The 57,671-nt window shown below is 64.9% G+C and carries 38 protein-coding genes (2 of these 38 cut by a window edge); 30 read left to right on the top strand and 8 right to left on the bottom strand.

What is annotated here, in order from left to right; all coding sequences use genetic code 11:
* From C7A17_RS17665 to C7A17_RS17570, 20 genes are all read left to right on the top strand, one after another.
* Positions 1–368, top strand: partial view of an aspartate/glutamate racemase family protein gene (locus tag C7A17_RS17665; protein WP_106739244.1) — the final stretch only. Its footprint begins 382 nt before the window's first position; only the last 368 of its 750 coding nucleotides appear in the window; the start codon falls outside the window, past its left edge; it ends in the stop codon at positions 366–368.
* A gap of 21 nt (positions 369–389) precedes the next feature.
* Positions 390–779, top strand: a complete 390-nt coding sequence (locus tag C7A17_RS17660) for a nuclear transport factor 2 family protein (protein ID WP_106739243.1) — start codon at positions 390–392, stop codon at positions 777–779.
* 147 nt (positions 780–926) lie between these two features.
* Positions 927–3,044 (top strand): oxidoreductase, encoded by a 2,118-nt coding sequence (locus tag C7A17_RS17655; protein ID WP_158704676.1) that lies wholly within the window; start codon positions 927–929, stop codon positions 3,042–3,044.
* A 119-nt stretch (positions 3,045–3,163) separates the two neighbouring features.
* On the top strand, positions 3,164–5,242 hold the full coding sequence (locus C7A17_RS17650) for an oxidoreductase (protein ID WP_106739241.1): 2,079 nt from the start codon (positions 3,164–3,166) through the stop codon (positions 5,240–5,242).
* A gap of 1,146 nt (positions 5,243–6,388) precedes the next feature.
* Positions 6,389–7,588 carry a CaiB/BaiF CoA transferase family protein gene (locus C7A17_RS17645; protein ID WP_106739240.1) on the top strand — a complete coding sequence of 400 codons (1,200 nt, stop codon included), beginning with the start codon at positions 6,389–6,391 and terminating at the stop codon, positions 7,586–7,588.
* A gap of 3 nt (positions 7,589–7,591) precedes the next feature.
* Positions 7,592–8,515, top strand: coding sequence for a hydroxymethylglutaryl-CoA lyase (locus C7A17_RS17640; RefSeq protein ID WP_106739239.1), 924 nt, complete (start codon positions 7,592–7,594; stop codon positions 8,513–8,515).
* On the top strand, positions 8,508–9,491 hold the full coding sequence (locus C7A17_RS17635; RefSeq protein ID WP_106739238.1) for a WD40/YVTN/BNR-like repeat-containing protein: 984 nt from the start codon (positions 8,508–8,510) through the stop codon (positions 9,489–9,491). The genes C7A17_RS17640 and C7A17_RS17635 overlap by 8 nt, the downstream gene beginning before the upstream one ends.
* A complete protein-coding gene (locus C7A17_RS17630) occupies positions 9,488–11,887 on the top strand; it encodes an efflux RND transporter permease subunit (protein WP_106739237.1) in 2,400 nt (799 codons plus the stop codon). Before C7A17_RS17635 ends, C7A17_RS17630 begins: the two co-directional genes overlap by 4 nt.
* A gap of 2 nt (positions 11,888–11,889) precedes the next feature.
* Entirely contained in the window at positions 11,890–13,578 is a 1,689-nt protein-coding gene (locus C7A17_RS17625) for a DUF1302 family protein (RefSeq protein ID WP_106739236.1), read from the top strand.
* Positions 13,579–13,595: 17 nt separating this feature from the next.
* Positions 13,596–14,852 carry a DUF1329 domain-containing protein gene (locus tag C7A17_RS17620; protein WP_106739235.1) on the top strand — a complete coding sequence of 419 codons (1,257 nt, stop codon included), beginning with the start codon at positions 13,596–13,598 and terminating at the stop codon, positions 14,850–14,852.
* A 74-nt stretch (positions 14,853–14,926) separates the two neighbouring features.
* Positions 14,927–16,993 carry a hydantoinase/oxoprolinase family protein gene (locus C7A17_RS17615; protein ID WP_106739234.1) on the top strand — a complete coding sequence of 689 codons (2,067 nt, stop codon included), beginning with the start codon at positions 14,927–14,929 and terminating at the stop codon, positions 16,991–16,993.
* Between the two features lie 5 nt (positions 16,994–16,998).
* The gene (locus C7A17_RS17610; protein WP_106739233.1) at positions 16,999–18,852 is read left to right on the top strand and encodes a hydantoinase B/oxoprolinase family protein; all 1,854 of its coding nucleotides are present in this window, start codon (positions 16,999–17,001) and stop codon (positions 18,850–18,852) included.
* 9 nt (positions 18,853–18,861) lie between these two features.
* Positions 18,862–19,452 (top strand): isochorismatase family protein, encoded by a 591-nt coding sequence (locus tag C7A17_RS17605; RefSeq protein WP_106739232.1) that lies wholly within the window; start codon positions 18,862–18,864, stop codon positions 19,450–19,452.
* The gene (locus C7A17_RS17600; RefSeq protein ID WP_106739231.1) at positions 19,436–19,813 is read left to right on the top strand and encodes a hypothetical protein; all 378 of its coding nucleotides are present in this window, start codon (positions 19,436–19,438) and stop codon (positions 19,811–19,813) included. Before C7A17_RS17605 ends, C7A17_RS17600 begins: the two co-directional genes overlap by 17 nt.
* A gap of 210 nt (positions 19,814–20,023) precedes the next feature.
* Positions 20,024–21,439, top strand: a complete 1,416-nt coding sequence (gene leuC, locus C7A17_RS17595; RefSeq protein ID WP_234035814.1) for a 3-isopropylmalate dehydratase large subunit — start codon at positions 20,024–20,026, stop codon at positions 21,437–21,439.
* A gap of 2 nt (positions 21,440–21,441) precedes the next feature.
* Entirely contained in the window at positions 21,442–22,080 is a 639-nt protein-coding gene (gene leuD, locus C7A17_RS17590; protein WP_106739229.1) for a 3-isopropylmalate dehydratase small subunit, read from the top strand.
* 65 nt (positions 22,081–22,145) lie between these two features.
* Complete coding sequence (locus tag C7A17_RS17585; protein WP_106739228.1) at positions 22,146–24,008, top strand: sigma 54-interacting transcriptional regulator; 1,863 nt, start codon at positions 22,146–22,148, stop codon at positions 24,006–24,008.
* Positions 24,005–25,024, top strand: coding sequence for a zinc-dependent alcohol dehydrogenase family protein (locus tag C7A17_RS17580; protein WP_106739227.1), 1,020 nt, complete (start codon positions 24,005–24,007; stop codon positions 25,022–25,024). The genes C7A17_RS17585 and C7A17_RS17580 overlap by 4 nt, the downstream gene beginning before the upstream one ends.
* 44 nt (positions 25,025–25,068) lie before the next feature.
* Complete coding sequence (locus C7A17_RS17575) at positions 25,069–25,491, top strand: RidA family protein (RefSeq protein ID WP_199796338.1); 423 nt, start codon at positions 25,069–25,071, stop codon at positions 25,489–25,491.
* A gap of 53 nt (positions 25,492–25,544) precedes the next feature.
* A complete protein-coding gene (locus tag C7A17_RS17570) occupies positions 25,545–27,317 on the top strand; it encodes an acyl-CoA dehydrogenase C-terminal domain-containing protein (protein WP_106739226.1) in 1,773 nt (590 codons plus the stop codon).
* Positions 27,318–27,368: 51 nt separating this feature from the next.
* Here the strand turns inward: C7A17_RS17570 and C7A17_RS17565 are convergent, their stop codons facing one another.
* The 4 genes from C7A17_RS17565 to C7A17_RS17550 are packed head-to-tail and all read right to left on the bottom strand — an operon-like array spanning position 27,369 to position 34,680.
* Positions 27,369–28,889, bottom strand: coding sequence for an MFS transporter (locus tag C7A17_RS17565; RefSeq protein WP_106739225.1), 1,521 nt, complete (start codon positions 28,887–28,889; stop codon positions 27,369–27,371).
* A gap of 31 nt (positions 28,890–28,920) precedes the next feature.
* Positions 28,921–30,372, bottom strand: coding sequence for an efflux transporter outer membrane subunit (locus C7A17_RS17560; RefSeq protein ID WP_106739224.1), 1,452 nt, complete (start codon positions 30,370–30,372; stop codon positions 28,921–28,923).
* The gene (locus tag C7A17_RS17555) at positions 30,369–33,509 is read right to left on the bottom strand and encodes a multidrug efflux RND transporter permease subunit (RefSeq protein ID WP_106739223.1); all 3,141 of its coding nucleotides are present in this window, start codon (positions 33,507–33,509) and stop codon (positions 30,369–30,371) included. Before C7A17_RS17555 ends, C7A17_RS17560 begins: the two co-directional genes overlap by 4 nt.
* Before the next feature lie 16 nt (positions 33,510–33,525).
* The gene (locus C7A17_RS17550) at positions 33,526–34,680 is read right to left on the bottom strand and encodes an efflux RND transporter periplasmic adaptor subunit (protein ID WP_106739222.1); all 1,155 of its coding nucleotides are present in this window, start codon (positions 34,678–34,680) and stop codon (positions 33,526–33,528) included.
* Between the two features lie 161 nt (positions 34,681–34,841).
* On the opposite strand from C7A17_RS17550, the gene C7A17_RS17545 reads away from it, so the two are divergent.
* Together C7A17_RS17545 and C7A17_RS17540 are read left to right on the top strand one after the other, a co-directional pair.
* Positions 34,842–35,576 (top strand): response regulator, encoded by a 735-nt coding sequence (locus tag C7A17_RS17545; RefSeq protein WP_106739221.1) that lies wholly within the window; start codon positions 34,842–34,844, stop codon positions 35,574–35,576.
* On the top strand, positions 35,573–36,643 hold the full coding sequence (locus C7A17_RS17540; RefSeq protein ID WP_106739220.1) for an ATP-binding protein: 1,071 nt from the start codon (positions 35,573–35,575) through the stop codon (positions 36,641–36,643). Before C7A17_RS17545 ends, C7A17_RS17540 begins: the two co-directional genes overlap by 4 nt.
* Positions 36,644–36,659: 16 nt before the next feature.
* On the opposite strand, the gene C7A17_RS17535 is transcribed toward C7A17_RS17540, so the two are convergent.
* Positions 36,660–39,407, bottom strand: a complete 2,748-nt coding sequence (locus tag C7A17_RS17535; RefSeq protein WP_106739219.1) for an autotransporter family protein — start codon at positions 39,405–39,407, stop codon at positions 36,660–36,662.
* A 243-nt stretch (positions 39,408–39,650) separates the two neighbouring features.
* On the opposite strand from C7A17_RS17535, the gene C7A17_RS17530 reads away from it, so the two are divergent.
* Both C7A17_RS17530 and C7A17_RS17525 read left to right on the top strand, forming a co-directional pair.
* Entirely contained in the window at positions 39,651–41,849 is a 2,199-nt protein-coding gene (locus tag C7A17_RS17530) for an OsmC domain/YcaO domain-containing protein (protein WP_106739218.1), read from the top strand.
* Between the two features lie 2 nt (positions 41,850–41,851).
* Positions 41,852–42,454 carry a nucleotidyltransferase family protein gene (locus C7A17_RS17525; protein ID WP_106739217.1) on the top strand — a complete coding sequence of 201 codons (603 nt, stop codon included), beginning with the start codon at positions 41,852–41,854 and terminating at the stop codon, positions 42,452–42,454.
* 4 nt (positions 42,455–42,458) lie between these two features.
* On the opposite strand, the gene C7A17_RS17520 is transcribed toward C7A17_RS17525, so the two are convergent.
* A complete protein-coding gene (locus C7A17_RS17520; RefSeq protein WP_106739216.1) occupies positions 42,459–43,376 on the bottom strand; it encodes a LysR family transcriptional regulator in 918 nt (305 codons plus the stop codon).
* 137 nt (positions 43,377–43,513) lie between these two features.
* On the opposite strand from C7A17_RS17520, the gene C7A17_RS17515 reads away from it, so the two are divergent.
* Positions 43,514–44,728, top strand: coding sequence for a cation:dicarboxylate symporter family transporter (locus C7A17_RS17515; protein WP_106739215.1), 1,215 nt, complete (start codon positions 43,514–43,516; stop codon positions 44,726–44,728).
* 2 nt (positions 44,729–44,730) lie between these two features.
* Here the strand turns inward: C7A17_RS17515 and C7A17_RS17510 are convergent, their stop codons facing one another.
* Both C7A17_RS17510 and C7A17_RS17505 read right to left on the bottom strand, forming a co-directional pair.
* Positions 44,731–45,318 (bottom strand): hypothetical protein, encoded by a 588-nt coding sequence (locus C7A17_RS17510; protein ID WP_106739214.1) that lies wholly within the window; start codon positions 45,316–45,318, stop codon positions 44,731–44,733.
* A 56-nt stretch (positions 45,319–45,374) separates the two neighbouring features.
* Complete coding sequence (locus C7A17_RS17505; RefSeq protein WP_106739213.1) at positions 45,375–46,973, bottom strand: argininosuccinate lyase; 1,599 nt, start codon at positions 46,971–46,973, stop codon at positions 45,375–45,377.
* 453 nt (positions 46,974–47,426) lie between these two features.
* Between C7A17_RS17505 and C7A17_RS17500 the strand changes: the two genes are divergently transcribed.
* The 5 genes from C7A17_RS17500 to C7A17_RS17480 all read left to right on the top strand — a co-directional run.
* Complete coding sequence (locus tag C7A17_RS17500) at positions 47,427–48,482, top strand: alpha/beta fold hydrolase (RefSeq protein ID WP_106739212.1); 1,056 nt, start codon at positions 47,427–47,429, stop codon at positions 48,480–48,482.
* A 42-nt stretch (positions 48,483–48,524) separates the two neighbouring features.
* Entirely contained in the window at positions 48,525–51,560 is a 3,036-nt protein-coding gene (locus C7A17_RS17495) for a ShlB/FhaC/HecB family hemolysin secretion/activation protein (RefSeq protein WP_106739211.1), read from the top strand.
* 10 nt (positions 51,561–51,570) lie between these two features.
* Positions 51,571–55,398, top strand: coding sequence for a beta strand repeat-containing protein (locus tag C7A17_RS17490; RefSeq protein WP_234035813.1), 3,828 nt, complete (start codon positions 51,571–51,573; stop codon positions 55,396–55,398).
* A 58-nt stretch (positions 55,399–55,456) separates the two neighbouring features.
* Positions 55,457–57,292 carry a peptide transporter gene (locus C7A17_RS17485; RefSeq protein ID WP_106739209.1) on the top strand — a complete coding sequence of 612 codons (1,836 nt, stop codon included), beginning with the start codon at positions 55,457–55,459 and terminating at the stop codon, positions 57,290–57,292.
* A gap of 231 nt (positions 57,293–57,523) precedes the next feature.
* A protein-coding gene (locus C7A17_RS17480; RefSeq protein WP_106739208.1) for a response regulator transcription factor crosses the window boundary here: on the top strand, positions 57,524–57,671 show its 5' end (the start). Its footprint extends 518 nt past the window's final position; the window shows 148 of its 666 coding nt (coding positions 1–148); it begins with the start codon at positions 57,524–57,526; its stop codon lies off the right edge, out of view.

Genomic DNA, 57,671 nt, shown 5'->3' with positions numbered 1-57,671 from the left:
ACGAGAAGACCCTCACCGAATACCACCTGTGGCCGCGCGTGGCCTCGCTGCGCTCGATCAAGACCCGCCCCGACCTCAAGGAGCTGCTCGAAGGCAAGGAAGAGGTGGTGTTCGCCAAGCTCGAAGCCGAAGCGCGCCGGGCGATGGAAGAAGATGGCGCCGATGTGATCGTGCTCGGTTCCACCACCATGCACCAGTCCCATGCCTACCTGGCCGAGCGCCTGCCGATTCCGGTGATCAACCCCGGTCTGGTGTCCTACAAGCTGTGCGAGCTGCTGCTGGGCCTTGGCCTCACGCAGAGCCGCAAGGCCTACCCCGCCCCGCAGATTCTCAACGACGCCGCCTATCACGGCTTCGCTGGTCAATGACATCAACAAGGAGAACAAGCAATGAGTCATCTTTCCCGTGAGCAACTGATCGACCTGGCTACGCAGAAATACTTCGCCAACGTGGACAGCAAGAACATCGCCGGCGTGCTGGACTGCTTCCATGAGGATGTGGCCTTCACCATCCAGACCGACAACCTCACGCACGACGGCCACAGTGGCGTGCGCAAGATGTTCGACAACCTGTTCGGCAACTTCGAAGAAATCTGGCACGGCGATTTCGAGCTGGCAGTCGACGTCGACACCCAGACCATCTGCTCGCGCTTCAACGTGTACCTCAAGGACGCGCAAGGCAACGAGACCCGCCTGCGCAACTGCAACTTCTGGTACGTCGAAGACGGCAAGTTCCGCCGCGTGTTCGTCTTCATGAGCGGCGAGAACGTGCTGCGCTGATCCGCGCCAGCCAGCGCCCGGAGGCATGACCGTGTTGCCCTCCGGGCGCCCTGCCCGCCTGCCGGTCTGAAGGCCGCGCAGGCAGCGGCAACGGCCCGTTCCACGACGACGGGCCACTCACCAGAACAAGAACAAAGGATGAGGAAAATGACCCAGCCCAAGACGCCGGGGGAGCTTCGCTATCCCTCGATTTTCTCGCCGCTGAAGATCGGCAACATCACCGTACGCAACCGCTTGATGCAAACCGCCCACGCCAAGGGCTTCGCCTCGGCCGAGGGGCTGACCAACGACCGTGACATCCACTACCAGGCCGAGCGTGCCAAGGGCGGCATCGGCCTGATCGTCACCGGCGCACGCCACACCCACCCGGCCTCCACCGGCCCCAACCGCTCGCTGGCCCGTGGCAACCGCCAGGAAATGATCGAGCGCGATGCCGAGATGGTGAACGCCGTGCATGCCTTCGGCGCACGCATCATCGCCCAGCTGATCCACTTCGGGCCGCAGGGCCGCAGCGGCGCGCTGGACGACTACCGCGTGCAGTGGGGACCGTCGACCATGAAGTCGCCGGCCTACAACGAGTGGGCCAAGGAGATGACCAAGGCAGAAATGGACGAGGTGTCCGAGCACTTCGCCCTCAGCGCCCTGAACGCCAAGGCGGCAGGCTTCGACGGCGTCGAGCTGCACTATTCACACGGTTATCTGCACCAGCAGTTCCTCTCCTTCGTCTACAACAAGCGCACCGACGAGTACGGCGGCAGCCTCGATAACATCGTGCGCTTTCCCATCGAGACCATGCAGCGCGTACGTGACGCGGTCGGCCCCGACTTCGTGGTGGGCATCCGCGTCTCGCTGGACGAATGCACCGTCGACGGCATGCACGCCGACACGGCGATCCAGATGACCCGCAAGCTGGTCGAGACCGGCCTGATCGACTACGTCAGCGCCACCGCCGGCACCTATGCCGCCCATGCCGACCAGATTCCGCCGGGCGACTACCCGGAGAACTGGCTGGTGGACGACGGTGCCCGCCTGCGCGCTGCGCTGCGCGAAATCAGCGAGATTCCACTGTTTATCGTCGGCCATATCGTCGACCCGGAGAAAGCCGAAGCCCTGGTGGCCAACGGCGCCACCGACATGGTAGCGATGACCCGCACGCAGATCGCAGACCCCGAGTTCTGCAACAAGCTGCGCGAAGGCCGTGAGGACGAAATCAACCACTGCATCCGCTGCAACCAGGCGTGCATCGCCCGGCTGATGGCCGGCAACGCGATTTCCTGCGTGGTCAACCCGGCCGCCGGGCGCGAGCAGCGTTTCGGCCTGCACACCCTCAAGCCTGCCGAGACACCCGGTCACTGGCTGGTGGTCGGTGGTGGCCCGGCGGGCATGAAGGCGGCGCTGACCCTGCGCCAGCGTGGCCATCGCGTCACCCTGGTGGAAAAGGACGACCGCCTCGGCGGCCTGCTCAACCTGGCCGCCCGCATGCCGCGCCGGCACAAGTTCGCCTTCATCCCGCGCGACCTGGAGCGGCAACTGCGCAAGGCCGGCGTGGAGATCCGCCTGAACTGCGCGATGAGCGCCGACGAAGTGGTGGCGTTCGGCGCCGACGGCGTGCTTCTGGCCACCGGCTCGACGCCACTGAAGACCGCCTTCACCTCCACCCGCCCCGCCGTGGATCGCGTACCGGGCACCGAGCAGGACAACGTGCTCAGTGTGGTGGAAGTGCTCGAAGACCCGGCACGGGTTGGCAAACGCGTGGTGCTGTTCGACGAAGACGGCGGCCGCTACGCCCTTGGCACCGCCGAGTACCTGCTCGACCGTGGCCACCAGGTGCACCTGGTCAGCCGCTTCATCGCCCTGGCGCCCAACCTGGCCCTGACCCTGGATCTGCCGGTGAACTACCAGCACGTGTTCCGCAAAGGCCTGCAGTACACCCTCAACAGTTGGGTGCGCCGCATCGATGGCCAGCGCGCGCAGTTGCTCAACCTGTTCACCGATCAGGACAGCGCCTGCCTGGAGGCGGACACCTTCGTCATCGCCGCCGGACATAGCCCGCACGATGCCCTGTATCGACCCCTGCAAGGCAGGGTGAAGAACCTGCACTGCATTGGCGATGCCCGCTTGCCCAGACCACTGCAGGACACCCTCTACGAAGGCATGCTGGCCGGCCGCGAGTTGCTCGACGACCCGAACCGGTTCATCGAGCAAGGCGAGCTGGAAGGCTTTGGTGCCGACTGGCGCACGGCCATGGGTGCCCCAGTGGGCTGATCGCTTGATCGGCTAGCGGTGCGCACAGCGCACCCTACGCAAAGCCGCGCACAGCTCCTCGGCTGTGCGCGACATGACGCCATTTCCGGCCGGCACTGCCGGCCGCGAAGGAGAACAGCATGACCGTCGAACGTTATCCGCACCTGTTCCAACCCCTGCGCCTGCGCGGCATTACCCTGCGCAACCGCATCATGCAGTCGGCCCATGCCATGGCCTTCAACTCCCCCGAGGGGCTGACCAACAACCGCGATATCTACTACCACGCCGCGCGCGCCAAGGGCGGCATCGGCCTGATGGTCACCGGCAACCGCCTGATCCATCCGACCTCCAACACCTTCTGCCGCGGCTATCCCTATGGCTACCGCGAAGAAATGATCGAGCGCGACACGGCGCTGACAGAGGCGGTGCACGGCTTCGGCGCGCACATCTTCGCCCAGCTCAACCACTTCGGCGTGATGGGTGAAACCCACGCCATGGATGACTACCGCGTGCTCTGGTCGTCGTCCAACATCAAGTCACCGGTGTTCGGCGAGATGGCCAAGGCCATGGAGCGCTCGGACATGGATGAGGTCGTCGAGGGCTGGGTGCGCTCGGCCGAGTACGCGCGCCTGGCCGGCTTCGACGGTGTCGAGATCCACCTGGCGCACAGCTACCTGCTACACCAGTTCATCTCGCCGCTGTTCAACAAGCGTAACGATGAATACGGCGGCAGCTACGAGAACCGCATGCGCCTACCGCTCGAAGTGATCGCGGCGGTGCGGGAAAAGGTCGGCCCGGATCTGGTGATCGGCATCCGCCTGTCGATGGACGAAATGGTGCCGGGCGGCATGCAGATCGACGACTGGATAAAGGTCGCGCAGACGGTCGAAGCCACCGGCCATATCGACTACATCATGGCCACCGCCGGGGTATACCAGTCGGCCACCTACATCATGCCGCCCTACGACGTGCCCAATGGCTGGCTGGTCGATCCGGTGGCGCGCCTCAAGCGCGCGGTGAAGCTACCGGTGTTCTGCGTCTCCGGTATCGGCAGTGCCGGCGAAGCCGAGGCGATCCTGGCCCGCGGCGACGCCGACATGGTGGCCATGACCCGCGCACAGATCGCCGACCCCGAGTTCGCGCGCAAGACTGCCGAGGGCCGCGAGGACGAGATCTACCACTGCCTGCGCTGCAACCAGGGCTGCGTTTCGCGCCTGTTCCACGGCACTTCGATGACCTGCCAGGTCAACCCAGCCACCGGCCGCGAGGAAGTCTTCGGGCCACAGACGCTGGAGCTGGCGCCAGCGGCCAGACACTGGGTGGTGGTCGGCGGTGGTCCAGCCGGGATGAAGGCGGCCGAGGGCCTGGCCAAGCGCGGACACCGCGTCACCCTGCTGGAAAAGGCCGGCGAACTCGGTGGCCAGGTCAACCATATCGTGCGCCTGCCGCGTCGCGATTCCTTCGCCTGGATCACCGAAGACCTCAAGGTGCAGATGGCCAAGGCCGGTGTGCAGGTGAAGCTGAACTGCGAAGCCAGCGTCGACTCGATCCGCGCACTGCAACCGGATGGCGTGATCGTCGCCACCGGCTCGCTGCCGGATCGCAGCGGTTACTCCGACATCAACCCGCTGGTCGAGCAGGTGCCGGGGCTGGATGCCGAGCATGTGTTCACCGCGCTCGACGTGCTGGCACAGCCGCAGCGGGTCGGCAAGCGCGTGCTGGTGCTGGACGAGGAAGGCAACCGCTACTCCGCCGGCATCACCGAGCTGCTGGTGGAAAACGGCCACGAGGTGCACGTGGTCACACGCTGGAACGCGCTGTTCCATCGTCTGGGCACCACCCTGGATCAGCCGGTGGTGTACGCCAACCTGTTCAGCCGTGGCCTGACTTACACCCTCAATGCCTGGGTCAGCCGGGTACGCGGTACGGCGGTCGATCTGTTCAACCTCTACAGCGGTGAGGAGCAGACCCTGGAAGGCTTCGACAGCATCGTCCTGGCGGTGCGGCACCTGCCGGTGGACGGCCTGTACCACGCCCTCAAGGCCGATCTGCCGAACGTGCACCGGGTCGGCGACGCGGTGGTGCCGCGCAAGACCGACCACGCCATCTTCGAGGGTTTTCTCGCCGGCCGGGAAATCTTCGACAATTGGAAACGCTACATCGAACCGGGGGCGCTGGAAGGATTCGACGGCCCCATCGAAGCACATCGATTCACCTGAGACTGCTCCTGAGCGTGAAGTTTGCCGGCACCTTGAGTGCCGGTTTTTTTTGGAGGTCTGCGTATTTGAATGACACCGGACTGGCAAATAAGTACGTGGCACTCTCCATTGTGTGAGTAACCTGCACTACAGGCTTCACCTCTTAGGATGTTCTGAAAAAGTCATTTGCCGTCACTCCCGCGAAGGAGGGAGCCCAGGGAGTCCGCAGGTTCTGGATTCCCGCCTGTGCAGGACAGCGCTTGCGCTGAACGCACTTCAGTGTGGCCCGTACAGGGCGAGTGCAACGAGTAACGACGGCGTTTTTCAGCGCTTTCCTAACGCCTTGCCATCACCCGGTGCGCACGGCGCACCCTACGCCAGCCCACCTCGTCACTCCCGCGAAGGCGCGAGCCCAGGAGTTCTCAGGTTCTGGATGATTCCTCTTCGGGCGAGCGCAGCGAGTAATGACAACTTTTTCAGGGTTTCCCTTACGGGCTCTAAACCTGTCTCGCTGTGCTCTTGTGGCCAACCCTTAATCTCCGTGTTTTTGCTCTTGCATCGCGATCTCGCAGACGACGCCCAAGTCCCCTTCAGGAGGCCGAGTGGAATCACCGTGGAAGGGGTTGAGCGGCATGGATGCCGCGAGAGCCACGGAGGGCCAGGGATGGCCCATCGTGGCGTGCCCCTGGAACGGTGATGGAACGAGGGAACCCCGGCGCAGCCGGGGCCGGATGATGGGGTGCGCTTTCTTTTGCTTACTTTTCTTTGCGCACTTCAAAGAAAAGTGAGTCGCCCGAGGGGGCGAAACAAGGACTTCCGGCAAACACTGCAGCGGCGTCCAAAACACCCGACAAGACAACACACAAACTTGCCAGTCCGGTATCAGCCCCCTCAACCATCCGAACGACCACCCTCCCAGCGAATCGTCTGTCCACTCCCCCGCCGACCTCCCTTATCGACGCCCTTCCCCGTTCGCTCACCACCATCCATGCAGAATGAAATCGCTATTTCACCTTGCAATGCGATTGCTCCAAGCGCTTCGCTGATTCACTCAAAAAATTAAAAAAATCCCTTTAAAAACAAACAACTAAAAGTCATCCAAAGACTTGGCAAGGGCCTTGCTATCCCTCTTGTGCGGGCAATTCCAACAAGTACAAGAGAACGATCATGAGCAAACCGCTAGAGGGGATTCGCATCCTCGATCTGACCCACATGCTGTCCGGCCCTTATGCCGGAATGATCCTTGCCGATCTCGGGGCGGAAACAATCAAGGTCGAGCCGCTGGCTGGCGAAGGCACACGTGCCCTGTTGGCCAAGGATCCTCGGCATTCGTTCAAGGGCATGGGCGCCTACTTCCTCACGCTCAACCGCAACAAGCAGAGCGTGTGCATCGATCTGAAGAGTGAGCAGGGCCTGGCCGTGTTCCACGACCTGGTGCGTGAAGCCGACGTGGTGCTGGACAACTTCAGCGCCGGCGTGCCGCAGAAGCTCAAGATCGACTACGAGCACCTCAAACTGATCAACCCCCTGATCATCACCTGCTCGGTGTCCGGCTTCGGCCAGGACGGCCCCAACTACCAGCGCCCGGCGTTCGACCAGGTGGTGCAGGGTATCGGTGGCGGCATGTCGATCACCGGCGACAACGCCGACCATCCGACCCGCGCCGGCATCCCCATCGGCGATCTGGGCGGCGGCATGTTCGCCGTGATGGGCGTACTGGCCGCACTGCAGGCACGCCACAGCAAGGGCCATGGGCAGCACGTCGACATCAGCATGCTCGACTGTCAGATCAGCATGCTCAACTACATGGCCACCATGTATTTCCTCAGCGGCGAGAACCCCGAACCGCTGGGCAACGGCCACTTCGTTCACGTGCCGTACAACACCTACCGCACCGCCGACGGTTTCATCATCGTCGCGGTGATCTTCGACAGCTTCTGGGACAACCTGGTCGGCCTGCTCGACGTCGATGCCCTCAAGGATCCCAAATACAAGACCCAACCGGCGCGCCTGGCCGACAAGCAGCTGATCGACGGCATCCTCAACGAGCTGTTCGCCACCCGCGACACCGCCCACTGGGTCGAGCAGCTGTCCTCGGTGCGCGTGCCCTGCGCGCCGGTCAACCGCTTCAGCGATGCGCTGGCCGACCCGCAGGTGCGCCATCGCAAGATGGTGGTGGAAATCCCCCACCCGCAAGGCGGCACGGTGGAAGCACCGGGCAACCCGATCAAGCTGTCGGCCGACGACGAAGACAGCTACAGCGCACCGCCCCTGCTGGGCGAACACACCGACGCCGTGCTCGAACGCGTGCTGGGTTACGACGCCGAGCGCATCGCTGCGCTGAAGAACCAACGGATCGTGGGGTGAGGCATGAGCGATTTCGTCACCGTTAATGAAGTCGGCCCGCGCGACGGGCTGCAAAGCCAGGGCAAGACCCTGAGCCTCGACGAGCGCCTGTTGATGATCGACGCGCTGCTCGATAGCGGCATTCGCAGCATCGAGGTCGGCAGTTTCGTATCGCCCAAGGCGGTGCCGCAGATGGCCGGCACCGGCGAGCTGTTCGGCCGCCTGCCGATGACCGATGCGGTCGCCTACTCAGCGCTGGTACCCAACCTGCGCGGCTACGAACTGGCCCGCGAAGCCGGCGTGCGCTCGGTCGCCGTGGTGCTGTCGGCCACGGAAACCATGAACCAGCGCAACATCAACATGAGCCTGGAGCAGACCACCGCGGTCTGTGCCGAGCTGATGCAGCGCGCTCGTGAGGACGGCATCCAGGCCCGTGCCTACGTCGCCGTGGCCTTCGAATGCCCGTTCGAAGGACTGACTCCGCCCTCGGTGGTGGAGCACCTGACCCAGCGCATGTTCGAAGCGGGTGCGGACAAGGTGATCATCGCCGACACCATTGGCGCGGCCAATCCGCGTGCCGTGCGCGAGGTGCTGGAGCGACTGACCCCGTACGACGCCGCCCGCCAGTTGTCCTGCCATTTCCACGACACCCGGGGCATGGCCCTGGCCAACGTACTGGCCGCGCTGGAGTGCGGCGTGCGCGAGTTCGACAGTTCCATTGGCGGCCTCGGCGGCTGCCCTTTCTCACCGGGCGCCACCGGCAACCTGGCCACCGAAGACCTGGTGCTGATGCTCGACGCCATGGGCCTGCGCAGCGGCATCGACCCGCTGGCGCTGGTGACCAGCGTGCAACGCGTGCAAGCCCTGACCGGCACGCCGCTGGGCGGCCATTCGTTCCGCTGGCTCGACCGCCAGGCCGGCAAGCAGCAGGGAGGCCACCATGTTTAAGTGCCTGCTTGGCTGGCTCGCGCGGCTGGCCCCCTGGATGGTGATCGGCAGCCTGGCCTATGCCGCGGTGTTCATCAAACCCTCGGTCAACCCGGTGCCGCTGGATCAGCCGCTGCTGGAACGCCGCGATGCCTTCTTCGATGGCGCCGCACTCGGCGAGCACCTGTGGATCGTCGGGCAGAACGGCGCCCTGCTGTCGAGCCTGGACGCCGGGGCGACCTGGACACGGGAAGAGCTGCCGGCGCGCAGCAACCTGCAGTCGATCGCCGTCTCCGATCAGGGCCGCCAGGTAGTGGTCGGTAACCAGGGACACCTGTGGACGCGCCAGGGGCAAGAGCCTTGGCAAAGCCAGGAACTGGTGGTCTCCGACCTGGCCGGCAAGCTGCTCAGCGTCAGTTTCATCGACGGCCATTTCTGGGCAGTCGGCGAAATGGGCGCGCTGTTTCGCGGCGACGCCGATGCCACGCACTGGGAGCCGATGGGCAACGGTGACGACGTCACCTTCAACAGCATCCGCGCCGGTGTCGACGGCGACCTGTGGATCACCGCCGAATTCGGTCGCCTGCTGCGCAGCCGCGATGGCGGCCTGACCTGGACGACCCAGGAACTGGGCAGCGAGAGCCTGCGCGCGCTGGTCTTCGACGGTCGCACCGGCGTTGCCGTGGGCAACCAGGGCCAGGCCTTCATCAGTCGCGACGGTGGCGACAGCTGGCAGGCGGTGAACGCCTTCACCCCTGAGCACCTGTTCGACGTCACCGTGCATGACGGCGAGTGGCTGACCACCGGCGACCGCGGCGCGCTGTTCCGCTCGCGCACCCCGGCCGGCGAATGGCAGGCCTGGACGCCTGACGGTCTGGACAAGAGCTATCACAGCCGACTGCTCGACACCGCCGACGGCGTGGTGCTGATCGGCCATCAACTCGGTTTGCTGCGCCAGGACGACCTGCAGCTCTGGCCTCGGGAGCACCAACAATGAATGCCGCCATGAATTTCGCCGCGCGCCTGTCGCTGTGGTCGATCCGCCATCGCCTGCTGGTGTGCATGGTGGTCGGGTTGATCACCCTGGGTTTTGCCGCCAGCCTGGTCAACCTGGACATCCGCACCCGCTTCAGCGACATGGTTCCCCACGACCACCCCTACGTGAAGGTGCACCAGAAGTACCAGGACAGCTTCGCCGCCAGCAACCGCGTGACCATCCTGGTCAAGGCCAAGGAGGGCGACATCTTCCGCGAGGACGTGCTCGGTGAAGTGCGCCGGATCACCTACGACCTGCAGCAGGTCGAGGGCGTCAATCCGATGCAGATCACCTCGCTTGCCTCGAAGAAGCTCAAGCGCGTCAATGCTTCCAGCGAAGGCATCGAGACCCGTCCACTGATGTGGCCGGATCTGCCCAAGGACGCGCAGCAGATGCGCGAATTGCGCCAGGCAGTACTGAACAACCCGCTGGTCTATGGCCTGTACGTCGACCGTGACCTGAGTTCGGCGCTGATCCAGGTCGACTTCTACGACCATCTGGTGGACTACGCGAAGATCTTCCCGCAGATCGAGGCCATCCTCGACGCCTCGCCAGTCAAGGATCAGGTCAGCCTGCACCTGGTGGGCGAGCCGATCCTCTATGGCTGGGTGGCGCACTACCTCGGCGAGACCGTGGGCATCGCCCTGCTGTCGCTGGCGGCCATGCTGATCCTGCTGTTCGTGTTCAGCCGCACCTGGCGCGGCACCCTGCTGCCGCTGATCGCCGGTACGGTCTCGGCCATCTGGGCACTGGGCGTGGGCAGCCTGCTGGGCTACAACTTCGACCCGCTGGTGATCGTGGTGGCCTTCATCATCACGGCGCGCGCCTTCTCCCACTCGGTGCAGCTGATCACCCGCTTCGACGACCTGGCCGTGGGCGAGTCCATCGAACCGCGCAAGGCCGCCGAGCAGACCATGCGCGAGCTGTTCCGCCCGAGCATGCTGGGGCTGTACGCCGATGCTGGGGCGATCCTCTGCGTCATCCTCACGCCCATTCCGCTGATGCACAAAGTGGCGATCATCGGCGCCATCTGGGTGATGACCATCGCCGTTTCGGCGGTGCTGCTGACCCCGGCGCTGCTGTCCTACATCAAGCGCCCGGAAGGCTACGTGCACCCGGTCAACCTCGACGGGTTCATGCAGTTCGTCCTCAATGGTGCGAAGTGGATGGTGCGCAGCCGCGCACGCTACTGGGTCGCCCCGGTGACCCTGGTGCTGCTCGGCGGCTTCATGTTCGAAGCCACGCGGATCAACGTCGGCGACGCCAGTGACGGTTCGCCGATCCTCTGGCAGGACTCCGCCTTCAACCGCGACAGCGCCCTGATCAACCGCCTCTACCCCGGTTCCGAGCAGATGTTCGTAGTGCTCGAAGGCAAGGAACTGGACGCCATGAAAACGCCCGAGGTGCTCGACTGGATGCTGCGCTTCTCGCGCTACATGGAGCGCCAGCCGGAGATCGGCGGTTCGGTGTCGCTGGCCGATATCGTCATCGACATTCGCCGCAACCTCTACGAAGGCAACCCGCGCTATGGCGAGCTGGGCCTGAGCCGCATGGAGAATGGCGAGCTGATCAGCTTCTACATGCAGGGCGCCGACCCGGACGACCTGACCCAGTTCGCCGACGTGCAGTTCCGTAACGCAGCCGTGACCCTGTTCTTCCGCGATCACAAGGGCGACACCCTGCGCAAGGCGACCCACTACGCCAACGAGTTCATCCGCGACAACCCGCTGGAAGGGGCCGAGGTGAAGCTGGTCGGTGGCGTGCTGGGGATCATCGCGGCGGTCAACGAGATCCTCCTCGGCGACCAGATCGAGGCCACCGCGCTGGCCTTCCTGGTGGTGGTGCTGTGCTGCCTGGTGGTCTACCGCTCTTCGGTCAGCGGCATCTTCTTCATCATCCCGGTGCTGATCTCCAACGTGGTGACCTTCGCCTTCATGGCCTGGCAAGGCATCGGCATGAGCATCAGCACGCTGCCGGTGGTGGCCCTGGGCATCGGCCTGGGCGTGGATTACGCCTTCTACATCGTCGATTCGATGAAGGAATACCTGGAAAAACACCCGGATGCCGACCCGCTCGACGCGGTGCTGCAGTCCCTCGGCTCGGCGGGCCGTGGGGTGCTGCTGACGGCCTTCACCCTGGCTGCCGGGGTGCTGTTCTGGTCGTTCTCCTCCCTTCGATTCCAGGCGGAGATGGGCATGCTGATCGGCCTGTGGCTGATGGTTTCGGCACTGACCTCGCTCTTCGTCATGCCTTCGCTTGCGCTGGTGTTCAAACCGAAATTCATCTTTGAGCACGGCCAGACGAAAGATGCCCCGATCTGCGGGCGTATCCACCAACCTGAACACATCAGGAACTGAAAATGAGCGCACACAACAACAATATGAAAGCGTGGTCTGGCAAAACTCCGATCGCTTGCGCGGTTCTGCTGGCTGGTATGGGAGTGCAGGCTGGGGCACAGGCTGATGAAGGGTTCTTCTCCGACTGGGAGGTCAGTGGATATGCGCGCCAGCACATGTCCTGGAACCTGGAGAACCCCTATGTAATGGATACCGATGACCCCAACGGGCTGGTCGGCGCGAAGCGCAAGGGCAACTATCGCTACGACCTGTCGATGGCGCGCACCACGCTCAAGCTCAACCTGTTCAAGGACTTCGGCAACTCGCAGTTCAACATCTCCGGGCGCGTGGCCCGCGAGGTGGAAACCGACTACCTGAAAGACCTGCAGAAGAGCATGGACGGCAACGCCGCCTCCGACTTCTTCAGCAACCGCAGCAAGTCGTCGGTCAACCTGATGGACGACGTCTACAACAGCGAAGAAATCCGCGAGCTGTGGTGGCAGACCGGGGTCACCCCGACCACCACCCTCAAGCTCGGTAAGCAGCAGGTGGTCTGGGGCGAGACCGACTTCTTCCAGTCGCTGGACGTGATCCACGGTTACGACATGCGCATCCGCTCGTTCCTCGAACCGGAGAACGAGGACGTGCGCAAGCCGCTGTGGATGGTCAACCTGATGGAGCGCTTCGACAGCGTCGACGGCACCCTGCAGCTGCTCTACATCCCAGGCCGGATGAACCGTGCCAGCGACCGCGGCAACAGCTATGACCTGGAAGGCGGACGCTGGGCGAACAACCCGAACAAGGGCATCACCTTCGAGTCCGCCACCTTCGGCGCCGACGTGCCGTACAACTACGACCACAAGGCCGCCGACATGGACGATCCGTCCTACGGCGTGCGCTGGAAGGGCATGGCCGGCGAGTGGGAATACTCCCTGGGCTGGTTCCACGGCCCGTCGCAGAACCCGGTGATCAACTCCAACCCGAACAACCCGCTGGGCGTCGGCAATGCCGCCAGTGGTCGTACCTACGTCGGCCCGTACAAGGGCGACTACAACTCCGACCCGAACTCCACCGTCGGCGAGCTGATCTTCCCCTTCATCGACGTGTTCGGGGTGACCGCCAACCGCTACCTGGAATCGGTCGATGCGGTGTTCTCCGCCGAGGTTTCCTACATCCCCAACGCGCCGTACAACATCGGCGTACAGGCCGGCGAAGCAGGCGGCTGCTCGTTCTTCCCGGGCTTCTGCGGGATCATCGAGAAGGACGTGGTCAAGACCATGGTGCGCATGGACAAACAGCTCGGCCTGCAGAGCTACCTGGGCACCAGTCGCCCGTCGTTCTTCTCGGTGCAGCTGTTCAACACCTGGATCACCAACTACGACCGTGACGACGAAGTGGTCAACACCGCCGGCTTCAGTGGCCGAGCCAAGGAATACTCGACCATCGCCACCGCCATCCTGGCGACCAACTACGACAACGACCGCATCAACCCGACCCTGGCCGTGGGCACCGACCTGACCTATGGCGGCAGCTTCATCGTTCCCAGTGTCGAGTTCGCCTACGGCGACAACTGGCGGGTACGCGTCGAGGCCGACCTGTTCTTCAACGACGAGCGGCAGAAGCGCGCCCTGCAAGGCTTCAACAACACCAACCTGTTCGGCTACTTCGACGGCAACGACCAACTGGCCGTCCGCGTGACCTACCAGTTCTGATCCAGGAGATAACAACAATGACATTCCTCAAGCATCACCTCGCCGCTTCCCTGGCGCTGACCTTCTCGGTCGCGCTGGCCGCACAGGCCGCCGAGCTGACACCGGGTACGCGAATCGACGCGGGCAACCTCGCCCAGCACCTGGGCGACACCTTCGAGGGCCACGGCATCGGTGACCTGCTCACCGAACGCATGCAGATCCTGATCAAGGATGAAGGCCTGGCCATCACCCTCAAGGCCTCCGAGCCGATCACCCTGGGCAAGGACTACGTGGCCGCGACCAAAGCCAACGAAGGCAAGGCCGTGTACAACCGCGACACCCGCCAGGTCGAAGGCTGGGTGGCCGGCGTGCCGTTCCCCAACGTCAGCCAGGACGACCCGGACGCTGCCGCCAAGCTGATCTGGAACCACCACTACGCCCAGCCGATCAAGAACCTGCAGGACTACCCCAAGTTCGGCTACCTGTTCCTCAACGACAAGGTCGGCCTGGAGCGTCGCCAGGAGTGGGCGTTCAAGCGCTACTACATGAAGGGCCGCCTGGGCACCGAGCAGACCGTCGAGGGTGACGGCACCATCCTCACCAAGACCCTGCTGTACGCGACCTACCCCACCGACATCCGCGGCCTGGGCCTGTTCACCGTGCGTTACGACTCGCCCAAGCTGGAAGACTCCTGGGCCTACGTGAAATCGGTGCGGCGCACCCGTCGCCTGTCCGGCGGCACCTGGATGGACCCCATCGGCGGTACCGACCAGCTCAGCGATGACATCGAGATCTTCAACGCCCACCCGAGCTGGTACCCGGATTACAAACTGCTGGGCAAGCGCTGGATTCTCGCCGTGGCCAACTCCCAGGGTGAAACCTGGAACCAGAAGGCCAGCGGCAACGCCGAGTTCCCGGTCATCGACCTGGACAACAAGCCGTTCTGGAACCCCAAGGCCGAATGGGAACCGCGTGAAGTCTGGGTGCTGGAAGCCACCACCCCGCCGGAGCACCCGTACAGCAAGAAAGTGATGTACATGGACACCCAGTTCCCTCGCTTCTATCAGGCCGAAGCCTATGATCGCAAAGGCCAGTTCTGGAAGTGGATGAACTATCACCTCAAGACCATCAAGACCGAGGATGGCGATGTGGGGATCGTGTCCGCCGCCGGCTTCACCATCGACTACCAGCGCCGCCATGGCACGGTGTTCGTACTGGGTGGCCCGCGCCTGAACACACCGGGTGTCACCGCTGACGATGTCAATCTGCGCGAACTCGAAAAAGCCGCGCGTTAAGCCGAACCAGCCGGGGCGCCAACGCGCCCCGGTCCAAGATGCACAACAAAGCCAAGAAAGTGCTTGGAGGCAACATGAGTTTTCGTTTGGGTGTTGATGTAGGCGGAACCTTCACTGACCTGCTCCTGATCAACGATGTGACGGGTGACAGCTATACCGCCAAGGTGCCTTCCACGCCGCACAATCCCTCCATCGCGGTGCTCAACGGCATCGAGAAGATCTGCCAGACCTCGGGCGTCGAGCCGTCCGCCATTCGCTCGGTGATGCACGGCACCACGGTCGCGACCAACGCCATCCTGACCCGCCGTGGCGCCAAGGTCGGCCTGGTGACCACCAAGGGCTACAAGCAGGTGCTGCATATCGCCCGCTCCTTCGTACCTGGCGGCCTCGGCGGCTGGGTGACCTTCAACAAGGGCGAACTGCTCGCCCCGCTGGAACTGACCGTCGAGGCCGACGAGCGCATCGACACCCACGGTGCCGTGGTGCGCGAGCTGGATCGCGAAGCGATCCGTTCCGAGCTGCTGCGCCTCAAGCAGGCCGGCATCGAGGCGCTGACCATCAGCCTGGTCAACGCCTACGCCAGCGGCGCACATGAACAGGCCATCCACGACATCGCCCGCGAGGTGATGCCCGGCGTGCCGGTGTCGCTGTCCTCGGAAGTGGTGCCGGAAATGCAGGAGTACGAGCGCACCGAGACCACCGTGGTCAACAGCTACGTGCGCCCGGAAGTGGCCAATTACCTGGAACACCTGCAGGGCGAGCTGTGCAGCCGCCTGCGCCCGGACGTGCAGCTGTCCATCCTGCGCTCCGACGGTGGCCTGGCCACCAGCCAGTCGGCGGCCAGCACACCGGTCAACCTGCTGCTCTCAGGCCCGGCCGGCGGCGTGGCCGGGGCGATCTGGTTCTGCTCCCGTGGCGGCTTCAGCAAGGTGCTGACCTTCGATGTCGGTGGCACCTCCACCGATGTCGCGCTGATCGATAACAACCAGGCGCGCATTCGCCGCGAAACCCGCGTCGGTGACGTGGCCGTGCGTGCGCCGTCGGTCGACGTGCGCACCATCGGTGCCGGTGGCGGCTCCATGGCCTCGGTGCCGGAACTGACCCGCGCCCTGCGCGTCGGCCCGGAAAGCGCTGGCGCCGTGCCTGGCCCTGCGGCCTACAACAAGGGCGGCACCGTGGCCACCGTGACCGACGCCAACGTGGTGCTGGGCTACCTGCCGGCCGAGCAGAAGCTCGGCGGTGACTTCCAGGTGCGCAAGGACCTGGCCACCGCCGCCGTGCAGGCCACCGCCGACGCCATGGGCGTGTCGCTGTTCGAGGCCGCCGAAGGCATCGTGCGCATCGCCAACGAACACATGTTCGGCGCGCTGCGCCTGATCAGCGTCGAGCAGGGCTACGACCCGCGCGACTTCGCCCTGTGCGGCTTCGGCGGCGCCGGCCCGCTGCACGCCAACGCCCTGGGCATCCTTATGAATGCCTGGCCGGTGATCATCCCGCCGGGCCCGGGTGTGCTCTGCGCCTATGGTGACGCCACCACCCGCGTCAAGGACGAGGCCTCGCGCTCGCTGGTGCGCCGCGTCAGCGACATGAGCGTCGAGGAAGTGGTGCAGATTCTCCAGCAACTCGGCGACAGCGTGCGCAGCTCGCTGGCCGCGCAGGACATCCCCGCCGAGGTGCAACAACTGACCTGGCAGGCCGACGTGCGCTACCAGGGCCAGGCGTTGCTGCTGACCCTGGACATCGACCCGGACGAGCTGACCCGTACCGGCATGCAGGCCATCACCGCCGCCTTCGATGCCGAACACGAGCAGCTGTTCACCTTCGCCCTCAACGAAGCCCATGAGCTGGTCAACCTGCGTGCCATCGCCCGCGCGCCGCGCCCGGAGATCACCGAGCGCGCCTTCGAGAGCACCACCAGCAGCCTGGCCGAGGCGCAGGTCGGCCACACCCCGGTGCACTACGCCGGCCAGGACTACGATGCGGCGCTCTATGCGCGCGGCAAGCTGAGCCCGGGCCTGATCGTGCCGGGGCCGGCCATCGTCATGGAAATGGACTCCACCACCCTCGTTCTTCCGGGTTACGAAGCGGCCGTGGACCGCGTCGGCAATCTGTTGATCCGCCCGCTGGGCCATCAGGAGTAAGCGTCATGGTTGCGCGCATCAAACAAGAAAACAGCAATCCGTTCCAGCGCGTCGACGTCGACGGCATCACCATCGACATCGTCGAGAACGCCCTGGGCAACGCCCGTAACGAAATGGACGCGGTGCTGTTCCGCACCGCCATGAGTCCGGGCATCCGCGAACAGGGCGACGCCTTCCCGATGATCGCCACCTGCGACGGCAAGATGATCGTCGGCCAGTTCGGTTCGTTCATCAGCGGCTTCCTGCGCAGCTACGAGGGCGAGATCGAAGAGGGCGACGTGTTCCTCACCAACGACCCGTACCTGTGCAGCGGCGCAGTCAGCCACCTGCCGGACTGGCTGGTACTGATGCCGATCTTCAAGAACGGCCGGGTGATCAACTACGCCGCCATGTTCGGCCACATGTCCGACGTCGGCGGCAAGGTGCCGGGCAGCCTGCCGACCAACGCCAGTTCGATCTGGGAAGAAGGCATTCGCATCCCGCCGGTGAAGCTGTACCGCCGTGGCGAGATGAACGCCGACATGCTCGACGTCATCCTGCACAACGTGCGCATGCCGCGCTGGAACCGCTCCGACCTCAACGCCATCGTCGCCGCCTGCCGTACCGCCGGCAAACGCTGCGTCGAACTGGCCGAGCGCTTTGGTGACGACGTGTTCTACAGCGCCCAGCAGGAAATGCTCGAGCGCACCCATCGGGCGATGAAAGAAGTGATCGGCCGTGTGGTGCCCGAGCACCGCCAGGTGTTCGAGGACTACATCTGCGACGACGGTGCCGGCCTGGGCCCCTACACCCTGCGCTGCGCACTGTGGCGCGAGGGCGACAAGGCGATCTTCGACTTCGAGGGCACCGATCCGCAGGCACCCTCCTCGGTCAACTTCTACCTCAACGAAGAGATGTTCAAGATCTTCTTCGGCGCGCTGACCATCAGCCTGTTCGACCCGGCGATCCTGCTCAACGACGGCTTCTACGACCTGGTGGAAGTGCGTATCCCGCAGGGCTCGATCCTCAAGCCGAACTTCCCCGCCGCCCTGTCCTGCCGCACCCACCTGCTGGGGCGCATCTTCGACATGATGGGCGGGCTGCTCGGCCAGGGCACGCCGCAGGCGATGAACGCCGCCGGTTTCTCCGACTCGCCGCACTTCATGTACTCGGGCTACGACCAGCAGGGCGAATGGTTCCAGCTGTTCCAGATCGGCTTCGGCGGCATTCCGGGACGGCCGGTGGGCGACGGCCCGGACGGCCACTCGCTGTGGCCGGGCTTCACCAACGTGCCCAACGAGTTCGTCGAGGCCTACTTCCCGCTGCGCATCGAAACCTACGAAACCCTCGCCGACTCCGGCGGTGCCGGCCTGCACCGGGGTGGCAACGGTCTGCGTGTGGCCTACCGGCTGCTGGTCGATGGCGAGGTGTCGATCCACGACGACCGCTGGTTGACCTACCCCTGGGGCGTCAACGGTGGTGCACCGGGTGAGCGCAGCCGCAAGGAACTGATCCGTGCCGATGGCACCCGGCAGATGCTGCCGGCCAAATGCGACAACATCCAGGTCAAGGCTGGCGACCTGGTGCTGTTCGACACCTGGGGCGGTGGTGGCTGGGGCGACCCGCTGCAGCGTGATCCGGCCAAGGTGCTCACTGATGTGCGCAAAGGCCTGGTCAGTGCCGACGGCGCCCGCCGCTATGGCGTGGTGGTCGCCAACGATGCCGTGGACGAGAGCGCGACTCGCGCCCTGCGCGAGGTCATGGCGGCCGAGCGCGGCGAGATCGAACTGTTCGATCGCGGCGGCACGCTGGACGAACTCAAGGCACGCTGCCTGGCCGAAACCGGCCTGCCGGCACCGACCACACCGTCCTGGAACTGAGGAATCGCCATGGCTCTGGATTCCCGCTCCCTCTCCCCGGCCCAGCGCTATGCGCTGGTGCTGGTGGATCTCTCGGTCGGTTTCACCGACCCGACGAAAAGCCCGCTGGCCAGCGAATGCCCGGCGGTCGTCGAGGCCAATCGCAAGCTGCTGGAAGCTTTCCGTCGGCGCGGCTGGCCGGTGATCTTCACCACCGTGGCCTATGACCAGCCAAACCAGGCGCGGGTCTTCCGCGAAAAGATACCGGCGCTGAACGTGCTGGCGGCAGGCTCGGAGCTGGTGCAGATAGACCCGCGCCTGACGCCGCAGGACGGCGAGCCGGTGCTGGTGAAGTTCTGGGCCAGTGCCTTCTTCGGCACCGACCTGGCGCAACGCCTGCACGAGGCCGGCGTCGACGGTGTGATGGTCACCGGCTTGACCACCAGCGGCTGCGTGCGGGCAACCGCGCTGGACGCCTTGCAGCACGAGTTCCGTGTGCTGCTGCCGGAACAGGCGGTGGGTGATCGCGATGCGCAGGCGCACCAGGCCAACCTGCGTGACCTGCAGATCAAGTACGCGGACGTGCGCGACCTGGAGGATTGCCTTGCGCTGCTGGGCTAGCGCACTGGCGCTGGCGGCCGTCGCCGGTTGCTCGGCGACGGCGCCCAGTCATGCTCCATCGACGGCCAGCAGCTCGGAGGGCGGCCGCTGTGCCGCCTTTGCCGATGCCTGGGTCAGCCACTTCCAGGCCAACGTGGCGAAGCTCGATGGCCAGCGCGTCGCCTCACTCGATCAGTCCCTGGCGCAGGCGCGCCAGGCCCTGCTGGACGCCGGCCAGGACGAGAACGCCTGTCAGAAGCCGTACTGCATCATCCAGCCGAAGGCCGGAGGGCGCCTGGACAGCTACTGCGGCTACCGGGTCGCCGACCCCACTGGCAACGAGTTGTACCGCTGGGTGCCCTGGACGCCCGCCCGACGCTGACCGAATAACAACCATATAAGAACCTGTTCAAAGCCTCGCGAGCTAGAGCCAGGCAAGGCGAAATCAAGCGAAGAACGCACTGGGCTCGTATTCGAGTTTACGAGCTGTAAATGAGCATTCTGAGCTTGATTTCAACGCAGCATGACCGACGCGCAGCAGGCTTTGAACAGGCTCGAAGAACCGCCCTTTTCTACTGCCGAGGTACACACCGTGGGAGCACAAACGCTCTACGACAAGCTCTGGGATCGTCATCGCGTGGAGGATCTGCCCGATGGCTCGACCCTGCTGTACATCGATCGCCACCTGCTGCACGAGGTGACGTCACCACAGGCCTTTGCCAACCTGCGCCTGGCAGGGCGCAAGCCCTGGCGCGTGGACACCAGCCTGGCGACGCCCGACCACAACGTGCCAACCCTGGGCCGCGAGCAAGGCCTGGGCGGCATCAGTGACCGCATCGCCCGGCAGCAGATCGCCGTGCTGGAAAGCAACAGCCGCGAATTCGGCATCCCGCTGTTCGCCCTCGACGACATGCGCCAGGGCATCGTCCATGTGGTCGGCCCCGAACAAGGCCTGACGCTACCGGGCATGACGCTGGTCTGTGGCGACTCGCATACCGCCACGCACGGCGCCCTGGCAGCGCTCGCGCATGGCATCGGCAGCAGCGAGGTCGAGCATGTGCTGGCCACCCAGACCCTGCGCAGTCGCAAGCTGAAGAACTATCGCATTCGCGTAGAAGGCGCCCTGGCCACGGGCGTCACGGCCAAGGATCTGGCGCTGTACATCATCGGCCGCATCGGCAGCGCCGGTGGCAGCGGGCACGCCATCGAGTTCTGCGGCCCGGTCATCGAAACGCTGTCGATGGAAGCACGCCTGACCCTGTGCAACATGAGCATCGAAGCCGGCGCACGTGTCGGGCTGATCGCCTACGATCAGATCACCGAGCGTTACGTGCGCGGCCGTCCGCTGGCGCCGACGCCCGAACACTGGGATGCGGCCACCGCCTACTGGCGCGAAACGCTGCATTCAGACGCCGACGCGCACTTCGACCAGGAACTGACGATCCAGGCCGAAGACATTCGCCCGCAAGTCACCTGGGGCACCTCGCCGGAAATGGTTCTGCCGATCAACGGCCATGTCCCGACGCTGGATATGGCCCGCGACGCCCTGCAGCGCCTGGACTGGGAGCGCGCCCTGGCCTACATGGATCTGCAGCCGGGCCAGGCGCTGGCAGGCGTGCCGCTGGATCGCATCTTCATCGGCTCCTGCACCAACGCACGCATCGAAGACCTGCGCGCCGCCGCCGACGTATTGCGCGGCCGCCGTGTGCACGAGCGTATCCGCCAGGCGCTGGTGGTGCCGGGCTCCGGCCTGGTCAGCCTGCAGGCCGAGCGCGAAGGCCTGGACCGTATCTTCAAGGCCGCCGGTTTCGAGTGGCGCGCACCGGGCTGCTCCATGTGCCTGGGCATGAACGCAGATCGCCTGAGCCCTGGCGAGCGCTGCGCGGCCACCTCCAACCGCAACTTCGAAGGCCGTCAGGGCAAGGGCGGTCGCACCCACCTGCTGTCGCCGACCATGGCGGCAGCCGCCGCCGTGGCCGGTGAATTGATCGACTTCAGGAATCTATGAGCATGCAGCCGCTGATCACTCACCAGGGCATCATCATCCCGCTCAACCGGGCCAACATCGACACCGACATGCTGCTGCCCAAGCAGTACCTCAAGAGCCTGGAAGCCTCAGGCTTCGGCGCTTTCCTGTTCGACGACGAGCGCTACCTCGATCCCGGCGAGATCGACACGCCGCTGGACAAGCGCCGCGAGAACCCGGCCTGCATCCTCAACCAGCCGCCCTACCGCCAGGGCAGCGTGGTGCTGACGCAAGCCAACTTCGGCTGTGGCTCCAGCCGCGAGCACGCGGTGTGGGCGCTGCGCGATTTTGGGGTGCGGGTGGTCATTGCCCCCAGCTTCGGCGATATCTTCCGCAACAACTGCTTCAACAACGGCGTACTGCCGCTGCTGTTGGAGCAAGCAGCCATCGACGAGCTGTTCGCCCTGACCGAGGCACAGCCCGGCCTGCAGGCCGAGGTGGATGTGGAACGTCGCTTGCTTTCGGTTAGCGGCGGGGTATGGTGTTTCGAACTCGACGAAGGGCGTCGCCAGCGCCTGCTCAAGGGCCTAGACGAAGTAGGTGAAAGCCTGTGCTACGGGGCACGGATCAGCGCCTATGAAGAACGTCGCCGGCTCAGCGAGCCCTGGCTTTTCCGCAGTTGAGCAATACCGGCCATGAGCCGGCTACCAGTGCCCAGGCTTCATAACAATAAGAGGGTCAATACACCGTGGAATTCGCCAACGCGGAACTCGACCGGGTACGAGTCTGCCTGATCGGCAACTCGAAACTGAGCCAGGTGGTGCACAGCCTGATTCCGGAGTTCGAGGCTCTGGCCAGCATCACCATCATCGACAACATCTTCAACGATGCGGTGAAGGCAGCACGTGATCTGATCGAACGGCAGCAGGTGGACATCTTCATCAGTGCGGGGGCCAACGCCTTCTACCTGCAAGATACCCTGCCCATTCCGGTGCTGGCACTGAAGGTGGAGCAGGCCGACCTGATCCAGGCCGTGCTCACCGCGCGGCGCATTTCCTCGAAAATCCTGCTGCTGACCTACGAGCGGCAGGAAACCAACGTCGAGCTGCTCAGCCTGTTCGACGGTGTCGAACTCACCCACCACACCTACAGCACCGCCGAACACGCCAAGGAGATCTTCCACAGCGTGCGCAACGAGGGCTTCGGCGTGGTCATCGGCTCCAGCTATGCCTGCGACCTGGCCGAGTACGCCGGGCTGCAGTCGGTGCTGCTGTACTCGCGCGAGTCGTGCCGCAACCTGCTGCGCAAGGCGATCCGCCAGGCCGGCCAGCACAAGCGCGAACAACAGCACGCGGCCATCGGTCAGTTCCTGCTGGAACAGAATCACCAACCCCAGGTGCTCACCAACCGCACGGGTGCAGTGGTGGCCTGGAACAACGCAGCCAGCACCTTGATCCCCAACATCGGCCGACGCCGGCGCCTCGATGGCGTGCTCGACAGCAAGATGCTCGATGCCCAGAGCCTGCGTGCCGAGGGCCTGCTGCTGGGTGACCGCCTATGCAGCCTGACCAAGCAGCCGTTCGAGCTGGGCGGCGAAGCTGTCGGTTTTCTCTACAGTTTCCAGCTCAGCCCACTGGCCATGCCCCAGGATGACGGGCGGCGCCTGGTGTTCCAGTCCAGCCGGATGGCGGAAGTGCAGAACCAGTTGAACGTTTACGGTGCCACACCGGGCACCGTGCTGATCCGCGGTGAAACCGGTACCGGCAAGGAGCTGGCAGCGCGCCAGGTGCACGTTTCCAGCGCCAATGCCAAGGGCCCGTTCGTGGCGATCAACTGTGCGGCGATCCCTGCAGAGCTGTTCGAGTCGGAGTTGTTCGGCTATGCCGAGGGCGCCTTCACCAGCGCCAAGAGCGGCGGCAAGTCCGGCCTGCTGGAAAGCGCCAACAACGGCACCTTCTTCATGGACGAGATCAACTCGCTGCCGCTGCCGCAGCAGGCCAAATTGCTGCGCGTGCTACAGGAACGCGAAGTGAGCCCGGTCGGCTCACGGCGGCCGATCTCGCTGAACATCAAGTTCGTCGCCGCCTGCAACGTCGACCTGATGGACGAAGTACGCGCCGGGCGCTTCCGCGAAGACCTCTACTACCGCATCAGCACCTTCGCCGTGCACATCCCGCCGCTGCGCGAGCGGGTCGAAGACATTCCGGTACTGACCGCCTACCTGATGCGCCGCGAAGGCCTGCGCTACGCCCTGGAGGTGGAACCGGACGCGCTGATCAAGGGCGTGGCCCAGGTGTTTCGCCGCTATCACTGGCCCGGCAACGTACGCCAGCTGGAGAACGTGGTGGAACGGCTGATCGTCTCGCAGCGCATGTACGGCAGTTGCGAAGCCCTGCTCGAGGCGCTGCCGCGAGTGGTGCCCGAGCTCTACGCCCCCCTTGGCGAGGGTGAGAACGGCGGGCACCTGCATCACGTCGAGCAGGAAGAAATCGTCAAGGCGCTGCAACTGTTCGCCGGCAACAAAAGCATGGCCGCCGAGTACCTGGGCATCAGCCAGACCACCTTGTGGCGCCGCCTCAAACGTCTACAGAGTGGAGAGAACCACGTATGAAAGCCTGGCAGGCAACGCCGCCCTTCGGACTCGCGGCCCTGCGCCTGATCGAACGCCCCCGCCCGACGCCCGGCCCGCAGCAGGTGCTGATCAAGGTGCAGGCAGCGGCGCTCAACTACCGTGACCTGGAAATGGCCAGCGGCACCTATCAGGGCCAACCTCAGCACGCCTTCACCCTGCTCTCGGATGGCGCTGGCGAGGTGGTCGAAGTCGGCGCGGCAGTCACCCGGTTCACCCCGGGCGAACGGGTGATCGGCTGCTTCTGGCAGGGCTGGGAAGGCGGACGCCTGGGCGATACCGGCAGCGTGTTGCCGCTGGGCGGCCCGCTCGATGGCATGCTCAGCGAATACGTGCTGCTCGATGAGCGCGGCGTGGTGCCCTGCCCCGGGCACCTGTCCTGGGAAGAAGCCGCCACCCTGCCCTGCGCCGCATTGACGGCCTGGCAGGCGCTGGTGGTCGAAGGCCAGATCAAGGCCGGCGACTGGGTGCTGCTGCAAGGCAGCGGCGGCGTGTCGCTGTTCGCCCTGCAATTCGCCCTGTTGCACGGCGCCCGAGTGATCGTCAGCTCCAGCCAGGATGACAAGCTGCAGCGCCTGCAAGCGCTCGGCGCCACGGGGCTGGTCAATTACCGCAGCACGCCCGACTGGCACGAACAGGTCATGGCCATCACCCAGGGACACGGCGTCGATCATGTGCTGGAAGTGGGCGGCCCGCGCAGCTTCGCCCAGTCGCTGCTGTCGCTGCACACCAGCGGCCAGATCAACGTGATCGGCTACCTCGGCGGTCAGCAGGGCGAGATCAACCCGTTGCTGATCCTGCAACGCAATGCCCGCGTGCGCGGCATCGCCGTCGGCCCGCGGCAGTCGTTCGAGTCGATGAACCGCGCCATCGAGGCCAACGGCCTGCGCCCACTGCTCGACAGCGTGCACGACTGGCTCGATCTGCCCAAAGCCCTGGCGCATCTGCAGTCGGGCCAGCATTTCGGCAAGGTGGTGCTGCGCATCAGCCCCCCATGAACGAACAACCTACTGCCTTGAACCCGGTTGATCAGGAGTGCCTCATGCCAGCGGCTCTGACGATGCAACGCGTGCGAACCGAAACGGATCCATTCGAACCCTTCGCCCTGTCCCAGGCGATTGCGCTGGGTGACTGGCTGTTCGTGTCTGGCCAGGCCGCGCTGGATGCGCAAGGTGGTGTGGTCGGAGCCGGCGATTTCGTGCAGCAGGCCGAATGCGCCTTCGGCAATCTGCAGCAGGTGCTGCAGGCCGGCGGCGCAAGCCTGGATGACGTGGTCAAGGTCACGCTGTTTCTCACCGACATGGGGCATTTCCCCGAGGTCGTGGAACTGCGCCGTCGCTACTTCCGTCCGCCCTATCCCGCGGACAGCATCGTTGAAGTCAAGGCGCTGGCACTGCCTGAGCTGATGTTCGAAATCGAGGCCATCGCCGTGCGCGGTACCGGCGCTGCCAAGGCAACCGGTTAGAGCCTTTTCCTTTCCCTAGCGCTTCGTGCGAAAACCCTTACGAGTAGTCCGTCATGCCTGAATTCAACGCCCCGCTGCGCGACATGCGCTTCGTCCTCCATGAAGTCTTCCAGGCCCCCAGCCTGTGGGCACGCCTGCCGGCCCTGGCGGACACCGTCGATGCCGACACCGCCGATGCCATCCTCGAAGAAGCCGCCAAGGTCACCGGCGGCCTGATCGCCCCGCTCAACCGCAGCGGCGACGAGGAAGGCGCGCAGTGGGAAGGCGGCAACGTGCGCACCCCAGCTGGTTTTCGCGAGGCCTACGCCACCTACACCGAAGGCGGCTGGGTCGGCCTGTCCGGCAACCCGCAGTATGGCGGCATGGGCATGCCCAAGATGCTCGCCGTGGCCTTCGAGGAAATGCTCTACGCCGCCGGCTCCAGTTTCGCGCTGTACTCGGCGCTGAGTTCCGGCGCCTGCCTGGCCATCGACGCCCATGCCAGCGAAGAACTGAAAACCACCTATCTTCCGCCGATGTACGAGGGCCGCTGGGCCGGTTCCATGTGCCTGACCGAGGCCCACGCTGGCACCGACCTGGGCATCATCAGAACCCGCGCCGAGCCGCAGGCGGACGGCAGTTACAAGGTTACCGGCAGCAAGATCTTCATCACCGGCGGTGAGCAGGATCTGACCGAGAACATCATCCATCTGGTGCTGGCCAAGCTGCCGGACGCACCGGCCGGGCCGAAAGGCATCTCGCTGTTCCTAGTGCCCAAGGTGATGGTCAACGCCGATGGCAGCCTGGGCGCACGCAACGCGGTGAACTGCGGCTCCATCGAGCACAAGATGGGCATCAAGGCCTCGGCCACCTGCGTGATGAACTTCGACGGTGCCACCGGCTATCTGATAGGTGAGGTCAACAAGGGCCTGGCGGCGATGTTCACCATGATGAACTACGAGCGCCTGTCCATCGGCATTCAGGGCATCGGCTGCGCCGAGGCGTCCTACCAGTCGGCCGTCAGCTACGCCCGCGAACGTATCCAGAGCCGCGCCGCTAGCGGCCCGGTGGCCAAGGACAAGGTCGCCGACCCGATCATCGTGCACGCCGACGTGCGCCGCATGCTGCTGACCATGAAGGCACTGAACGAAGGCGGTCGCGCCTTCGCCTGCTACGTCGGCCAGCAGCTCGACCTGGCCAAGTACGCCGAGGACGCGGATGAGCGGCAGAACGCCGAAGCCCTGGTCGCCCTGCTCACTCCGGTGGCCAAGGCCTTCTTCACCGACACCGGGCTGGAAAGCTGCGTGCACGGCCAGCAGGTGTTCGGCGGCCACGGCTATATCCGCGAATGGGGCCAGGAGCAGTTGGTACGCGACGTGCGCATCGCACAGATCTACGAAGGCACCAACGGCATCCAGGCACTCGACCTGCTGGGGCGCAAGGTGGTGGCCAATGGCGGCGCCGCGCTGCGCCTGTTCGCCAGCGAAGTGCGCGACTTCGCCCATGCCCATGAATCGCCGTTCGGCGAACGCCTGGTGGAAGCGCTGGAGCGCCTGGAAGCGCTCAGCGGCTGGCTGCTGGAGCAGGCCAAGGGCGATCCCAACTCGGTGGGCGCCGCCTCGGTGGAGTACCTGCACCTGTTCGGCTATGTCGCCTACGCCTACATGTGGGCACGCATGGCGGCCGTGGCGCAGACCTCGCAGAGCGAAGACGACGCCTTCTACGGCGGCAAGCTGGCCACTGCAGAGTTCTTCTTCGCCCGCCTGCTGCCGCGCACCCTGAGCCTGGAGGCGAGTATTCGCGCCGGCAGCCAGCCTCTGTACGGCCTGGCCGCAGAGCAGTTCTAAACGTAGGACGGGTGCAACCCGCCACCGCCAAGCCGGCGGGTTGCACTCGCCCTACGCGGACTCATGAACGGCCTCGGCCTTGCGGTACCCGCTGAGCATGAAGAACACCACTACCGCGAGCACGCCGACCATCGCCGCCGAGGTCAGCAGCAAGGTCGAGTGAGTGGCCGAGAACGCTGCCTTGGCCGCGTCGATCAGGGCGCTGGCCTGCGGTTCGGCCAGCCCCTTGGCGACCAAGTAGCTGTCGCCAATGGAACGCGCGGCACGTTCGGCCAATGGTGCTGCCAATTCGGCGTCGAGCACGATGCTGTGACGGAACACGCTGCTCATGAACACGCCGAAGAAGGTGATGCCCAGGCCCGTGCCGAGTTCGTAAGCGGTGGCTTCCAGCGAGCCGGCTGCCCCGCCCTTGCTGGCCTCCACCGAACCCATGATGGCGATGGACGAGGCTGTCAGACCGATGCTCAGGGTCAGCCCCAGTAGCGCCAGCATCGCCGGCACGCCGAAACCGGGTTCATGGAAATCGGCCAGGGCCAGGAAGGCCAGGGCCATGGCGGACAAGCCCAGCGACGCGCTGGACAACAGGCGCAGGCCGCAGAGGTTGGACAAATAGCCGGCCACCGGACCACCGACGGCCGCCGCCGCCATGATCGGGATCATGAAGATGCCGGCCTGCAACGGCGTCTTGCCCAACACGTACTGCAACTCCTGCGCGAGTGTCAGCTCGACCCCGGCCAGGGCGCCGATGGCCACCACCGCCATGATGATGCCGGCCAGGATCGCCGGGCGCGAGAACAACGACAGATCGAGCATGGGCGTCGCCGAACGCAGTTGCAGGCGCACGAAGAAGCTCAGCAGCGCGAACCCCAGCAGCGCCATCAGCAGCGCCACGCCCAGCGGCTGCGTGGCGCCGACCGCGGCCTTGATGCCATACACCAGCGCCAGCATGCCGGCGATCAGCAACAGCGCCTGGCCCAGCGCCCAGGTGCCGGGCGTGGTCGCTTCCGTGCGCGGCAGCAGCAGGAACACCAGCGGCGCGACCACCAGCATGATCGGCACATTGATCAAGAACGCCGAGCCCCACCAGAAGTGCTCCAGCAACGCCCCACCAATCAGCGGCCCTAGTGCGGCGCCGGCCGCGCCGACCATGCCCCACAGCCCGAGTGCCATGGCACGCTCGTCTTCGTCCTCGAAGGTGCGACGGATGATGCCCAGCACGCACGGCATGATCATCGAACCGCCGAGGGCCAGCAGCACCCGTGCAGCGATGAGCAGCGCCGGATTCGGCGCGAAGGCCGCCAGTAACGAAGCGATGCCGAACACCACCAGGCCGGTGAGCAGCACGCGGCGGTTGCCGATGCGGTCGGCCAGGGTGCCCATGGGCACCAGCAGTCCCGCCATCAGCAGTGGGTAGATGTCGATGATCCACAGCACCTCGGTGGCCGATGCGCCGAGCGCCAGGGTCAGCGAAGGCACGGCGATGTGCAGGATGGTCATGTCGATGACCACCGGCAGGAAGGCCAGCATGACGGCCAGCAGGATCAGCCAGCGACGGGGAATGACAGCGAACATGAACGGACTCGTGGGCAAAATCGAATGGACTCTACTGAGCCGCCGTTACAGCGGCAATCTTGGTGATGTCGCGCTCGCCCAGGCCGCCACCCAGTGACTTGAACAACGCCACCCGGTTGGCGATTTCCGCACGACGCAGCTCCAGCAGCGCCTGCCGCGCGGCCTGCAACTGGCGTTGGGCATCGAGCAGTTCCAGGCGACCGTCGATGCCCGCGCGGTAGCGCAGGTCGGATAGTTCCAGGCGCCGTTCGGCAGCCGTCACCGCGCGCAGTTGCGCCTCGATCTGGCGGTCGAAGGTGGCCGTACCGGCCAGCGCATCGGCCACCTCGCGGAAGGCCGTCTGAATGGCGCGCTCGTACTGGGCCACCGCCTCGGATTTGCGCACCTTGGCCAGGCGCAGTTCAGCACGCAGCCGCCCGGCCTGAAACAACGGTTGCGAGATCTGCGGCGTGAAGCGCCAGACCTGACGGCTCGGGTCGAACAAGCCACCGAGCGAGGTGCTGGCATAACCGAACGACGCGGTCAGGGAGATCTGCGGGAAGAACGCCGCCCGCGCCGCGCCGATATCGGCATTGGCGGCGACCAGCATCTGCTCGGCCTGGCGCAGATCCGGCCGGTTCAGCAGCAGGTCGGCCGGCAACCCGGCCGGTAATTGCGCGATCACCGGCTGACGCTCCAACGGCAAGCCGGCGGGCAGGTCGCCCGGCAGCTCGCTACCCACCAGCAATTGCAGGGCGTTGTCCGCCTGCGCCAGGGCGCGACGGCGCGCCTCCAGGTCGGCTTCGGCCAGGGCCACCTGCCCTTCGGCCTGGGCAACATCCAGGCTGCTGTTCTGCTCGGACTGTTTGAGCAGGCGCGCCAGTTCCAGCGACTGCTGCCAATCGCCCCGCGTGCGTTCGGCCAGTTGCAGTTGTTCGTCGGCCAGGCGTTGGGCGAAGTAGGCCTCGGCCACCGCGCCGACCAGGGTGATCTGCGCCGCATCGCGGCCCTGCTCGCTGGCCAGGTAACGGGCCAATGCGGCATCGGACAGCGAGCGTACACGGCCGAACAGATCCAGCTCGAAAGCGCTGGTGCCGACGTTCAATGCGACCTGGCGATTCACCTCGCGGCGCGACTCGCCGCTATTGCCCTGCGCCAGAGCGCGCTCGCGCGTGTGGCTGGCGTCGAGCGACACCGACGGCAGCCGCGTGGACTCCTGGATATTGAACATCGACCGCGCTGCTTCCACATTCAGCGCGGCCAGGCGCAGGTCGCGGTTGTGCACCAGGGCCAGTTCGATCAGCCGCTGCAACTGGGGGTCAGCGAACATCGTGCGCCAGCCCATTGCGCTGGCGGGCACGACGCCGTCTTGTGCCATGAGGGCATGGCCCATATCGGGGAAGCTGGCCGGCACCGGTGACGTCGAGTGCTCCAGTTTGGGCGTCAGCGAACAGGCCGATAGGCAACCGACCAGGACGATTATCAAGAACGAACGCACGATCATTTATCCTCACCGAGCTGCGGCACACTGGCGGTGCGCTGTGCGCGCCAACTCTGGAAGCGTTCCTGCAGCCCCATCACGAACACGAAGAAGGCCGGCACGAAGAACACCGCCAGCAGGGTGCCGCTGAGCATGCCGCCGAACACCCCGGTGCCGATGGCATGCTGGGTTTCGGCGCTGGCGCCGGAAGCGAGCATCAGCGGCACCACACCGAGGGTGAAGGCCAGCGAGGTCATCAGGATCGGCCGCAGGCGCAGGCGCGCAGCGGTCACGGCGGCGTCGATCAGCGTGCGCCCCTCGGCATGCAACTGGCGGGCGAACTCGACGATGAGAATGGCGTTCTTCGCCGACAGGCCGATGATGGTGATCATCCCCACCTTGAAGAACACATCGTTGGGCATGCCACGCAGCATCACCGCAGCTACCGCACCAAGCAGGCCCAGCGGCACCACCAGCATCACCGACAGCGGGATCGACCAGCTCTCGTAGAGCGCCGCCAACACCAGGAACACCACCAGCGCCGAGAGCAGCATCAGCAGCGGCGCCTGCGCCGCCGACTGGCGCTCCTGCAGCGACTGCCCCGTCCAGGCCACGGCGAAGCCCTGCGGCAACTGCGCCACCAGGCGCTCCATCTCGGCCATCGCCGCACCGCTGGACACACCAGTTGCAGCACCACCGGCGATACGCACGGCGGGAAAACCCTGGAAGCGCATCATCTGCTGCGGCGACTCGCTCCACACCGGCGTCACCACTTCGCGCAGCGCCACCATGCCGCCGCTGGCGTTGCGCACGCGCAGGCCGAGCACGTCGTCCAGTTGCATACGCGCCGAGGCATCGGCCTGCAGGATGACCTGCTGCATGCGCCCGGCATTGGGAAAATCGTTGACGTACAGCGAACCCATGGCCGCCGACAGAGTACTGCTCACGGACGCGAAGGACAGCCCCATGGCCTCGGCCTTCTGCCGGTCGATCTCCAGGCGGATGCTCTCGCCGGGCGGCAGGCCATCGGGGTAGACGTCGCTGACCACCTCGCTCTGCGCCGCCAGCTCCAGCAATCGAGCCTGCGCCGCCAGCAGCGCGGCCTCGCCACGATTGGCGCGATCCTGCAGGAACAGGGTGAAACCCGAGGAGGTACCCAGCTCGTCGATGGCCGGCGGCATCAGGCTCATCACCGTGCCTTCGACGTTATCGGCCATGGCCTGCTGCGCCAGCGCGGCTTCCTCGGCGGCCGTGGCGCCATTACGTTGATCCCAGTCCTTGAGCATGGTGAAGGCCATGGCCGCGTTGGGGCCGGAGCCGGCGAAGCTGAAGCCTAGCACCACCATGTTCGCATCCAGGCCCGGACGCGAGGCAACATGCGCCTCGTAGGCCTTGACCACGTCCAGGGTGCGTTCGCTGGTGGCGCCCGTGGGTAACTGGATGGAAGTCATGAAATAGCCCTGGTCCTCCTCGGGCAAGAAGGACGATGGCAACTGCGCGGCCGCGACGACCAGCACTGCGCAGAGCACGGCGAACGCTGCCATCATCCGCCCGCTGCGCCCGACCAGGCGCGCCACCCGTGCCCCATAGCTCGCCGTAAGGCGCTCGAAGCCACGGTTGAAGGCGCCGAAGAAGCCGCGTTTTTCATGATGATCCGCGCTCACCGGGCGCAGCAGCGTGGCGCACAGAGCCGGCGTCAGGGTCAGGGCGAGGAAGGCCGAGAACAGGATCGACACCGCCATCGACAGGGTGAACTGCTGGTAGATCACTCCCACCGAACCGCTGCCGAAGGCCATGGGGATGAACACGGCAGTCAGCACCAGAGTGATGCCGATCACCGCGCCGGTGATTTCCCGCATCGCCTGCAGGGTCGCTTCTTTCGGCGAAAGCCCCTGGGTGACCATCAGCCGTTCGACGTTTTCCACCACCACGATGGCGTCATCGACGATGATGCCGATGGCCAGCACCATGCCGAACATGGTCAGCGAGTTGATCGAAAACCCCGCCAGCAGCATCACCGCGAAGGTGCCGAGCAGCGCGATGGGCGCGACGATGGCCGGGATCAGCGTGTAGCGCAGGTTCTGCAGGAACAGGAACATCACCAGGAACACCAGCACCATGGCCTCGAACAGGGTGTAGATCACCTTTTCGATGGACACCTTGACGAAGGGCGCGGTGTCGAACGGCACCGAGTAGGCCATGCCGGCCGGCATGCTCGACGCCAGCTCGGCCAGGCGCTCACGCACGGCCGATGCGGTGCGTACGGCATTGGCGCCCGGTGACAACTGAATGGCGGCACTGGTCGCCGCCACGCCGTTCTCGCGGTTGGAGAAGCCGTAGGACTGCGCGCCCAGCTCGACCCGTGCCACGTCGCCGAGCACCACCTTGGCGCCATCGGCACCGGCGCGCAGCACCACGGCAGCGAACTGCTCCGGCGTGCTCAGTTGCCCCTGCACGGTCAGCGGCACGGTCAGGCGCTGGCCTGGCACGGCGGGCTCGTCACCGACCCGACCGGGTGCGATCTGCGCGTTCTGCTGCTCGATAGCCTGGGCCAGCTCGTTCATCGTCAGGCCGTAAGCGGTGAGCTTGTTCGGGTCGACCCAGACGCGCATGGCCTGCTCGGCGCCAAACAGCTGCACACGCCCCACGCCCTCTATGCGGCGCAGTTCCTGGACGATATTGCGCGCCAGGTAATCGTTCAGCGCCACTTCGTCGTACTGGCCGTTGGGTGAGGTCATGCCGACCATCATCAGAAAGCCCGAGGCGGCGGACTCCACCTGCACACCGTTTTGCCGCACGGCCTGGGGCAGGCGCGGCTCGACCGCCTTGATGCGGTTCTGCACGTCCACCTGGGCCAGCTCTGCGTCGGTGCCCGGCTTGAAGGTAGCGGTGATCTGCGCGGTACCCGAGGTATCCACCGAGGATTCGAAGTACAGCAGGTTCTTCACCCCCGACAGCTCCCGTTCGACCAGGCTCACCACCGAATCGTTGAGGGTCTGCGGCGTGGCCCCCGGATAGGTGGCGTAAAGGGTTACCGAGGGCGGCGCCACTGACGGATAGCGGGCAATGGGCAACTGCGGGATGGCGATGACGCCGAACAGCACGATGAACAGGGCGATGACCCAGGCGAACACCGGGCGGTTGATGAAAAACTGCGGCATGACGATCTCTCCGAACTCAGCGCGCGACGGCGCTGAGGCGTTCGCCGTTGGCGGCGGGCTGCCAGGGGCGCGTGGCAACCTGGGCGTCGGAACTCAGACGTTCGATGCCCTCGACCACCACCTGCTGCCCGGCACTGAGCCCGGACACCACGCGGTAACGGCGCTCGACCAGCTCACCGAGCTCGATGGGCACCGGGCGTACCTGGCCATGGGCATCGACCACCCACACGCTGGCCTGGCCTGCCGTACGGGTCACAGCCTGCTGCGGCACGCTGAGGGCGGCGGGGTAATGGGCACGGGGAATCCGCGCCTGCACGTAGAGGCCGGGCAGCAGACGGCGTTGCGGGTTATCCACCAGTACGCGCAGCAGTACGTCGCCGGTGCCGGCATCCACTTCGATGCCGGAGAACAGGATGCGCCCGCGCATGCCCAGCGGCTTGCCGTCGCTGCCGAGGATGTCCACGCTCAGTTCCGGCGTCGCCGAGCCGGCCTGCTGACGCAAGGTGTCCAGGATCGAAGCGGACTGGCGCACGTCGACGTACACCTGGTCGATCTGCTGGATACGCGCCATGGGCGTGGCATCGGTGGGCGACACCAGCGCCCCTTCGCTGACCAGCGCCTGGTCGATGCGCCCGGCAATCGGCGCCTCGACGCTGGCGAACTGCAGGTCCAGCTTGCGCCGCGCCAGCGTCGCCCTGGCCTGGGCTACGTCGGCGGCGGCCTGCTCGCGCTGCGCCACGGCATCGTCATACACCTGGCGGCTGACCGCTTCGGCCTGCACCAGCGGTTTCAGGCGCTCGGCCTGCACACTTGCCCGCGCCAGGGTCGCCTCGGCGCGTTGCAGGGCAGCGGCAGCGCTGTCGACCTCGGCCTTGAACGGTGCTGGGTTGATCTGGAACAGCACGGCACCGGCCTTGATTTCGGCGCCCTGCTCGAACAGGCGGCGTTGCACGATGCCGCCGATCTGCGCACGAATCTCGGCGCTGCGCACGGCAGCGACACGCGCCGGCAGATCCTCGCTGACCGACAGTTCATGTGCCTCAAGCGTCAGCACCGACACCTGCATTGGCGCGGCCGCTTCGGCGTGCTCGGGTGCCGCGTCGCACCCCGTCAGCGCCAATACGGCAAGCCCTGCGAGCACGATGCTCAGATGCCGTTGTTTGCTGCCCATAACCCACTCCTCGTTGCCCACTGCGCTCCGCCGATCTGATGGCGACCGGGAGCTGATCGAGGCTGCAGTCTGGGGCAGCACTGTTGCGAATGATTCGAGGCTTTGTGGAGAAAGCATGGAGGCCGCGATAACATTCAGCGCCACCGTCTGCGAGCCTGCCCATGTCCGAGCCCCACGCACGCACCAGCCCCGCCTCCCCCGCCCCGGCACTGGTGCTGATCGCCGAGGACGAAGCCGAGATCGCCGACATCCTCATCGCCTACCTGCAACGCAGCGGCCTGCGCACCGAGCACGCCAGCGATGGCCAGCAGGCACTGGCCCTGCATCAGACGCTCAAGCCGGATCTGCTGCTGCTTGACGTGCAGATGCCCGTGCTCGATGGCTGGAAGGTGCTCAGCGAGATTCGCTCCCGTGGCGACACCCCGGTGATCATGCTCACGGCGCTCGATCAGGACATCGACAAGCTGATGGGGCTTCGTCTGGGCGCCGACGACTACGTGGTCAAACCCTTCAACCCAGCCGAGGTGGTGGCACGGGTGCAGGCGGTGCTGCGGCGCACGCGGGGCAGTGTTCCTGCCGCCTCGCAGATGTTGCGCGTCGGCGCGTTCCAGATCGATCTGGACAGCCACGAAGCCAGCGTCTTTCGTGATGGCCAGGCGCAGACGCTGGAACTGACCCTGACCGAGTTCAAACTGCTGGCCTGCCTGATGCGCGCGCCGAAACGGGCGTTCAGCCGCGCCGAACTACTGGAAAGCTGCCTGCCCGAGGGCGACACCCAGGAGCGTACCGTGGACAGCCACGTCAGCAAGCTGCGCAAGAAGCTCGAAGCCCTCGACATCCAGGGCGTGCCGGCCAGCGTCTGGGGCGTGGGCTATCGCTTCGGCGTCGAGTCATGAAACCGACACCGGGGCTGCGCCGGCAGATCATCCTGTCCCTGGCGGTAATGGCGCTGGGGATCATCTTCATCGCGGTGTTCGGTTCCTACGTGTTCTACGCCATCGCCGTGGCCTACATGCCGGGCAGCATCTCCGAAACCTGGATGCCCTCGCGGGTAGAGATGATCTGGATCGGTTGCACCATCATCGCTGCACTGGGCATGGCGGTCTTCGTCGCCGTACGCCTGTCGCGACGGCTGATCTCCCCGCTGAACGCAGTGGCACACAGCTTGCGCGAAGTGGCTCAGGGCAAGCTCGATGCGCGCGCCCCGCTGGACGAACAGGCCATGGGCGAAACCGCACAACTGGTGCGCGACTTCAACGCCATGGCCGAGCGCCTGCAAAGCATGACCCGCGAGCGTGAGTTCTGGAACGCCGCCATCGCCCACGAACTGCGCACCCCGGTGACCATCCTGCGCGGCCGCCTGCAAGGCCTGGCCGAAGGCGTGTTCAGCCCCAGCGCCGAGCTGTTCGAAGGCCTGCTGCGCCAGGTCGAAGGCCTCAACCACCTGATCGAAGACCTGCGCGTGCTGAGCCTCAACGACAGCGGTCACCTGGAAGTGCAGCGGAGCCGCGTGCGCCTGGCCGATGAACTGGGCAGCGTGTTGCAGGCCTTCGCCACGCCGCTGGCGGACAAGGGTTTTCACCTGCACCGGGAACTGGACGCCGAACTGCAGGTGGAATGCGATGCCGTGCGCATCCGCCAGGCGCTGATGGCGCTGCTGGAAAACGCCCTGCGCCATGCCGACCCAGGCAGCCTGCGGGTGCGTCTGGAGCAGGTCGGCGACGACTGCCAACTGAGCGTGGAAGACGACGGCCCCGGCATCGACAGCGCCCTGGCCGCCGACATCTTCGAAGCCTTTCGCCGTGGCGACCCGTCGCGCTCGCGCAAGAGCGGCGGCAGCGGCCTCGGCCTGGCAGTGGTCAAGGCCATCGCCGAGGCACATGGCGGGCAGGCGTACTGTCAGGCGTCAGCGAACGGAGGCAGCCGCTTCGTGTTGAGCTGGCCGCTACAAAGGCCCGAGTAGAAATCGCCGCTCGTACTCACCACCTGACGCGAAAACCGACCGTGGCGCCGTAACCGTAGGAGTCGCTGTTGGCCAGGCTGCGGGTGAAGTTGCCTTCACCATAGAGCGAGTACTTGCCGCCGTCCCAGTCATGCGAACCACCGAAGCCGACGCCGGCCCGCACACGGTCATCGCGGCTGCGAAACACCTGATCGTCGACACGCACCGAGGTACCGTCGAGGAACTCGTTGTACAGGTTGGCGATGGTGTAGAGACGCGTGCTGTCGAGCTGACGCTCCAGGCTGATGCCCACGCGCCCTTGCAGGCTGTCGTCGCGGCCGGGGCGAACCGAGGCGCCGAATACATCGCTGAAGCTGTCGAAGCGCACCTTCGAGTAGGTCACCTGGGCCTGCGGGGTGATCACCCAGCCTCGATCCAGGGTGAAGCGCTTGCCGCTCTCCAGCGAGAAGGCGTAGCCGAACGCATCGTTGTCGCTGACCAGGCCACGCACCGGCCGCGCCGAAAGGTCACTGTCGTACCAGGTCGCCTGCGCCGTGCCATCGACATAGAAGCCGTCGTTGCCGTACCAGGTGAGCGTGGCGCCGAGGCCATAGCCATCGGTGGAGATATCGCCAGAGCCATAGTCACCCGCGCCATAGCGCCACTTGGTGTCGGCACTGCCGTTGACGTAATGCAGGGAAAGGCCGCCAACGAGGTGGCCGCCGTCGTTCTGCAGCAGCAGCGCATCGAGACCGATCTGCGTTCTGGTCATGTCGTAGCGGTACTCGCTGCCGGAGGTCGAACGCTGCGGGTCGACGCGATTGTGCCCACCTTCAACCCGTATCCAGAGGCCACTCGGGGTGGTGAAACGGCCACTGGCCTCCTCGACCGACGACACTGCACTGCCCTCCTCCCACGGACGATTGCCCACGCGTTGATACAGCGTCGGCACACCATTGAGCCCAAGCAGGATCTGCGGATAAGCCTCGTAGCTGGGCACGCCCGGCTGGTAAAGCGGCGTGCCGGGCGGCGCGGAGGTGTTCTGAATGACCGAGCGCAGGTACCAGTCGCCATCCAGGGGAGTGGATACACCGCCCTGATACAGCCGATAGGCGTAGGCGCCGGCCACCACCGCCGGGTCACCTTCGTAGGTCGTGCTGCTCGCCAGGGTGAAGATGCCGTTGGACGCCCCACCGACCTCGATGATCCTGATCCCTTCGGTGGTTTGCGCACCGGTACCACCGACGTTGATGACGGTGATGGGTGTACTGCCGGAGGTGGAGCCGGTGATCACCAGACGGTCGGTCGGAGAACTGTCGTCACCCAGCTGGGTTCTGATTTCGATGCTCCCGCCCGCCGGCGTGTAATCTCCGGCAATCGTCAGCGTACCCAGACTGCCAGGCTGCCCCGGCGCGATCACCCCGCGGTTGGTGGTGACGCCGACCTGGCCGATGCCCGTGAGACGAGCCCCCGCCAGCACATCCATGGTGCCGCCAAGGGTGCCATCGACCTGCAGGGTTCCGGCCTGTACCAGAGCGTCGCCGGTGAAGGTCGAGCTGTTGCCCGTCAAGGTCAGTCTGCCCGCGCCCAGCTTGTTGAAGGTCGAGGTGCCGGAAAAGGCGGTGCCGATGCCGATGTTGTAGCCGTTGCTGTCGAACCAGGCGCCCTCCGTGCCCACGGCCAGCCCCGCCGTGAAGTTTCTCAGGAAGTTGTTCTCGTTGCGGTTGGCCCGCAGAATGCCGCCATCAAGATCGAGGTCGGCAGTGCCGAGCCCGGCAATCACCGCCCCGGCTTCGAGAACACCGCGCCCAGCGGCGCTACCATTGAGATGAAGCGTTCCGTCGCTGGTGGCGGTGTCGGCGATATGCACGTTGTCTGCAATCTGCACCAGGCCGCCATTGTCGATGGAAATCGTGCCGCTGCCCTCGACACCCACCCGCAGATCATCGCTCGCGCTCAGCGTCGAAACATCACCCGTAGTGCTCGATACGCTCACCGTACCGTCACTGCCGGCGAGATAGCCAATGTAGATAGTCGCAGCGCCACCACCGGCCTGCTCGGTGCTGACCGCGGCACCGTCCTCGACCTGCAGAACACCCGTGCCCTCGAAACCGACATAGATGTTGTCGATCGGAGCCCAGCTCGACCCAAGACCGTTCACGGTGACGCGGCCATTGCCCCCACCAATGACGCCTATCAACCCCTGCTGGCTGCGCACCACGCCACCATCGTTGATATCCAGCGTGCCAACGCCACCGACACCGATCTGAAAACTGGGGCTGGGATTCGCGGCCGACCTGGCGTCCCACAAGGAGTCGGCCCCCGACACAGTGACGTTACCGATGCTGCCAGCATCTCGACCGACAGAAACGCTGCCCTCGCTACTCACCACGCCACCATCGAGGATATCCAGCCGGCCAGTGCTGCCCGTCTCGACGCCGATATAGGTTTCACCGTCTATCGTCCAGGTGGAAGCATTGCCTGCACCGCCCGCCCCCTGGACGGTCACCGTGCCACTGTCGAAGTTGCCGACATAGGCATCTGCGGTGCCGCTGACGGTTCCACCGGCATCGATCAGCAAGGTGCCGGCAGCACCATCCCCCACGACAAGATCGCCGCCAACGACCCAGTCAGTGCCTGGGGGTGGCGTGGGGTTCACGTCGCCAGTGAATGTCACTTGTGCGCTCGCCGGTCGAGTACTGTCCAGGCCCCAGATAGAAGCGGCAATCGCGGCGGAAAGAATCAGGGAATGGCGAAGGGGGAACGCTGCGTCGTTGTACTTCATGGCGCAATTTCCTTATGTCGTTATAAGCCGTACACCCGGTTCACCTGGTGGTATCTGAGTGCGCGGTGTAACACGGCTGAATCAGTTGTAGGTTTTATAGAACATCATCCGCTGTATCGCGAGCAGGCTGATTCCAATCGGCAATAGTGCCGCCTGCATTACGGCAGATTCATCCGACCCAGCACACCCCGCAGAAAACCCGGATAATGGCGGCCATTTTGTTTCGCTTGCTGGTGCTGCCTCATGGAAATCAAGGTCAACTTTCTCGACAACCTGCGCCTGGAGGCCAAGTTCGACGACTTCACGGTGATCGCCGATCAACCGATTCGCTACAAGGGCGATGGCTCGGCGCCGGGGCCGTTCGACTACTTCCTGGCCTCCTCGGCGTTGTGCGCGGCCTATTTCGTCAAGCTGTACTGCCAGACGCGAGACATCCCCACCGAGAACATCCGCCTGTCGCAGAACAATATCGTCGACCCGGAGAACCGCTACGCGCAGATCTTCAAGATCCAGGTCGAACTACCCGCCGATATATCCGAGAAGGATCGCCTGGGTATCCTGCGCTCCATCGACCGCTGCACCGTGAAAAAGGTGGTGCAGCAGGGCCCCGAGTTCATCATCGAGGAAGTGGACAACCTCGACGCCGATGCCCAGGCGCTGCTGATGCCGGTGTCCGATACCACCACTTACATCCCGGGCAAGGATCTGCCGCTGGAGCAGACCATCGCCAATATGTCGGGCATCCTCGCGGATCTGGGCATGAAGATCGAGATCGCCTCCTGGCGTAATATCGTGCCCAACGTCTGGTCGCTGCACATTCGCGACGCACAGTCGAACCTGTGCTTCACCAACGGCAAGGGATCGACCAAGGAAAGTGCCCTGGCCTCGGCACTTGGCGAATTCATCGAGCGACTGAACTGCAACTTCTTCTACAACGACCAGTTCTGGGGCGAGGACATCGCCGCGGCCGAGTTCGTCCATTACCCCAACGAGCGCTGGTTCAAGCCGGGCCCGAAGGATGCGCTGCCCGAGGAGATTCTCGACGAGCACTGCCTGGCCATCTACAACCCGGATGGTGAGCTGCGCGGCTCGCACCTGTATGACACCAACTCCGGCAACACCCTGCGCGGCATCTGCTCGCTGCCATTCGTGCGCCGCAGCGATGGCGAGACGGTGTATTTCCCGTCCAACCTGATCGAGAACCTGTACCTGTCCAACGGCATGAGCGCTGGCAATACCCTGGCCGAGGCCCAAGTGCAGTGCCTGTCGGAGATTTTCGAGCGGGCGGTCAAACGCGAAATCCTCGAAGGCGAGCTGTGCCTGCCGGATGTGCCGCAGGACGTGCTGGCCAAGTACCCGGGCATCGTTGCCGGCATCCAGGGCCTGGAGGAGCAAGGCTTCCCGGTGCTGGTCAAGGATGCCTCCCTCGGCGGTGAATTCCCGGTGATGTGCGTGACCCTGATGAACCCACGCACTGGTGGCGTATTCGCCTCCTTCGGCGCGCACCCGAGCCTGGAAGTGGCGCTGGAGCGCAGCCTTACCGAACTGCTCCAGGGCCGCAGCTTCGAGGGCCTCAACGACCTGCCGCAGCCGACCTTCGACAGCCTGGCACTGACCGAGCCGAACAACTTCGTCGAGCACTTCATCGACTCCAGCGGCGTGGTCTCCTGGCGCTTCTTCGGCGCCACGCCGGACTTCGAATTCGTCGAGTGGGATTTCTCCGGCGAAGGCAGCGACTCGAATGAACAGGAAGCCGCGACCCTGTTCGGCATCCTCGAGGACATGGGCAAGGAGGTCTACGTGGCCACCTACGACGACCTCGGCGCCAACGCCTGCCGCATCCTGGTGCCGGGCTATTCGGAGATCTACCCGGTCGAGGATCTGATCTGGGACAACACCAATAAGGCGCTGCTGTTTCGCAAGGACATCCTCAACCTGCACGCCCTCAGCGACCGCGAGCTCAAATCGCTGCTGCGCAACCTCAACAACACCGAGGTCGACGACTACACCGATATCACCACGCTGATCGGCGTCGAGTTCGACGACAACACGGTGTGGGGCCAGTTGACCATCCTCGAGCTGAAGCTGCTGATCAACCTGGCGCTGAAGAAATACGACGACGCCAAGGAGCTGGTCGAAGCCTTCCTGCAGTACAACGACAACACCGTCGAGCGCGGCCTGTTCTACCAGGCAGTGAATGCCGTGCTGGAAGTGCAGCTGGACGACGAGCTGGAGCTGGCCAACTTCGAGCACAACTTCCGCCGCATGTTCGGCAGCGAGCGCATCGATGCCGCAATCGGCTCGGTGGACGGTAGCGTGCGCTTCTTTGGCCTGACGCCGACCAGCATGAAGCTGGAAGGGCTGGACAAGCACCTGCGCCTGATCGACAGCTACAAGAAGCTGCACGCGGCGCGCGCCAGGGCAGCAGGGTTGGCCGGCTGAACATGGCCAGCGAGCGCCCAGTCCAGAGGGTCGCAGCGCTGATGCTGGCGGCCGGCTACAGCCGCCGCTTTGGCGCCGACAAGCGCCGGCTGGAACTCAGCGACGGGCGCTCGTTGCTCGCCGCCAGCCTGGCACTGCCCTGTTCGATGCTGGAAGAAATCTGGCTGGTATTGCGCCCGGACGAAGCAGGTGGGGAGCTGGGCCTGCCGCTGACTGTCAGCCTGATCCAGCATCCGGCAACGGTTCAGGGCATGGGCCACAGCCTGGCCGCCGGCGCCGAAAGGCTACTGGCCGAATCGCGCGCTGACGCCGTGGCGATCTTTCTTGCCGACATGCCGCTGATTCGCCGCGACAGCCTGGAAACCCTGATCGCCCACGCCAGGGCGAACACCATCGTGCTGCCCAGCTACCAGGGCAAGCGCGGCCATCCGGTACTGTTCGGCCGCGATTTCTGGCCGCAGCTCGCAATGTTGAGCGGCGATGCCGGCGCCAAGCCGGTGCTTCAGCAGAACCCCGAGGCCGTGCGTATCGTCGAGCTGGACGATCCCGGCATCCTGCAGGACATCGATACCCGGGAAGACTGGCAACGTCTCGCCACGCACTGAGCCCTTAATGCGGCTCCTTGCGGTACTCGCTGCCCAGCTCACGGGCCAGGGCGATGAAGTTGGCCACCTGTGGTGACTGGTGCAGTTCGCGGCAAACCAGGGTGATCGGTGCAACCAGGCGCGGCTTGGCATCGCGGATCGAACGATAGGCCACGCTGTGTTCATGGAAGCCGCGCATCGACGCGGGCACCACGGACACACCGGCCCCCGCGGCCACCAGGCTGACATTGGTCAGCATGCGCTCCACCTCGAATGCCACATGCGGTTCGAACCCGGCATTGCGACAAGCCTGCAGGAAATTGGCGTACATCCCCGGCGCACCGGGGCGGCGCACCAGAATCAATGGCTCGTCAGCCAGATCCTTCAGTGAAACGGCACCATTGCCCTGCAACAGCCGATGCCCGACCGGCAGCGTGAGCACCAGCTCTTCATTGAGCAGGCGGTGGTAGGCGATGCCCTGTGGGTTGCCTACCGGCGCGCGCAGGATGCCGACATCCACGTCGCCGTCACTGACATCATCGGTCAGCTCCTGGGCATTGCCTTCATTGAGACCGATATCCACTCCCGGATACAGATCCCGATAGCGGCGGATGATCCGTGGAATCAGCGGGTGCGAGGCAGCCGAACTGGTGAAGCCGACACTCAGGCGCCCCTCGATGCCTTTGGCCGTACGTGCCGCCTTCAGCGCGCCCTGCGATACCCGCTGGAGAATGTCGCGCGCCTCGCGCAGGAACACCTCGCCGCCGACGGTAAGGTCAACACCCTTGGCATGGCGAATGAACAGGTCGAAGCCGAGCTCCTGCTCCAGCGCCCGGATCTGCTGGCTCAGCGGTGGCTGCTGCATGTTCAGGCGGGCCGCAGCGCGGGTGAAGTGCTTTTCTTCGGCGACCATGACGAAGTAGCGCAGATGACGAAGTTCCATGCAGCCCCTTGGGGAGGTTTATAAAGCCGTCACACAATACCGAATCCGCTCGTCGATGGGGTAGGATGAGCACCTCCCGTGTGGCCTCTAAGAACCTGTAAAAGCCACGACGACGAACAAGAATAAAACAGGCTCCGATGATCTTCAGGCATTCTCGAACAGGCATTGTCCTGCTTCTGCTGGCGCTGGTTCTCGGCGCTCTGCTGGGTGTCTGGCGTCCCGGCCTGGCGGTGGAAATGAAGCCGCTCAGTGACCTGTTCATCTCCGCCATCGGCCTGTGCGCGCCGGTGGTGATGTTCGTCCTGGTGTGCTCCAGCGTCGCTGCGCTCAGCGACTACCGCGCCACCGCGCGCCTGGGGCTCAAGGCCGTCGGCTACTGGCAACTGATGTCGCTGCTGTCGCTGCTGACCGGTTTGCTGGTCGCCCTGCTGCTGCACCCTGGCGGCGGCCTGCAGCATATGGGCAGCGACTGGAGCACCCTGCAATCGGAAAACGATGGCCCGCTCTTCTCGCGCATTCCCGGCTTGCTGCTCGACTCGCTGGAGCAGAGCTTCGTCCTCAAGGTTCTGCTCGCCGCCGTCATCTGCGGCCTGCTGCTCGGCCGCAGTGGTGCGCTCGGCCAACGCCTGACGCAGCATCTCGACCAGGCGGTGAAAGGCGTCTTTCGCGCCATGCAGGTGATCGTCAGCTTCGCACCGCTGGCGGCTTTCGGTGCCATTGCCTTCATCATCGGCAAATACGGCCTGGAAGCCGCGGTGCCGCTGGCCAAATTCGTCGTGGCAGCCTATGCAGCCTGCCTCGTTTACCTGCTGCTGGTGCCGGCCATCGCCCTGCGTCTGGCGGGCTACCGACTGTGGCGCCTGATCCGCTACGTCAAGGAAGAGCTGCTGCTGGTGGCCGCCACCGGCTCATCGGTCGCCGCCCTGCCACGCCTGATCGACAAACTGGAAGCGGCCGGTTGCGACAGCCAGACCGTGCGCCTGACGCTTACCGCCGGCTACAGCTTCAACCTCAATGGCTCGAACCTCTACCTGGCCGTGGCCATCGTGTTTCTCGCCCAACTGGCTGACGTCGAACTGGACGCCCTGCAACTGGGCACCATCCTGCTGATCAGCCTGCTGACCTCATTGGGCTCGACCAGTGTCGCCGGTTCAGCCTTCGTCACGCTCACCGCGACGCTCAGCGTGCTGAATATCCTGCCGCTGGAAAGCATCGGCATCCTGATCGGGGTGGAACGTCTGATGAAATGCCGCTCGCTGACCAATGTGCTCGGTAACTGCGTGGCCTGCGTGGTCATCGCCCACTGGGATGGCAAGGTAGACAGGCAGAAGCTGCGAGCAGTGCTGAGTTGACGTCAGCGGCGAGCCAACTGCGCTCTCACATGCCGAATACGAAAAGAAGTGGCTACCTGTGGACGCAAGCCATGCCGCTCCACCAGATCGGCCGTCGTGCCACGACCGACGAAAACCACCTCCTGCAAGTGCGGGAAATGGCTAGTGCGCCCCAGGTAGCCCAGTAAAGCGTCAAGAACCGTGAACGCCGATAGACCGCGCCGCCCTTCACTGGACGTCTCACCGTCGACCCAGGCCTGCTCGCTGTGCCAAGCGGGCAGATCCGTGGGCAGGTTGCGGCCATCGACGACGCTGAACTGCGGCACGAGCACCAGTGTGCCGTCGTGCGTATCGAGCAACGCCTCGCTGGAGTTCGAGTCGTCTTCGATGCGCACGACCACACGGCGGATGTCTCGCGGCAGGTTGTACAGGTCGGCGTTGGCTGCAAGCGGAAGAGCGAAGTTGCCGGCGGCATCATGGAGTCGCAGCAACTGCACCCTGCCATCGACAGGTGTGGCGGATTCGGCTCGGCGCGCCGCTGTCTCGCTGAAGACCATGTTGGCCAGGACGACCGAACAGAGCAGCAGGATGTAGCGGCGCGGATGTTCCATGGTTAACGCTCCTGACGAAAATGAGCAGCGAGACCGGGAAGCCCCGCCACCCGAAATCAGCGGGATGCCGGCAGGAGCTTGGCGAAGGCCTTGCCCAACGCTTCGTCCGCCTGGATCAGATGCTGGCGACGCTCAGTCATCCAGCGCTCGTCCGCCTGCAGGCGCTTGCCCGCCTCGGCCAGCATGCGCTTGACCTCGGTAGGCTGCGGGCCGCCAGTGCCCTGGCGCGTCTCGACCATGGTGCGCGGCGACAGGGTGGCGCGGAAGGCGCTCTCGCTCAGTGGCAGACGCTGATCCTTCCAGTCGTACTTCTGCGCAGCCTTGGTGAAGAGCTTCTGCGCGTCGGCGTAAGGGAACTCCTTCGGCAACAAGCCTTGGTCACGCGCCTGCCCGACGATCAACGAGGCGAAGCTGTGGCCGATGCGGAACGGCACCTTGTGCTCGCGTTCGAGCGTATCGGCCAGCTCCATCGAGGTCGTCCAGTCGGCGTCGAGCTCCTCCATGGCCCGCTCAGGGTTGATCACCAGCGCATCGAGCACCAGGTTCAGACGCTCGAACATGTCGGCAGCCGAGCCGAACAGGCCAAGGTCGTCGAACGCCGCCTTGTAGTCGGTCATGCCGGTGGTGACGTTGTGCGCGCGAATGGTGGTGGCGCCGGCCAGGCCCACCACATCGGACGCCGACTCACGGGTGCGCATCAGCAGGCCGGGATTGCGCTTCTGCGGCATGGCGCTGCTGGTGTAGGTCGAGCCTTCCTCGAGCAGCAGCCAGGGACGCGTCTGGTGGTACTGGGTATGGATATCGCCGATCAACGCACCGACGCGGATGGCCGAAGACGATGCGATGCCCGCTGCTTCCAGCGGAATGTCGAAGGTCGATACCTGGCTGGAATCCAGCGAATTCTCGCGCACGCCATCGAAGCCCAGCAGCGTGGCCAGGCGCTCACGGTTCAGCGGCCAGCCGGAGTTGGCCAGCACTGCCGTGCCCATCGGGCTGAGGTTCAGACGTACATAGAGTTCGCGAATACGCTGCGCATCTCGCTCGAAGGCGGCTTCGAAGGCCAGCAGGTAGTGCGCGTAGCTGATCGGCATGGCCTGCACACCGTTGGTGTAGGCAGGGATCAGGGTGTCGACATTGTCCCCGGCGATCTTCAGCAGGCGTGCGCGCGACGAGTTGAGCGCATCGCTGTAATCCAGCACCTGGGCACGCAATACGGCCAGGCGATAGGTGGCGTACATGTCCTGGCGGCTGCGCCCGGAGTGAATCAGCGAGGCTTCGGGGCCGATCTTGTCGATCATGATCTGTTCGACCTGCAGCACGTCGCTAGGGCGTTTGCCACCCGGCTGGGCGGCCTGATCGAGCACGTGTTGCACACCGCCGGCGATGCGCCGCCCCTGCGGCGCGGAGACGATGCCCTCCTCGGTCAGCATGACGATCGAGGCCTTGTTGATGCGGTTCAACCAGGAGAACTGGCTCTCGTAGGCGCCGCCCTTGAGCGCTGACTTGTCCACAGTCGCGCCGATCTTGCGCGCCTGCTCGGCGCATTCGGCCGTGGTACGGCAAGGCAGTTCGGCCGTATTGGCCGCCAGAGCGCCGGAAGAGGTAAACAGCGCATAGACGACAGCGAGGTGAAGCAGGGTCTTTCTTGTTCTCATGGTTTCAGTTCCGCTCGGTATCAGTGAGGGCTCGGCTGCCGTGCAGTGGAGCAGCCCTGCCGATGCTAGCGGCATGCATGAGAGATATGAAATATATTAAAAATATCCAATCAATACCTTAAAAGTACCAACAAGATCTCGCCGGGCACCACCTCCCGTAGGGTGCGCTGTGCGCACCGAGCGAACCGCAGAAATCGAGATGAACCACAGCGATTGGTACGCGTGGCGCACCCTACCTGTGCTACGCCCAGCGGAGGCAGCCCCTCCCCACCCAATACTCAAAAAGTATCGAATGGCTATTTTCAAGATATTTTATCTAGCAAAAAACCGCTGTTAGCATCGTCGCCATAACTCCAATCAACCAGGTCGACCTGCGCTTGCCAACCAGCAGGTACGACTTAGCGACATGCCAGTGCCTTGCCAGGTGTGCCGCGTTCTCTGCCGAGGTGGAATATGCCGTACGACGTTCTCTGGCCCCTGGGTGCTCTGCTCAAGCGAGGCCCGAACCTCCGCAGACAGGCCGTCCTGGCCGTCGCCCTGCTGACCACCGCCTTGTATTGCGGCTTCGCCAGTGCCAGCCAGCAGTTGCTGCGCCTGGGCCAGAACGAACCCTACAACTTCCTTGCCTTCGCCAATACCGACCTGAATGGCGCCAGCCCGGCCTCCCGCGCTGTGGTGCTGGTTCACGGTGTGCGTCGTAACGCCGACGACTACTACCAATACGGTCAGAGCCTGCTGAAGAAAGCCGGATTCGACGCCAACGACACCCTGTTGCTGTCGCTGAATTTTCTCACCGCCGAGGACAGCCGCGCCGGTAGCGACATGCCGCTGTGGGCTCGTGACAAATGGATGCACGGCACCGCCTCGAGCAAAGGTCGCCGCGGCATCGACGCCTTCGCGGTACTGGATGACCTGCTGCTGTATCTGGCCGACCGCAAGCATTTTCCCGCCCTGCAGGAGATTGTGTTGATCGGCCACTCCGCCGGTGGCCAGCTGATGCAGCGCTACAGCATTCTCGGCGACGGCGACGAGCGCCTCGCCACTACCGGGATCAAGGTTCGCTACGTCATTTCCGCGCCGTCTTCCTATGTCTACATCGAAGACAGCCGCCTGCAGGAGGGTTCGTTCAAACCGGTGCGTACGGTCATGTGCCCGAGCTTCAGTCGCTATCGCTACGGCCTGGATCGCGCCCCCTTCTACCTGACCCGGCAGAACCTCGGCGCCGAGCAATTGTTTCGCCGTTATGCCGCCCGCGACGTGACCTTCATGGTCGGTGAGCGCGACAACGACCCGTGGCACCGCGTGCTGGATCGCACCTGCGGGGCCAACATGCAGGGCGCACATCGGGTCGAGCGCCAGCTCAATTACCTGCGCTACGAGGCCTTCCTTTCCAGCAAGTGGGGCGTGCCGATCCATCACCCACAGATCACGGTCGCCGGTATCGGCCACAACGCAGCCCGTTTGCTGGCCACGACAATCGTCGCCGACACGCTGTTCCCGAAACGCTGATACCTCGTCTGCCCGACTCACAAAAACAACAACGAGCTTGCCATGACTTCGACCTTCACCTCCGCCCAGGTACGCCGGGTGCTGCACCCGCGCAATCTGACCCTGCTGGCCGCGGCGATCCTCGCTGCCCAGGCTCAGGCCGAGCCCCTGCCCTCCGCCGGCACGCTGTTCGACAACAACCGCGACATCCTGCGCCCGGCTGAACGCGCCCAGGAGGCGCCGCGTGGCAATGTGCGTATCGAAGCCCAGGATGACCGCAGCCAGGCCGCAGCCAACCCAGCCGAACAGGCCTCCGCCGCCTTTCACGTGAATGCCTTCAAACTCAGCGGCAATCGTGAGATCAGCGAGTCGCGCCTGCAGCAGGAGCTAGCCCCCTACACAGGTCGTGAACTGAACCTCGCCGGCCTGCGTGAGGCCGCCGCCCGTGTCACCGATCTGTACCGCAGCCGCGGCTATCTGGTGGCCCGCGCCTATTTGCCCGCCCAGGAGATCGCCGATGGCGTGGTCACCATCGGCGTGCAGGAAGGCCGCGTCGGCAGCGTGCGCGCCGAGGCAGACAGCAACGTGCGCCTGCGCCCTGGCATGCAGCAACGCTTCGTCGACGCAATTCCCAGCGGCAGCGTGATCCGCGAGGCCGACCTGGAGCGCGTGCTGCTGCGCCTATCCGATATCGCCGGGGTTTCGGTGCGCGCCGTGCTGCAACCATCGCGCGAGCCGGGCGCTTCCGACATCGTTCTCAAGCTCAGCGAGATGACCGCCTGGACGGGCCGCGTCAGCTTCGACAACCACGGCAACTACTACACCGGCGCCAACCGGGTCACCAGCAACGTCAGCCTCAACGACGCCTTCGGCTTTGGCGAAAGCCTGTTCTTCAATGGCCAGAACAGCTTCGAGGGGTTGGAGATCCGCGGCCTTGGTTATCGTCAGCCACTGGGCTCCAGTGGCCTCACCCTGGGCGCCAACTATGCGGAAATGGAATACGCCATCGGCAAGAGTCTGAAGACCGCTGATGCCAGCGGCACCGCCATCGTTTCCTCGGTGTTTCTCGACAGCTCGCTGCTGCGCAGCCGCGATGCCAACATCTCGTTCAACCTGGCCGAAGAGCACCGTCATTTCGAGGACGAAGCCGGCGCCTTCGCGGTGAAGAAATCCGCCGTGTTCCGCAGCGCCACGCTTTATGGCGACTGGCGTGACGACTGGGCTGGCAGCAACCGCTGGAGCCTGGCATACGGCATCGGCAAGCTGAACAAGGACACGCCTCTCGATGAGGCCCTTGATGAGCTGACCGCCAATGCTGCCGGCCGCTATCGCAAGGCCAACCTGGCGTTCAGCCGCTTGCAGGAACTGGGCGGCGGCTACTCGCTGTTCGCTTCCATCAGCGGCCAGTGGGCAGACAAGAACCTCGATGCCTCGGAGAAATTCAGCCTCGGCGGGCCCAACGGCGTGCGTGCCTATCCGGTCGGCGAAGCCGCAGGCGATGAAGGCGTGCTAGGTCGCCTGGAGCTGCGCAAATACCTCGGCCGCTATTACGGTGCCATCGCCGAAGCCACTCTGTTCGCCGACGGCGGTCGCGTGCGGGTGAACAAGACCCCCTGGGACGACAGCGAAAACCACCTGACCCGCTACGGCTACGGCGTGGGTTTGAACGTCTATCACCGCGACCTGGTGATGAATGCCAGCCTGGCCTTCTCGCCGGGTGACGACCCGATCAGCGACGAGCGCGACAACAAGCGCTTCTGGCTCTCGGTCACCGGCACGCCGCAGGCTTTCGCCGGCCTGGCCAAGGACGTCGGTAGCCGCGAGGATTTTCGCAGCAAGAACACCGAACTGGTGCTCTACGGCTCGCTCGGCCTGGTGCCGGAATACATCGACCGCCGCGATTCCACCCGCGCCTCACCAGCCGACCAGAGCAAGCTGGCCACGGCCAATGGCCGCAACATGTCCAGCTACTGGCGCGCTCGCGACAACGTCTCCTACATCGGCGCCCACGCCGGCATCCCGATCAACGACGACACGCGCGTTCTGTGGCAGCTGGAATACGGCATCTCGGTGAACTACACCCTCAGCGGCGACGACAGCGCTCCGCTGTCGATCTCGCCCAACACGCGCCTGCGCAACTCCGGTGTGGCACTTGACGACGACCGCTTCGGCACCCTGCTCTACGGCGTCTGGGACATGCCGCTGAAGGAAAGCACCACCGGCCTCGATCCCTTCTTCGGCAAGACCAGCGCGGCCTACTACAACATCATCGGCTCGCCCGGTTTCAACAGCAGCCTGGCCAGCAACGTGTCCGGCCCGCTCAGTCAGGCCGATGAAAGCGTCAACTCCGATGCTGCCTTCAACCGTCGCCAGTCCGGCGTGGTCGCCTGGTGGTCGCCGGAGTGGCATGGCCTGCAGGTCAAGCTGGCCTACTCCAACAACGGCATGAAGGCCACTGAGGACGTCGACCGAGGCTACATCTACGGCGGCAGCGTGACCTACAAGAACGGTGGCTTCACCGCGGTCGCCGCCGCCGAACGTCACGTCAACTACTTCGGTATCGCCAACCTGGGCCGTAACGCCCGCGGCGTGGGCAGCAACACTCACGTCACCGAGGGCACCTCATCGAACGACTACAGCTTCCGCTTCGGCCTGGGCTACCGCTTCGGCAACACCCAGCTGTCGCTAGTGGCCGACGAGCTCTACTACTCGGAAGACGACGTGATCAATAACAGCGTCAGCTTCAGCGACCTCTCCGAGTACCGCCGTCGCGCCTACATGCTTGGCGTCAGCCACCGCATCGGCGCCTGGCGCCTGCGCGCCAGCTATGCCCGCGCACTGCCTGGCGAGTGCTCGATGATCTCCGCCAGTGGAATCGAGTGCGACACCAGCGGCATGGGCGCACGCCAGTACGCCCTGGGCGTTGGCTATCGTTTCACCCGCAACACCGAGGTGTTCGCCCACTACGTGCTGCTGAAGAATGCTTCGCTGTCGAACTACAACTTCGCCGTGGCCGGCGCCTACGCGGCCAGCGGCTACTCGCCAGGCGTCGGCACCACCATCAACGCCATCGGCACCGGCTTCAACTATTCATTCTGAGGAGATGACCGTGAACAACAAAAACGCCCGTCGCGGCCGTCGTCCGCAACAGCCTTCCCTCAAGCCGCTGAGCTACGCCGTGCTGTGCGTGATGCACGGCCTGATGCCGCTGAACGCCATGGCGCTGGACAGCAACGCCCTGCCCAGCAACGGCCAGATCACCGCTGGTAGCGGCAGCATCAGCCAGTCCGGCAATGTGCTGGATGTGAACCAGAACAGCCAGAAGCTGATCGCCACCTGGGACACCTTCAATGTCGGCCGTGATGCCACGGTGAATTTTCACCAGCCAGGCGCCTCGTCGGTGGCGCTCAACCGCGTGCTGTCCAGCGACGCCTCGCAGATCATGGGCCAGATAAATGCCAACGGTCAGGTCTATCTGATCAACCCTACTGGTGTGCTGTTCGGCAGCAGCGCCGCGGTCAACGTCGGCGGCCTGGTAGCCAGCGCCCTGGACATCGCCGATAACGATTTCATGGCCGGGCGCCTGCAGTTCGATGGCAAGGGCGCCGGCGGTGCGGTGATCAACCAAGGCACCATCCGTGCGGCTGACGGCGGTAGCGTCGCCCTGCTCGGCGCCCAGGTACGCAACGAGGGTACCGTGGTCGCGAAGATGGGCTCGGTGGTGCTCGGCGGTGGCGAGAAGATCACCCTCGACTACCACGGCGACGGCCTGATCAACATGCAGGTCGACGAGGCCGTCATCGATGCCAGTGTGGTCAACCAGGGCCTGCTGCAAGCCAATGGCGGTACCGTGATCATGAGCGCCCGCGCCAGCGACGCCATGCTCAGCAAGGTGGTCAACAACGAAGGCGTGATCGAGGCCAGCAGCCTGCAGCAGCGCAATGGCCGTATCGTCCTCGACGGCGGTGACAGCGGCGTGGTGGCCAGCAGCGGCGTGCTCGACGTTTCTGGCCGCAATGCCGGCGAACGCGGCGGCGAAGTGACCATGACCGGCGAATACGTCGGCCTGTTCGATGCTGCGCGTATCGACGCAAGCGGCGATGCCGGCGGCGGCACCGTGCTGCTCGGTGGCGACTACCAGGGCACGGGCCCGTTGCAACACGCCAGCGCCACCCACATGGGCAAGGACGCGCGTATCGATGCCGACGCGCTTAGCAGCGGCGACGGTGGCAAGGTCATTCTCTGGGCCACCGACAGCACCCAGTTCCACGGCAATATCAGCGTCATCGGTGGTGGTGAAGGTGGCAAGGGTGGTCTGGTGGAAACCTCGGCGCATGCACTGGACGTCAGCGGTCGCGTCGACCTCAGCGCGGCCTCCGGCAAGGGCGGCACCTGGCTGCTCGACCCTTACAACATCAACATCACCAGCGGTGCCAGCTCCGGTACCTCCAGCGAAAGCCCGTTCACCCCGAACGCCGGCGCCAGCTCGACCCTCAGCTCGGCCACGCTCAACGCCTCGCTGAGCGAGGGCGCCAACATCATCGTGCAGACCTCCTCCGGCCCCGGCACCTCCGGCGACATAAACGTGCTGGACAACGTTCAGGCGCAGGGCAACGCCAGCCTGACGCTGGTCGCCCACCGCAACATCAACATGACCGGCACCAGCATCACCCACGCCGACGGCGCCACGCTGAACGTGTCACTGCTGTCGAACTTCAACAACAGCGGCAACGGCTCGGTGGCGCTGAACAACGCCACCATCCGCACCAACGGCGGTGATCTGACCATCAGCGGTGCGGTCAACCCTAGCGGCTCGTTCGCCAGCACCAACGTCAGCAGCGGCACCGGCGTGTCCATCCGCTCCAGCCTGATCGACACCAACGGCGGCGACATCACCATTCGCGGCGCCACCTCGGCCAGCCTTGCAGCCGGCTCCAGCGCCACCGCGATGAACATCTCCGCCAGCACCCTCGATGCCGGTGGCGGCGATATCAACATCACCGCCGTGCAGGCCAGCAGCAGCGGCACGGGCGATGCGTTCATCCTGCATGGCGGCAGCAACCTGCTGACCGAGGGTGCCGGTTCCATCGACATCAGCGCCGACAACCTGGGCTCGGGCAACGGCACGCGCCTGTTCAGCACCAGCAACACCATCGCCGCCAGCGGCTCGGGTAACGTCACCCTCAGTGGCAATGCCGTCTCCGGCTTCGGCGTGCTGATCTGCTCCACCGCCAGCAGCTCGACGCAGAACATCGGTGTCGGCAGCGGCACCCTGACGGTCAAGGCCAACAGCCAGAGTGGCCGCGCGCTGTACCTGGCAGCCGCAGGCGATGGCGCGATCAATCTCACGGCCAGCAACGCGGGCAACATCGTGCTGGCCGGCGACAGTGGCGGCAGCTACGGCACGGTGCTCAACGTCACCGGCGCCGGCGCCTCAATCAACCTGATCAGCGACGGCGATATCACCGTCGAAGGCAACAGCTCCGGCGGCACCACGCCTTCGCTGGGCCTGATCACCTCCGGCAGCGGCAGCCGCATCGATATCGCCAGCACCACAGGCAATGTGCGCCTGGCCGCCGACAACAGCGTGATCAATACCGGCAGCGGCTCGTTCCGTGCGCTGTTTGTGGATGCCAGCGGCAGCAACTCTGCCATTCGCGTCGGCACCCAGAGCGGCAACCTGACCCTGGAAGGCAACAGCATCTCCGGTCGCGGCGTGGATCTCGCGCCCTCCGGCAGCGGCGCCGCTATCGAACTGTCGACCACCAGCGGCGACCTCTCGATCAGCGGCAACAGCACCAGCAGCTTCGGAGGCTACGGCATCTTCCTCAACTCCACCGGCAGCTCGCAGGGCGTCAGCATCACCACCCAGACCGGTGACATCACCCTGCGCGGTGACAGCGTGGGCACCTCCGACGCCATCGCCCTCGGCGGCAGCGGCCAGGCCTCGACCAACCGCATCGCCTCGCAGGGCGGCAACATCCTGCTCGACGGCCACTTCCATTCACCCGACACCAGCGAGCTGGATCACGGCATCGCCCTGCTCAGCGTAACCAACATCATCCAGACCACCGGCAACGGCAACGTCACCCTGGTCGGCCGTTCGACCGGCTCGGGCGATGGCGTAGACTTCTACAGCAACGGCAACAACCTGCTCAGCGTGGAAAACGGCAGACTCAGCATCACTGGCCAGGCCAACAATGCCAACGGCCTCAGCGTGCTCACCGGGCAAACCGAATTGCGTGCAACCGGCAGCGGCTCGATCAGCCTCGACGGCTATTCGCGGACGGGCAACGGCATCCATTTCTACCCCTCCAGCAATGGCAGCTCGGTGACCATCGCCAGCAACAGCGGTGACATCAGCCTCAACGGCCGCACTGATGGCAGCAGCGAGGCCAGCGGGGTGTTCATACGCAGCGGCTCGAACAGCATCTCGCTGAACTCTGCCAGTGGTGACATCAAGGTCAGCGGCCGTGGTGAAAACGGCGCCAGCGGCATCACCTTCAACGGCACCAGCAGCGGCAGCAACAGCCTGCTTACCGGCGCAGGCGGCAACCTGACCCTGGAAGCCTTCAGCCGCGGCGGCACGGCGCTGAACTTCGTCGGCGGCAACAACCGCCTCGGTGTCCAGAACGGCATCCTGCTGATCGACGCCCAAGCGCCTGGCGGCACCTACATCGCCCACGACAGCGACAACACCAGCATCGGTGCCAGTGGCAGTGGCGCGGTGGTCTATCGCCTCGGCGGGCTGATAAATGCCAGCATCCTCGGCAGCGATGGCGAGGCGACGCGTAGCCATCTGCAACAGCAGATCGCCGGCAGCGCCTGGAGCCAGGTTCTGTATCCTGACTACCGGCAGACACCGCTGGCGCCGCGTATCGATCTGATCGATCTCGATCTGTCGCAGTTGCAGGTATCGGCACCGAGCGAAAACTGAACAAGCGCGGCGCGACGCCACCCACGTCGCGCCCGCCCCATGCGTACAAGGCCAGGCCATGACCGACGAGACGTTCTCCCTCGAACACTTCGAGCAGCTCTGCTACTCGCGCCAGCACGAGGCGGCCGCACGCGAGCTGATCCGCCTGCTGCTGATCATCGACCGCCACTACGGCAAGCTGTCCGGCCAGTTCGTGCTCTCGGTATCACCGGCGATTTCAGCGACGGATCTCGAAGCCCATGTGCTGACGCGTGTCACCAGCGCCATCACCACGCTGTTCTCCGACCCTGGTTTCCAGATCAGTCCCACCGGCTTCGAGCAATTGATCAACTTCCAGCGCTGGCTGTCCTCACTGTTCGCTGCCAGCGCCTTCGTCAACGCCGACCATATCCTGCGCGCGCTCAACCTGTATTGCGGTGAAGACGGCCGGTTCGAAGTGGCTCCGACGGAGCTGGTGAAGTTCTGCGTGCTCTATTCGTCCGAGTCGCAGCTGCCACTGGACGTGGAACTGCTCTGGCAGCAGAACCGCAACCTGACCGTGGCGCTGTGCATGGCGCTGCTGTCGCCGCGCTTTCTCGGAACCCCCGCCGCACACTCCAAGCGTGAGGCGCTGCTGGCCTGGCTGCCGGAACGACTGGACAGCCTCGACAGCCTGGATCAGTTGCCGGTGGCGATCATCCATGACGTATACATGCACTGCAGCTACGCCGACCTGCCGCAGCGCCATCGCATCAAGCGCTCCATCTGCCGCCTGGTGGAGCGCAAACTGGCGCACAACGGCATCGACTCGCTGCCGATGACCACGCCCCCGCCCACCGCCGGCAAGCGCAAGATGCTGGTGGTGCTGGAGTGGTTCTCCGGTGGCCATTCGATCTACCGCACCCACTCCAGAACGCTCGAAGCCGCTCGGCAGCACTTCGAACTGCATGCAGTAGGCTATGCCAGCAACGTCGACGATCTGGGACGCGCGGTGTTCGACACGTTCACCGAGCTGAACGCGCCGAACGATCTGCTGACCTGCGTACGCCAGGTACGTGAACTGGCCGCCGAGCTGCAACCGCAGGTGCTGTACATGCCCAGCGTAGGCATGTTCCCGCTCACCCTGTTCGTCGCCAACCTGCGCCTTGCGCCCTTGCAGGTAGCTGCCCTGGGCCATCCGGCGACCACCGGCTCACGGCATATCGACTGCATCAGCGTGGAGGAGGATTTCGTCGGTGATCCGGCCTGTTTCGATGAGCAACTGCTTCTGCTGCCCAGCGACGGCCAGCCCTACCGCCCCTCGGCCATCCCTGTGGAACTCTCACTGTCCGAGCGTGCTGACGCTGACGAGGTGGCCATCGCCATCGCCGCCACCACCATGAAGCTAAACCCAGGCTTTCTGCAGGCCTGCCAGCAGATCGCCCAGCTCACCCAGCGCCACTACGGCAAGCAGGTGCGCTTTCATTTTCTCATCGGCCAGGCGCAGGGTCTGCTCTACCCGCAGTTGGAGCGCCTGATCCGACGCTACCTGCCCGACGCGCGAATCTACCCGCACCAGCCTTATCAGCAGTACCTGAGCGCCTTCAGCCGTTGCGACCTGTTCCTCAGCCCGTTTCCGTTCGGCAACACCAACGGCATCATCGATGCGTTGACCGTCGGCCTGCCGGGTGTGTGCAAGACCGGTGCGGAGGTGTTCGAGCACATCGACGAAGGGCTGCTGCGTCGCGCCGGCCTGCCCGACTGGCTGATCGCCGACAGCGTCGAAGGCTACATCGCTGCCGCCGCACGCCTGGCCGGTAACTTCGCCGAACGCCAGCGACTTTACGGTTATCTGGCGGATGGAGAACCGTTGCAGCGTCTGTTCGAAGGCAGACCCGAGGTGTTCGGCGAACGCCTGCTGGCACTGCTGGAATAAGGTCCTGACAAGCTCACCACTTCTCTAAGTTGCCGCACAGACGGCAACTCCTGCCTCTTCCTCTTTTCGTCTTGAATATCAAAAGCTTGTGCCAGAGATGGCACATTGTCACAAAACCAATTGATATTCATTCTCATTTTGTTTAATAATTCTTAACTCAACGCCCGGCAGCAGATACCCAAGAATGCTGGACGCCCTCCCCCCCTCCCAATCGAATCAAGGATCAGCACGATGCGCGTACTGGTGGTGGAAGACGATCCCTCTGTCAGTCACTGGCTCGGAAGCAAGCTGCACGCTTGTGGCCACAACTACCGCCTGGCCGACAATGGCGAAGGGGCGCTGAGCATGATCGAGAGCGAGGCATTCGACGTGGTCATTC

The sequence above is a fragment of the Pseudomonas mendocina genome (genome assembly GCF_003008615.1).
Lineage (GTDB): Bacteria > Pseudomonadota > Gammaproteobacteria > Pseudomonadales > Pseudomonadaceae > Aquipseudomonas > Aquipseudomonas mendocina_C.
The sequence above is the reverse complement of the archived record's forward strand: the minus strand, read 5'-3'. Positions and strand labels throughout refer to the sequence as shown.

What these genes read in the sequence shown, in the direction of transcription:
- C7A17_RS17570 (WP_106739226.1), top strand. Translation starts at nt 25,545, where the DNA reads ATGCCTGAATTCAACGCCCCGCTGCGCGACATGCGCTTCGTCCTCCAT.
- C7A17_RS17555 (WP_106739223.1), bottom strand. Translation starts at nt 33,509, where the DNA reads ATGCCGCAGTTTTTCATCAACCGCCCGGTGTTCGCCTGGGTCATCGCC.
- C7A17_RS17615 (WP_106739234.1), top strand. Translation starts at nt 14,927, where the DNA reads ATGAGTTTTCGTTTGGGTGTTGATGTAGGCGGAACCTTCACTGACCTG.
- C7A17_RS17575 (WP_199796338.1), top strand. Translation starts at nt 25,069, where the DNA reads ATGCCAGCGGCTCTGACGATGCAACGCGTGCGAACCGAAACGGATCCA.
- C7A17_RS17495 (WP_106739211.1), top strand. Translation starts at nt 48,525, where the DNA reads ATGACTTCGACCTTCACCTCCGCCCAGGTACGCCGGGTGCTGCACCCG.
- C7A17_RS17500 (WP_106739212.1), top strand. Translation starts at nt 47,427, where the DNA reads ATGCCGTACGACGTTCTCTGGCCCCTGGGTGCTCTGCTCAAGCGAGGC.
- C7A17_RS17650 (WP_106739241.1), top strand. Translation starts at nt 3,164, where the DNA reads ATGACCGTCGAACGTTATCCGCACCTGTTCCAACCCCTGCGCCTGCGC.
- C7A17_RS17540 (WP_106739220.1), top strand. Translation starts at nt 35,573, where the DNA reads ATGAAACCGACACCGGGGCTGCGCCGGCAGATCATCCTGTCCCTGGCG.
- C7A17_RS17545 (WP_106739221.1), top strand. Translation starts at nt 34,842, where the DNA reads ATGTCCGAGCCCCACGCACGCACCAGCCCCGCCTCCCCCGCCCCGGCA.
- C7A17_RS17560 (WP_106739224.1), bottom strand. Translation starts at nt 30,372, where the DNA reads ATGATCGTGCGTTCGTTCTTGATAATCGTCCTGGTCGGTTGCCTATCG.
- C7A17_RS17655 (WP_158704676.1), top strand. Translation starts at nt 927, where the DNA reads ATGACCCAGCCCAAGACGCCGGGGGAGCTTCGCTATCCCTCGATTTTC.
- C7A17_RS17520 (WP_106739216.1), bottom strand. Translation starts at nt 43,376, where the DNA reads ATGGAACTTCGTCATCTGCGCTACTTCGTCATGGTCGCCGAAGAAAAG.
- C7A17_RS17610 (WP_106739233.1), top strand. Translation starts at nt 16,999, where the DNA reads ATGGTTGCGCGCATCAAACAAGAAAACAGCAATCCGTTCCAGCGCGTC.
- C7A17_RS17580 (WP_106739227.1), top strand. Translation starts at nt 24,005, where the DNA reads ATGAAAGCCTGGCAGGCAACGCCGCCCTTCGGACTCGCGGCCCTGCGC.
- leuD (WP_106739229.1), top strand. Translation starts at nt 21,442, where the DNA reads ATGCAGCCGCTGATCACTCACCAGGGCATCATCATCCCGCTCAACCGG.
- C7A17_RS17530 (WP_106739218.1), top strand. Translation starts at nt 39,651, where the DNA reads ATGGAAATCAAGGTCAACTTTCTCGACAACCTGCGCCTGGAGGCCAAG.
- C7A17_RS17565 (WP_106739225.1), bottom strand. Translation starts at nt 28,889, where the DNA reads ATGTTCGCTGTCATTCCCCGTCGCTGGCTGATCCTGCTGGCCGTCATG.
- C7A17_RS17645 (WP_106739240.1), top strand. Translation starts at nt 6,389, where the DNA reads ATGAGCAAACCGCTAGAGGGGATTCGCATCCTCGATCTGACCCACATG.
- C7A17_RS17510 (WP_106739214.1), bottom strand. Translation starts at nt 45,318, where the DNA reads ATGGAACATCCGCGCCGCTACATCCTGCTGCTCTGTTCGGTCGTCCTG.
- C7A17_RS17635 (WP_106739238.1), top strand. Translation starts at nt 8,508, where the DNA reads ATGTTTAAGTGCCTGCTTGGCTGGCTCGCGCGGCTGGCCCCCTGGATG.
- C7A17_RS17485 (WP_106739209.1), top strand. Translation starts at nt 55,457, where the DNA reads ATGACCGACGAGACGTTCTCCCTCGAACACTTCGAGCAGCTCTGCTAC.
- C7A17_RS17620 (WP_106739235.1), top strand. Translation starts at nt 13,596, where the DNA reads ATGACATTCCTCAAGCATCACCTCGCCGCTTCCCTGGCGCTGACCTTC.
- C7A17_RS17630 (WP_106739237.1), top strand. Translation starts at nt 9,488, where the DNA reads ATGAATGCCGCCATGAATTTCGCCGCGCGCCTGTCGCTGTGGTCGATC.
- C7A17_RS17660 (WP_106739243.1), top strand. Translation starts at nt 390, where the DNA reads ATGAGTCATCTTTCCCGTGAGCAACTGATCGACCTGGCTACGCAGAAA.
- C7A17_RS17640 (WP_106739239.1), top strand. Translation starts at nt 7,592, where the DNA reads ATGAGCGATTTCGTCACCGTTAATGAAGTCGGCCCGCGCGACGGGCTG.
- C7A17_RS17515 (WP_106739215.1), top strand. Translation starts at nt 43,514, where the DNA reads ATGATCTTCAGGCATTCTCGAACAGGCATTGTCCTGCTTCTGCTGGCG.
- C7A17_RS17625 (WP_106739236.1), top strand. Translation starts at nt 11,890, where the DNA reads ATGAGCGCACACAACAACAATATGAAAGCGTGGTCTGGCAAAACTCCG.
- C7A17_RS17535 (WP_106739219.1), bottom strand. Translation starts at nt 39,407, where the DNA reads ATGAAGTACAACGACGCAGCGTTCCCCCTTCGCCATTCCCTGATTCTT.
- C7A17_RS17525 (WP_106739217.1), top strand. Translation starts at nt 41,852, where the DNA reads ATGGCCAGCGAGCGCCCAGTCCAGAGGGTCGCAGCGCTGATGCTGGCG.
- C7A17_RS17505 (WP_106739213.1), bottom strand. Translation starts at nt 46,973, where the DNA reads ATGAGAACAAGAAAGACCCTGCTTCACCTCGCTGTCGTCTATGCGCTG.
- C7A17_RS17550 (WP_106739222.1), bottom strand. Translation starts at nt 34,680, where the DNA reads ATGGGCAGCAAACAACGGCATCTGAGCATCGTGCTCGCAGGGCTTGCC.
- C7A17_RS17605 (WP_106739232.1), top strand. Translation starts at nt 18,862, where the DNA reads ATGGCTCTGGATTCCCGCTCCCTCTCCCCGGCCCAGCGCTATGCGCTG.